This window comes from Streptomyces sp. NPDC048565 (assembly GCF_040650935.1).
Taxonomy (GTDB): Bacteria; Actinomycetota; Actinomycetes; order Streptomycetales; family Streptomycetaceae; genus Streptomyces.
Genome location: NZ_JBEZIH010000023.1, coordinates 111,362 through 152,700, shown reverse-complemented (window position 1 = coordinate 152,700; position 41,339 = coordinate 111,362). Strand labels below are relative to the sequence as shown.

The following is a 41,339-nucleotide window of genomic DNA, read 5'->3' as shown; positions in this document are numbered from 1 at the left end:
CGTACCCGCGCCACACCTGCTCGCCGAGATCCGACGGCTCGGTGACCGGGACGTGAACCCCGCATCCGGAGGGCGCCCGGTGACGGGCATACCGGACGGCGGTTCCCGCATCTACGACGTGAACGGCGCGGAGTCGCTGGCCGCTCTGCTGCTGCGCGAGGGACCCGTGTCCGCGGCGGAATCGGCGTTGCGCGCCATGGGCCGGACGCTCGCCCGGCTGCACGCGCTGCAGCCCGGTCCCGGCTTTCCCACCGACCCCGCTCGGGGGGCCGAGCGGCTCCTGCGGCAGCTCACGGTCGGCGGAGCCGACGCAGGAGCCGATGCCGGCGCTCCGGGGCAGCGCACCGACGTGCTGCTCCGTGACCGGCTGGGGCCGCGCCGCTGGAGTGCGCTGCGGCGCTGGTGCGCGCTCACCGTCGAGGACCGGCGGTACCCGGTGTTGTCCCACGGCGCCCCCGGCCTCGGCTCGGCGGTGCCGGTACAGGACGGTGACGGCACAGTCGGCGCCGAGCTGCTGACCGGCGAGGACCTGTGCCTGGCGCCCTGGTACCTGGATCTGGGGTGGGTCGCGGGGGAGTTGATCGAACTCTGCTGGCAGTGCGGCGGCGACTTCAGGGCGTGGCAGGCGCTGCTGGACGCGCTGGAAGAGGGCTACGGGCGGGAGCCGGGGACCCCCTGGTCCCGTGCGGCCGCCGTAAGGATCGCTCTTCACCTGCACGACTACAGCGCCTACGTGGCAGCACTTCCCGACGACGAGGTGCGGCGCTATGCCGACTTTCTGGCCTACCTCATCGATCTGTGACCGAGAACCAAGAACGACAGCGGGGAGCCTTGGCGATGCGCAGCGCCGGCAAGAAGCAGACGTGGACGTCCGCGGGGGGCACAGCAGGCGTCGGGCCGCTCAGGGCCACTCTGTCCAACGGGCTCCGGGTGCTGCTCGAACCGCGTCCGGAGGCGGCCAGGGTCGCGCTCTGTGTCACGTACGGGGTGGGCTTCAGGTCCGAACGCCCTGGCCAGGAGGGCCTGGCGCACCTCTTCGAGCACCTGATGTTCCGAGGCAGCGAAAGCCTGCCCGACGGGAGGTTCTTCGAGCACGTGCACCGCTTCGGCGGTGAGGCCAACGGAACGACGCACCAGGACTACACGGACTACTACCAAGTGGTCCCCTCGGCCGTTCTGGAACCGGCGCTGTTCGGCGAGGCCGACCGGATGCGGGCCCCCCGGTTCACCCCCGAGACACTCGGCGGGCAGCTGGCGGGCGTCGAGCAGGAGATTCGGGAACGGACGGTCGACCCTCCGCTGGGCGGGTTTCCGTGGCCACTTCTTCCGCAGGTGCTGTACCGCAATCCCGCGAACGCACACGACGGGTTCGGCGACATCGAACGGCTCAGGCGGGTCGGCCTGGACGACTGCGCCGAGTTCTTCGAAACGCACTACGCCCCCGGCAATGCCGTGCTCACGCTGGTCGGTGGCTTCGAAGCGGACCGGGCCATGGCCCTGATCGAACGACACTTCGGGGACATCCCGGCGCGTGTGCTGCCGGCCCGACCGGTGTTGGACGAGCCGCTGGACGGCCAGGACAGATGGCTGCGTTACGCCGGGGCGGGAGTGCCGGGCACCGCGGTCGCCGTGGGCCACCCGCTGCTCGGTCCTGACCGTGACCTGGACGGCTATCTGGCGGCGATGGTCCTCGCCCGTGTCCTCGGCGGACGAGGCCTGCCGTCGGAGCCGGGAGGGGCAGGCCATGGCCTGCTGGCCAACGCCGGCTGTGGCTTCTTCGGCCCACTGGACGCCCGAGACCCGGACGCCTTCCTCGTGGTGGGCTCGCTGCCGCATGGCGCGGACCCGGAACAGTTCGCGGGGGACGTGCGGTGTGCCCTGGAGGAGCGGGCCGTGACCCGCCTTCCCGCTGCCGAGGTGACGGCGCACGCCCGCGGCCTCGGTGTGCGGCATTTGCGCAGGCAGGCCGACCTGAGCGCCCGGAGCCGGAGCCTGGGGCGTTTCGAGCAGCTGTTTGACGATGTGAGCCTGCTGGACGAGACCCCGCGGCGGCTGGCCGAACTGGCGCCGGACCAGATTTCCGGTGCGGCGGCCTCTCTGGCCCGTGCGCATCAAGGAGTGCTCGCCGTGGGGTCGTGGCCCGGAGAAGAGCGGCGCCCGGCCCCGCTCACCCACGGCGCACCACCCCACGACGACCGCCGCCGCCGTGCGTACCGCAGCGCCGGGCAGCTCGCCAGGAGTCCGGAGGGGCCGAGGCCCGTCCCAGCGGCGGACCTGCAGCGTCCGATGCCTGTGCGGGCCACGTACGACGAGGTGCTGCCGTCCGGACTGCGTCTGCTGGCCGTCACCGACAGCCGGGACGCCCCCGCTGAGATACGGCTTCGACTGCATCTGGGCGCCTTTGCGCTGACCGCGCCGCACGCGACCACCCCTATGGTCCGGGCACTGGTCCGGGGCACGGGCGCGGACCGTTCGCTGCGGGAACTCGGTGGCGGACTCACGGTGAGGATCAGCGAGGACGGCCAGTGGTTGGAGGCAGCCGGGTATGCGCCGGCCGAGGAGCCCGAGGCCGTCCTCGGCCCCTTCGCCGACCTCGCCGTACACCTGCGCACCGTCTCCGGACAGGCCCTCGGGAGTGCGGACAATGCGGGCGGCGCGAGTCAGGATGCCGCCGTGTTCGGCCAGGCCCTGGACCGGGAGCTCTGGGCCGCGGCGGATGTGCGGGATCCGGCGCTTCCCGGTCTGCGGGGCGGAAGCCTCGCTGTCGTCGCGGGGTGGGCGGGGGTCCGAGTGGCGCGGGCGGTGCACCGGCTGTTCCCGGACTGCTCGCAGAAAAGTGGCCGGCAGCCCGGTGAGGCCGCCTGGCACACCGGCCGACTGGCGCGGGTGCCGCGGCAGGAGACCGACGACGTGCGGATTCTGCTCTGCCGGCCCGAGCCGCCGGGGCACGACGACGAGGCGGCCCGCTATCTCGCCACGGCATTGCTCGGGGGCTACTTCCGCGGCCGGCTCGGCCTGGCGGCCGGGGCTCAGGGCATCGGAGTGAGCGAACTGTTCACCGGACGAGACCTGTTCGTGGGAACACCACGCGCCTGGATCCGGGCGCGGGTGCCGGGGCAGCAGGCCGGGCTGCTGCTCAAGACCGTGCGGGCGGAGTGCGCTCGGCTGGGCGAGGAGATGCCCGCCGACGCCGAGGTGGCACGGGCGGCGGAGTTCTGCGCGGGACAGCTGTCGTCCGTGTACGACTCCCCGTCGGCACTCGCCGATGCCCTCTCCCGGCTCGGCACGAGAGGCTGGACCGCCGCCGACACCGTGGCCTTCCCCGAGCGGCTGCACGCCGTCGCCCCCGAGGACGTGTCACCTGCGGCAGGACGGCTGTTCGGGGCCGGTCCTTCCAGCGGTGTGCTGCTGGGACGCGGCGCTTACCTGGACTCCCTGTGAGCGAGGTCGAGGGTGAGAGCAGCAGCGGCGGCGACCGGACCCGGCGCTTCAGCAGCCGCGTGAGCCCCCGGCGTCGCTCAGCCCCCGGAGCCGGAACCGGGTTCCGGAGCGGAGCCCGCCGCGCTGCCCCGGGTGGCCGCCCTGTCGACGATGGCCTGGAGGGCCGTGAGGTGTTCGGTCAGAGCGCGCCGCCCCTCCGGGCTGATCTTCAGCCAGGTGCGGGGACGCTTGCCGACGTAGCCCTTGCGCACGGTGAGGTATCCGGCGTCCTCCAGCGTCTTGACGATCTTGCTCAGCGCGGAGTCCGACAACGCGCAACCGTCCCTGACGGCGCGGAACTCCGCCTCGGAGCAGCCGGACAGGAAGGACAGCACGGTGAGCCGGGTCGGATGGTGGATCAGCTCGTTGAGAGCCGGAGCCGAGGAGCGCTCGGGGGAAGTGGGCATGCTCATTCCGCCTGTGCGGAGTGGGGTGCGGCAGCCGAGTCCAGGAGGCGTTCCCGGCTCAGGAGCACCCAGTTCGTCAGGCCGACTCCGATGGCGACGGTGAGAAACAGGGCCGGCCGGCCGAAGGGGACGGCGAGCAGAACGCCCAGTGCCACCGGGGTGAGATACAGCGCGAGGAGTTGCCCGCGGCCGAGGAAGCTGACTGTGGTCCGGATAATTCCCGGCCGGTGCTCGATCCGCTGGGTCAGCACGCACTGGAGGGCGATCAACAGGGCCCCCGCCAGCTGGACCGCGGTGGTCGGCTTCCAGTCGTCCGACGGGAGCAGCCACGACACCCCGATGAGGGACAGGCCCACAAGGAGAAGCAGGCCGTTGGCGGGTGCGTACCAGCCGGGGAGCGGACGTCGGGGGCGCGCGGAGGCTGCTCGGGCCTGCTCCGCCGTCCGCAGGGCCGCGGAAGCCTCGGCCGAACTGGGGCGTGGGGTCTGGGGCATGGGATCTCCGTCCGTCGGCGGGTTGCTGACTCCCATACTGGCATGTACTTTCCTTCCACGAAAGTACTTTCTCGTCGAGACATTCATGTCGGAGCATCGAGCCGGCAGCGACCTATCGACGCGACACGGGGAAAGCGGGGAGTAGTTGGTGGACGTTGACCACGTCATCCACGTCAGGGACCTCCGGATGAGCTACGGCCGACGGAGCATCCTGGACGGACTGGACCTGGACGTACACAAGGGTGAACTCTTCGGACTGCTCGGTCCGAACGGCGCCGGCAAGACAACCACCATCGAAGTGCTGGAGGGGCACCGGCGGCGTACGGCGGGCTCGGTGCGTGTACTGGGCCGCGACCCGCAGCGGGACGACGCCGCATGGCGTGCCCGGATCGGTATCGTGCTGCAGTCGAGCCGGGACCACGGAAGGTGGCGGGTCGGTGAGCTGCTCGGCCACTTCGCCCGCTACTACGCGGATCCGTGGGACCCTGCCGAGCTGTTGCGGCGGGTCGGACTCACGGCCCAGGCCGACCAGTCGGCGTCCACGCTCTCCGGCGGTCAGCGGCGTCGCCTCGATGTGGCGATGGGCATCGTCGGACGCCCCGAACTCCTCTTCCTGGACGAGCCCACCACGGGTTTCGACCCGGAAGCCCGCCGCGACTTCCATGACCTGCTGCGAGAGCTGCGTGACGAACGCGGTATGAGCATCGTGCTGACCACGCACGACATGTCCGAGGCGCAGCAGCTCGCCGACCGCATCGGTGTACTGCAGGCCGGCCGTGTCACCGCCCACGGCACTCTCGACGAACTGACGGCTCATGCCCGCTCGCAGTCCGAGGTCACCTGGATGGCCGAGGGTACGCAGCAGCGGCAGCGGACCGCGGACCCCTCGGAGCTGGTCTGGCAACTGCACCAGAAGTTCGACGGGCCGGTCCCCGGCCTTGAGGTGCGCCGTCCGAGCTTGGAGGACGTCTACCTCGGGATGATCAGTGAAGGCCGCGCCCGTACCCCCGCGGACACCGCCCACAAGGAGGCACAGTGACCCCCATCCACCTCGGCCTCGCACGCGGCGCCCTGGAGCTGCGACAGGCGGCCCGCAGCCGAAAGGACATCTACAACTACCTGCTGCCGCCGGTGTTCTTCCTCGCCGTGGCCTACTGGCGCTCCGGGGACGGCGACACCCATGCCACCCAGCTGGTCCTCGCGGGAGGCATGGCCGCGACCATCTTCATGTTCGGCCTGCTGACAGTGCCCCAGGTCCTCTCCGGAGACAGGGAGGACGGCACGATGCTGCGCCTGCGCGGGGTACCCGGGGCGGTGGCTGCCTACCTGGTGGGCAAGACCGTCTTCCTCCTGGCCGCGCTGGCCTGCTCCGAAGCGCTGCTGCTCGTGGGCGGCACGATGCTGCTGGACGCCGAGCCGCCGAACGGGGCCGAGCAATGGATGACGCTCTGCTGGGTGCTGGCACTCGGCGTGGTGGCGGTGGTGCCGGCGGGCGCTGCCGTCGGGGCGCTGCTGCCGGCTTCCCGGGAGGCGGTGGGTGTCTACATGCTGCCCATGACGGGCCTGATGGTGATCTCCGGGGCCTTCCTGCCGCTCGGGAACATGCCTGGCTGGCTGCAGGACACGGCTTCGGTGTTCCCGCTCCGGTGGATTGCCCAGGGGCTGCGCTCCGCGATGCTTCCGCAGAGTGCCCAGGCGCTTGAGGTCGAAGGCAGCTGGCAGCTCCCGCTCACTGCGGGGGTGCTCGGCGCCTGGGCGATCGCGGGCTTCCTGCTGGCCCCGGTGCTTCTGCGGCGGATGACCCTCAAGGAGTCCGGCAGCCGCCTGTCCGACCGGGACCGCAAGCGTATGACCAGGGCCGCCTACTGAGTCCCGGCGGCTGACGGAACGAGCCGGGCCGTCAGCCGCCGACGTATTCATGGGCGACGAGTGCGACTTCGGTGCGGCTCGCGACCCCGAGTTGCTCGTAGAGGCTCGCGACCCGGCGATGGAACGTGCGGATGGACACACCGAGTTCACGTGCCCTGGTGACGTCCTTGCCGGGGCGGAGCAGGAGCGCGAGCAGCTGTCTGTGATCGGGTGTGAGGGGCGTGGGCGGCAACGACTCGGTGAAATCCGTGGCATGGGCCCACGCCGTGCCGAACAGTCCGGTCACGTTGCGCACGAGGCCGGGCTCCTGGGAGAGCAGTGCCTTGCGGTCGGGGGCGTCGGGGTGTTCCGAGAGGAGGACGGTTTGCTGATCACACACCAGCAGATTGCTCTCCAGTTCCTTCGCGATCCGCACCTCGGCGCCCTCTGCGGCGATACGGCGCAGGAACGACGTGGCTGCCGCGTCCTGAAGGCACGCGGAGGGAAAGAGATACCTTGCGCTTGCCCCCCTGCGTAGACAACTGAATGCCAGGTGCTGGTGCAGTTCGAAGTGTGAAGCGTGCATGCGGTCGACACGCAAGGCGCCGAAAACATCGTGTCGAACGACACGGGACATTTCGTCCAGGCGAAGGCGGGCCGATTCGGGTTGCAGCACCTGATGCAAGCGATTGGGCGTACTTTGATAAGATATGGCGTTGGAATTTTCCCTAAGTGGGCTGAGCATTAGATCCCCAGTGGAGTAAAAGTCCCCGATTACTCATCTACGTCCCACAGCCCGTGCCCCGTTGGATCGGGCGGGCGGTGGTGCGAATTTGATCAGCCTGAACGGCATGTGAGGGAAGTGGCGATGTACTATCTGAAAATGGGTCGATCAGCCCCGAAGCCCGATCTCGGTCCGGTCAAGTCGGCTGTGCAGCAGGCATTGAACGACGCCTCCGAGGTCGAACGTCCCGGGCTGAGCAGGGCCCTTGAGGTCATAGACGGCCTGATCAGGACAGATCAGGGCCCGGCCACCGTGGAGTGGGCCCGTACCACGTTGGCCGTTGCCGGTATCGATCCGTTCGGCAAGGAGACCAAGGCGATTCAGGCACTCCGAGCCGCTCGTCCCGGAATCAAGATTCGTGAGGCCGGTATTCTGGTCCGCGAAGTGAGAGAGTCCGTCGACGGCCGCTGACCCAAAGGGCACCGCGGTTCGACTCCTGGTTCTCGTAAAGGCTGAGGATCAGGAGTTCCGACGCACTGACGGGTCGGGCTGTGGCGCGCCGGATACGGCTGCTTCGAATGTGGCTGCTGTGGCGCCTACGAGAACGGCGCACGGCGCAGAGCATAAATGTCCTATGCGCCCTCCCCCGAGAGTGATGTGCAGACTGGTCAGGTCTTGTTGCGATCTGGTCACGACCCACCCTGACCGCGCAGTAACTCTATAGATACTGTGCAGATTTAATCAACTGTGAACCTGTTACGGCCCGGTGCGGCAGCCCGCGTTGCCCGGCTGCCGCAGTCCTCCGGCCGTAACCCTCGTGGCGCCCGGACGGGACTTGGAGGCATGCGCAAGGATTGGGGCATGGCCAACCGACTCTCGCAGACCACCTCCCCCTACCTGCTCCAGCACGCCGACAACCCCGTCGACTGGTGGCCGTGGTCGCCCGAGGCGTTCGAGGAAGCCAGGCGGCGCGATGTGCCCGTGCTGCTCAGCGTCGGTTATGCGGCGTGCCACTGGTGTCATGTGATGGCCCATGAGTCGTTCGAGGACCCGGCTGTCGCCGACTACCTCAACGCGCACTTCGTGCCCGTGAAGGTCGACCGTGAGGAGCGGCCCGACGTCGACGCCGTGTACATGGAGGCCGTGCAGGCCGCGACCGGTCAGGGCGGCTGGCCGATGACCGTGTTCCTGACCGCCGATGCCGAACCCTTCTACTTCGGCACCTACTTCCCGCCCGAGCCCCGCCACGGCAGTCCCTCCTTCCAGCAGGTGCTCGCAGGGGTCGTGGCCGCGTGGACCGACCGGCGCGAGGAGGTCGCCGAGGTTGCCGGGCGTATCGTCCGTGACCTCGCGGGGCGTTCCCTGACCGTCGCCGAGGGGGGTCTGCCGGGTGAATCCGAGCTGGCGCAGGCCCTGTTGCGGCTGACCCGTGACTACGACGAGAAGCACGGCGGCTTCGGTGGTGCGCCCAAGTTCCCGCCGTCCATGGTCATCGAGTTCCTGCTGCGCCACCATGCCCGTACGGGTGCCGAGGGCGCCCTGCAGATGGCCGCCGACAGCTGTGCGGCCATGGCGCGCGGCGGGATCTACGACCAGCTCGGCGGCGGCTTCGCGCGCTATTCGGTGGACCGGGAGTGGGTCGTCCCGCACTTCGAGAAGATGCTCTACGACAACGCGCTGCTCTGCCGCGTCTACGCCCACCTCTGGCGGGCCACCGGCTCGGACCTGGCCCGCAGGGTCGCCCTGGAGACGGCGGACTTCATGGTCCGCGAGCTGCGGACCGCCGAGGGCGGCTTCGCCTCCGCGCTGGACGCCGACAGCGAGGACCCCCAGGGGCGCCATGTCGAGGGCGCGTACTACGTGTGGACGCCCGCGCAGCTGCGCGAGGTGCTGGGGGAGGAGGACGCCGCCTTCGCCGCCGGGTACTTCGGGGTGACCGATGAGGGCACCTTCGAGGAGGGTTCATCCGTGCTGCGGCTCGTGCGCGGGGACGGGGAGGTGGAGGAGCAGGGCGACGCCGCGCGGGCCGCCGGGGTGCGGGCCCGGCTGCTCGCCGCGCGTGAGCTGCGGGCGCGCCCCGAGCGCGACGACAAGATCGTCGCCGCCTGGAACGGCCTGGCGATCGCCGCGCTGGCCGAGACCGGGGCGTACTTCGACCGCCCGGATCTGGTCGAGCGGGCCACGGAGGCCGCCGACCTGCTCGTACGGGTGCACATGGGCGATGTCGCCCGCCTCTGCCGCACCTCGAAGGACGGCCGTGCGGGGGAGAACTCCGGGGTCCTGGAGGACTACGGCGATGTCGCCGAGGGGTTCCTCGCTCTCGCCTCCGTCACCGGCGAGGGTGCCTGGCTGGACTTCGCGGGCTTCCTGCTGGACATCGTGCTGGAGCACTTCACCGGTGATGACGGGCAGATGTTCGATACCGCCGATGACGCGGAGCAGCTGATCCGCCGCCCCCAGGACCCCACCGACAGCGCGACCCCGGCCGGCTGGACGGCCGCCGCCGGTGCGCTGCTCTCGTACGCGGCGCACACCGGGTCCGAGGCGCACCGTACGGCGGCCGAGGGCGCCCTCGGGATCGTCGGAGCGCTCGGCCCGAAGGCTCCCCGGTTCATCGGCTGGGGACTGGCCGTCGCCGAAGCGCTGCTGGACGGTCCGCGCGAGGTCGCGGTGGCCGGGCCGGTCGCCGGGGAGCTGCACCGCACGGCGCTGCTGGGGCGGGCGCCCGGCGCGGTCGTCGCGGCGGGCGAGGGGCCGGACGCGGGCACCGAGTTCCCGCTGCTGGTGGACCGGCCGCTGGTGGGCGGCGAGCCGACGGCGTACGTCTGCCGGCACTTCGTGTGCGACGCGCCGACGGCGGACGTGGAGGAGCTGGCCGCGAAGCTCGGCGGCTGACAGCGGCTGACGGACGCACGTGGGTGTGCGGCTGCGCAGGTACGGCGAAGGGCCCGGTCGTGGTGGCCGGGCCCTTCGCCGTACGCGGTCAGGTCACTGCTGGTAGGCGACCAGGGAGATGCCGACGTAGTGCACGACGAACGCCGCCAGCGTCAGGGAGTGGAACACCTCGTGGAAGCCGAACCAGCGCGGTGACGGGTTCGGGCGCTTGAGGCCGTAGATGACGCCCCCCGCGCTGTAGAGGAGTCCGCCGACGACGACCAGGACCAGCACGGCGATCCCGCCGGTGCGCATGAAGTCCGGCAGGAAGAACACCGCTGCCCAGCCCATGGCGATGTAGCACGGGGTGTAGAGCCAGCGCGGGGCGCCGACCCAGAACACCCGGAAGGCGATGCCGGCCGCCGCCGCGCCCCACACCGCCCACAGGAGCGGGCGGCTGGTGGACTCGGGCAGCAGGAGGAGCGTCAGCGGGGTGTAGGTGCCCGCGATGATCAGGAAGATGTTCGCGTGGTCCAGCCTGCGCAGGACGGCCTCACCGCGCGGGCCCCACGTACCGCGGTGGTAGACCGCGCTCACGCCGAACAGCAGGCAGGCGCTGAGTATGTACACGGCGCAGGCGACCCGTGCCCGCGTGCTGTCGGACAGGGCGATCAGCGTGATGCCGGCGATGACCACCGCCGGGAACATTCCGGCGTGCAGCCAGCCCCGCATCCGTGGTTTGACCGGGACGGGATCGGTGAGCTCGACGGGTCCGGACCCGGGGGCGGCAGAAGTCATACGCGCATGCTACCTACGCTCCCGTAACCGGGCGGCGCCGCTCATGTCAGTGACCCTCAGTGGTCATGCTCACGTGTGCAGCCCTCTGGACATATGGGCGCGATGGCCGGATGATCGAATGAGCGCGGTCGGCACCGGATGAGCGCCAGGGGAAGTCGGCAGGAGTCAGCATCCGGGTCGCAGCCCCCACGGGGCCTGACAACACCACCTCTCTACAAGGAGCGATCGTGGCGCGAGACATCGCGGCTCCCCTCACTGTTCCCACTCGGCACCAGGAGCTCGCCTCCTGGGTGGACGAGATCGCCGCCCTCACCCAGCCGGACCGCGTGGTCTGGTGCGACGGCTCCGAGGCCGAGTACGAGCGCCTGTGCGAGGAGCTCGTCGCCAAGGGCACCTTCACCCGGCTCGACCCGGTCAAGCGCCCGAATTCGTACTACGCCGCCTCCGACCCGAGCGATGTCGCCCGCGTCGAGGACCGGACCTTCATCTGCTCCGAGAAGGAGGAGGACGCGGGCCCGACCAACCACTGGAAGGCCCCCGCCGAGATGCGGGACATCTTCACGGGCGGGAACGGCGTCTTCCGCGGTTCCATGCGCGGCCGCACGATGTACGTCGTCCCGTTCTGCATGGGCCCCGTCGGCTCCCCGCTCTCCGCGATCGGGGTGGAGATCACCGACTCCGCGTACGTCGCCGTGTCGATGCGCACCATGACGCGCATGGGCCAGGACGTCCTGGACGAGCTCGGCACCGACGGCTTCTTCGTCAAGGCCGTCCACACCCTCGGCGCCCCGCTGGCCGAAGGCCAGGAAGACGTGCCGTGGCCCTGCAACTCCACCAAGTACATCTCGCACTTCCCCGAGGACCGCGAGATCTGGTCGTACGGCTCCGGCTACGGCGGCAACGCCCTGCTCGGCAAGAAGTGCTACGCGCTGCGCATCGCCTCCGTGATGGCCAGGGACGAGGGCTGGCTCGCCGAGCACATGCTGATCCTCAAGCTCACCCCGCCGCGTGGCGGGAGCAGGTACGTCGCGGCGGCCTTCCCGAGCGCCTGCGGCAAGACCAACCTCGCCATGCTGGAGCCCACGATCTCCGGCTGGACCGTCGAGACCATCGGCGACGACATCGCCTGGATGCGGTTCGGCGACGACGGCCAGCTGTACGCGATCAACCCCGAGGCCGGCTTCTTCGGCGTCGCGCCCGGCACCGGCGAGCACACCAACGCCAACGCCATGAAGACCATGTGGGGCAACTCCGTCTTCACGAACGTCGCGCTCACCGACGACGGCGACGTCTGGTGGGAGGGCATGACCGAGGAGCTGCCCGAGCACCTCACGGACTGGAAGGGCAACGACTGGACCCCCGAGTCCACCACCCCCGCCGCCCACCCCAACGCCCGCTTCACCGTCCCGGCCGGCCAGTGCCCGATCATCGCGCCCGAGTGGGAGGACCCGAAGGGCGTGCCGATCTCGGCGATCCTCTTCGGTGGCCGCCGCGCCTCGGCCGTCCCACTGGTCACCGAGTCCTTCACCTGGCAGCACGGTGTCTTCCTCGGGGCCAACGTCGCCTCCGAGAAGACCGCCGCCGCCGAGGGCAAGGTCGGCGAGCTGCGCCGCGACCCGTTCGCCATGCTGCCGTTCTGCGGCTACAACATGGGCGACTACATGAAGCACTGGGTCGAGGTCGGCGCCGACAAGGCCGACCAGTCGAAGCTCCCGAAGATCTACTACGTCAACTGGTTCCGCAAGAACGACGCGGGCAAGTTCGTGTGGCCCGGCTTCGGCGAGAACAGCCGTGTCCTCAAGTGGATCGTCGAGCGCCTGGAGGGCAAGGCGGAGGGCGTCGAGACCCCGATCGGTGTCCTGCCGGCGAAGGGCTCCCTGGACACCGAGGGCCTCGGACTCTCCGAGTCCGACCTCGACTTCCTCCTCACGGTGGACAAGGAGGTCTGGCGCGAGGAGGCCTCGCTGATCCCCGAGCACCTCAACACCTTCGGTGACCACACGCCGAAGGAGCTGTGGGACGAGTACCGCGCGCTGGTCCGGCGCCTGGGCTGAGCAGGCGGGGGCGACATGCGCGAGCCGGGTGAGCGGGGCACCCGGCTCGTCGCGTGGCACCGGTCCACGCGCCTTCGCGACCCGTGGACCGGTGCCGTCAGGGGGCGCCGACCAGGGCGGTCGGTGCGGACAGGGCGGCGGTGTGCGCGTCCATGGCCTCGGCCGCGAGGATCGCCACGGCGGTGTCGGCGCGGGACGCGGCCACCACGAGGACCCGGCCGGCGAGTGCGTGGGCACGGCGGTGCAGAGCCGCCGTGGGCGCCTCGCTCCGTCCTGCGTGCCGGGCGGGCGGCGCGCCGCGCAGCCGGGCGACCTGGGCGGCGATGCGGTCGCCCATGACGGCGAGGCCCAGCTCATCGGTCACGGCGAGCAGGGCCGCGAGATGTCCGGCGAGCTGGATGTCCAGCTCGTCCTCGCGGCTGCGGTGGGGGAAATCGGCGTTGTCGGCCGATGTGTGGACCGATTTGGTGCGGATCGGCTCGTACATGGGATGGCCTCCTGCTGTCGCGTAAGGCCATCCTATCTTAGATTCAGTCTAAAGTTGTGCCAGATCCGGGAGGCCTGGATCTCTCAGGGCTGGCTGTAGCCGTCCAGGAAGTTCCCGATCCGTGTCACGGCGTCGGTCAGGTCCTTGGCCGGCGGCAGCGTGACCACCCGGAAGTGATCGGGATCCGGCCAGTTGAAGCCCGTACCCTGCACCACCATGATCTTCTCGGCCCGCAGCAGGTCGAGGACCATCTGCCGGTCGTCCTTGATCTTGAAGACCTTGGGATCGAGCTTCGGGAAAAGGTACAGCGCCCCCTTCGGCTTCACACAGGTCACCCCGGGGATCTGCGTCAGCAGGTCGTACGCGACGTCCCGCTGCTCCAGGATCCGCCCGCCGGGCAGCACCAGCTCGTTGACCGACTGCCGCCCGCCGAGCGCGGTGGCCACCGCGTGCTGCGCGGGCATGTTGGCGCACAGCCGCATGTTGGCCAGGATCGTCAGGCCCTCGATGTACGAGGAGGCGTGCGCCTTCGGGCCGCAGACCGCCATCCAGCCCGAGCGGTACCCCGCGATCCGGTAGTTCTTGGAGAGCCCGTTGAAGGTGAGCACCATCAGATCAGGGGCGATGGCGGCGGTGGGGGTGTGCGTCGCACCGTCGTAGAGGATGCGGTCGTAGATCTCGTCCGAGCAGACCACCAGGTTGTGGCGCCGGGCGATCTCCGTCAGCCCGCGCAGCATCTCGTCGTCGTAGACCGCGCCGGTCGGGTTGTTCGGGTTGATGATCACGATCGCCTTGGTGCGGTCGGTGATCTTCCGCTCGATGTCCGCGAGATCGGGCATCCAGTCGGCCTGCTCGTCGCACCGGTAGTGCACGGCCGTACCGCCGGCCAGCGAGACCGAGGCGGTCCACAGCGGGTAGTCGGGGGCGGGGACGAGCACCTCGTCGCCGTCGTCGAGCAGCGCCTGCATCGACATCTGGATCAGCTCGGAGACGCCGTTGCCCAGGTAGATGTCCTCGACCCCGAGGTCGATCCCCTTGGTCTGGTAGTGCTGCATCACCGCACGCCGCGCGGACAGCAGGCCCTTCGCGTCGCCGTAGCCGTGGGCGCCCGAGAGGTTGCGCAGGATGTCCTCGAGGATCTCCGGCGGGCACTCGAACCCGAACGCCGCGGGATTGCCCGTGTTGAGCTTGAGGATGCGATGACCTGCGGCTTCGAGCCGCATCGCTTCCTCGAGCACGGGGCCGCGGATTTCATAACAGACGCCGGAGAGCTTCGTGGACTGGATGACCTGCATGTCTGCGAGCTTACGACCGTGTTTCGAGTGGTGCGCCCAGGTCGAGCGCCGGTTGCTCCCTCCGGGGGTGCGCCCGGGCGCGCCGGGTCTTCCATCGGCATGCGGCCCCGGCCGCGGACCGTGGGAACGGCCGGTCGCGGCGGGGCCAGGGCTTGGAATGCGGGCGTGAGCGACGGGACCGGGTGAGATGCGCCACCCGGGGGCCGGGGGCGTCCGGCTCCCGGGTGCTCAGCCCGGCAGGACCGTCCCCTCGGGCATGCGTACGCCGAAGTCCTCGGCCAGCACCCGCAGCACCTCGGCGGAGTCGCTCAGCTCCCGCTCATCGACCGTGCCGTCGTCGGCGGTGTACACCAGCGTCCGCCCGGACAGGGCCCGGTGCACGCCCGGCAGGGTGCGCTGGGCGTACAGCGTCTGCCGGAAGGGCGAGCGCGGATTCGTCGCGATGTGCCAGTTGATGACGTCGTAGTCCGGAGCCTCGAAGGGTTCCAGGGTGAATTCGTACTGGGGCTCCCAGTAGCCGCCCTTGTCCGTCTGCAGCTCCCACATCTCCAGCGGCCCGTCGTGCGGGGCGTGCACGAGCCGGTGGCGGCGCGGGGTGTCGACCAGCTCGGCGTCCACCACGAGCGGGATCGGCTCCACCAGCCCGCCGTTCGAGCCGAAGCCGACATCGGCCAGCCAGGGGGTGCGCTCACCCTCCACGTCCACCTGCATCAGCATGTGCGTACGGGGCCGGATGTCACCGGGCGCCGCGCCCACCACCACCCGCGCGGTCAGCAGCGTGACATGGAAGCCGAGCTGGGTCAGGGCGGCGGTGAGCAGGGTGTTGTGCTCGTAGCAGTACCCGCCGCGCTCGCTGCGGACGAGCTTGCGCTCCAGGTCAGGGACCGCGAGGGAGGGGGCACTGCCGAGGAGGGGCTCCAGATTCTCGAACGGGATACCCAGCAGATGGGCGCGGTGCACGGACCGCAGCACCTCCACGGTGGGGCGGCGGTCCGTGTCTCCCGCCCAGCCGATGCGTGCGAAGTAGGCGTCGAGGTCGAGTGTCATGCTCCGACCCTAGGGGGCGGCTGACGACGAAATCGGGCATGCCCGGCAGGTCGGTGGATCACGCCGTGGCTGGAGCGTGCGTGTCCGGGGGTGCGGAACAATAGGCTGAGCCGAGCAGCGCTGACGAGCGTCGTCGAAGGAGGTGCACCATGACCGCCGAGATGGTGGCACCCGCGTGGATGCATATGCAGATCAGTGCGGAACAGTACGACTCCTGGTCCGAGGAGCAGTGCGCCGGCATCGAGATCGTGGACGGGATGGTCGTCGTGAGCCCGGGCGCGTCCAAGCGGCACAACCGCCTGGCCCGGATCCTGGCCAATGCCCTGGACGACGCAGCAGGCTCCGACTGGAACGCCGACACGGACTTCGATGTCCGTCTGCAGGACGTCCCCCTCACCAACCGCCGCCCCGACGTCGTCGTCCACCGTGCGGAAACCATCGACCTCACGCCCACCCGCCCCGAACATGTGCTCCTGGTCGTCGAAGTCGTGTCGCCCGGATCGGAGACCACCGACCGGATCGTGAAGGTGGACCAGTACGCGAAGGCCGGGATCCCTTTCTACTGGCGCGTCGAACAGCCCCCCACCGGTGTCCCGATCGTCTACACCTACGTCCTCGACCCCGCCACCAAGGCCTACCGGGACGGCGAGATGTACACCGGCGTGATCAAGGTCGCCGCGCCCTTCTCCGTCACCGTGGACCTGGGAACTGTCTGACGGCGGCCCCCATCGCCGCCCGAGCCGCCCGCGCAGCTCAGGGGGCCGGTTGTGGGGGCTCGACGCGGGCCAGCCACGCGGTCAGCAGGGTCTCCAGTTGTGCGGCCTCGTCGGGGGACAGGGCGTCCAGGAGCCGGCGTTCGTTCTGCATGTGTGCGCCGAACGCCTGGTCGATCAGGTCCCGTCCCGCCGGGGTGAGGGCCACGACCCGCCCCCGGCCGTCGGCCGCCGAGCGGCGCCGGCTGACGAGCCCGTCACGCTCCAGGCGGTCGATCCGCTTCGTCATGGCGCCCGTCGTGACCATGGTGTGAGCGGCGAGTTCGCCCGGGGCGCGTTCATAGGGATCGCCCGCGCGCCGGAGCGCGGCGAGCACGTCGAATTCGCCCTCGCCCAGCCCGTGACGGTTGTACACGGCGCACAACTGCTCGGTGAGCAGCGCGCCCAGCCGGTGCAGCCGGCCGATCACGGCCTGCGGACGCACATCGAGATCCGGGCGCTCCCTGGCCCACTCGGCCTGGATGCGCGCCACGTGGTCCAGGGGTCCCCCCCGGGGGCCGCTCGGCGGTTCTTCGGAGTGCTCCCGCTCCTGTTCCTGCATGACTTCCACTATAGCTTCCTGGGAAGGCATAATAACTTCCATGGAAGCCAATGTTCGCTGGACGCTGGTCACGGCCATCGCGCCCGTGGCCTGGGGCACGAACTACTTCGTCACCCATGAGTACCTGCCGGACGGCGACCCGCTGTACGGTGCCGCGATCAGGGCGCTGCCCGCCGGGCTGCTCCTCCTCGCCGTACGCCGACGGCTGCCGCGCGGGTCGTGGTGGTGGCGCAGCGCCGTGCTCGGCCTCCTCAACACGGGTGTCTTCTTCGCCCTCGTGTACATCGCCGCCCAGACGCTCCCGACCAGCCTGGCCTCGACCGTCATGGCGACCTCGCCGATGGTCATGATGATGATCGCCTGGGGGCTGGTCGCGGAACGCCCGCATGTGCGGCACCTGGCCGGGGCGGGCGTCGGTGCCGGGGGAGTGGCGCTCATGCTCCTCACGGGTGAGGCGTCGGCGGCGCCGCTGGGGGTGGCCGCCTCGGTCGCTGCCATGCTCCTGTCGTCCCTCGGGTACGTCCTGGCCAAGCGGTGGGGTGGCGAGGTGGACGTACTCGCCTCGACCGCCTGGCAGTTGACCGCGGGCGGGCTGTTGCTGCTGCCGTTCGCGTGTGTCTTCGAGGGGGCGCCGCCGCATCTGGACGGACCCGCCCTGCTCGGCTTCGGTTATGTCTCCGTGGTGGCGACGGCCCTGGCCTTCGCCGCCTGGTTCGCCGGCCTGCGGCATCTGCCCGCCGCGACGGTGGGCCTGGTCGGCCTGCTCAATCCCGTGACCGGCGTCCTGCTGGGCACACTGATCGCGGGCGAGGTGCTGACGGCGCGCCAGTTCTGCGGGCTGGCCCTGGTGTTGGCCGGTGTCGCACTCGGCAGGCCCGTCGCCCGGAAGGCCCGGGCGGTGCGGGCGGTGAGTCCGCTTCGCTGATCGATCCCCGGCGGCTTGAATTCGCCCCTTGTGGGGCCTCCCTTCATACGCAAACATGCGCATGTCAAAAGCCGGAAGAACTCCGGTCACTGGCATATCTGGAGGGGACCCCCCACATGAACAAGCCTCTCGTCGGCGCACTTCTCTCTGTTCTGTTCCTCGGTGCGGGCATCGCACCCGCAACCGCGGCAACCGCGGCAACTACCCCCGACGCCCCCGAAGTCCACACGAAGGCGGTCGATTTCGCCGGTACCGTCGCGCTCAGCAACTGTTCGGGCTCGGTCGTCCGGGCACCGTCCTCCGGGGCCGACGACCCGGCCCTCGTCATGTCCAACGGGCATTGCCTGGAATCCGGATTCCCCGGCCCGGGCGAGGTCGTGCTCGACCAGGCGTCGAGCAGGACCTTCACGCTGCTGGACGGTGCGGGCACCGGCGTCGGGACGCTGCGTGCCGACAAGGTCGCGTACGGGACCATGACGGACACCGACGTCTCGCTCTACCAGCTGACCAGTACGTACGCCGAGATCGAGAGCGACTACGGCATCGAGGCCCTGGAGCTCGACGCGGCCCGCCCGACCGAGGGCACCGCCATCACCGTCGCCTCCGGCTACTGGAAGCGCACCTACAGCTGCGACGTCGACGGCTTCACCTACCAGCTCAAGGAGGGCGACTGGACCTGGAAGGACTCGATCCGCTACACCTCCTCCTGCGACACCATCGGCGGCACGTCCGGCTCACCGGTGATCGATGACGCGACCGGGAAGGTGGTCGCCGTCAACAACACGGGCAACGAGGACGGCCAGGAGTGCACGGACAACAACCCGTGCGAGGTCGCCGAGGACGGCACCGTCACCGTCCGCGAGGGCATCAACTACGCCCAGCAGACGTACGGCATCGTGCCGTGCATAGGCGAGGGCAACAAGATCGACCTGACCCTGTCCGGCTGCGCGCTCCCGAAGCCGTAGCTCTAAGCAAGGCCCGGGGCGCCCGGCAGGATCCTGTCCGGCGGTTGGCAGGAGGCTGCCGTGCGCCCCGTCCCCCGGGGGTCGTGGCCGGTGCCAGACTGACGGCTGTTCACCCGTGACGCCCCGGCTGGACGGGGACCGGGGCGCCGGGCGGATTGCGGGGGAGACATGATGCGTGTGATCTTCGGCGGTAGGCGTAGAGCGCTTGGGGGCCGCTTTCGCGGCCCTCACGCTGGCCGGGGTGTCCTGGGTGGATGCCCACGGGCCGGCGCCCGTACCTAGGCTCCGAGGTGCCAGGGGCGTGCCGTACGCATGACACAACGGTGTTGAGACCTACGCGTTTTCTACTCCGAGTTTCGCTCGCCCAGCGCGGTGTACGCAGCCTCGGCCCTCCTGCCAGAGGCGACGCCTTCGGGTGCGTGTGAAAGAAAATATTCAGTACTTCCTGTGAACATGATTTTTCCAGAATTCAGCAGCGTCACGTGATCGGATTCTTCAGCCAGGTCAGACACGTCGTGTGTGGAAATAAGAATGTCCTTCTCCTCTGACAGGAGATGGAGGAGACTCCGAAAAATCCTTCGCTGTCGGGGATCCATTCCAGCAGTGGGTTCGTCGAGTAGCAGAATTCTGGCGTCGTGCACGAGTGCAGATGCGACGCCAACCCGGCGGAGCTGTCCTCCGGAAAGACGCGCTGCCTTTGTGTCTGCTTGATCCTTGAGATCCACCCGGCACAAAGCATTGATTGAAGAATCCCAAGCGTCACGCCGGTTCATCCCCTTGAGCCACCCCACGTAGGCAACTTGCTCACGCGCAGTGAGCGCAGCCATGGCAACGATTCGCTGCGGCATCCACGCTACCTTGCTGCGGTACATGCGCTCCCGGGACGAAATTTCGGCAAACTTGACGAATCCCTCGCGTGGGTAAATTACAGATGCAGCAAGTTTAAGTAGCGTAGACTTCCCAGCCCCGTTAGGGCCTAGGAGAATGCTTGTTCCGCGGGGGAGTTCGTAATTGAGATCCGATATCACGGCCTTGGACCAAGGTCGATATCCGTAGGTGCAATTACTCATCGTTAGTTTCATGCTTCTCCCGTCTCATGCGAACGCGGTTGCCAGAGTATCTGAGCAGCGAGACCCGCAGAGAGCGAGAAGAATGCTGCTGTAGCGGCGTACAGATTATTGAACTCTTCTGGGAGCACAGCCCAGAAATAGGGCTGCTGGGGATTCTTGTAGCCGAAAAATACAACGCAGAAGATCCACACCACTGGGATCATGGTTGCAGTCCGACCAATTATGCTGCGAGCGAGTAGCGTGAGGCCGACCAGGAAAGCTGTATTGCGTCCGGCCGTGATTGCTGAGGACGTGTCAAGGATCATGCTCACGCCCAGCGCCGAGACCACTGCAACCCCAGCAGAGGCCAGAGACAACCCTGCATCGAGGAAAGGAATATTTCGTAGCCCGGTCTCTTCTTGTGAGGAAACGCGAGACTCCAGTGATTCCACCAGGGTGGCGCAGAGCGGAATCGGGGCGATCAGCGCGAGCAGAAATCGACTGCTCGTCCCGGAGAGGATGGAGGGCAGAGAGACTGTCTGCCCCTGCATGGTTGCTACAACCAGAAGGTAGCAGATGAGCGCGGACGGCATTAGAATGTGTGCGCGGCGGCACTTAATCCACCACCACATATTAATTTGCTCCCGTCTGCTGCTTCGGCTCACAAGCCTGCTTACGCTCTTTTTTGTACCACTCTAGCTGGGCTGCGGGTGACATGGATTGCACTCTAGCTACGCGCTTCTCCTCCAAAGCTATGATCTCTTCGCGGTTCTTGAAGTTGCTCAACTCCAAGCGCTGCTGGCGCAGGTAGTTGTCCTGCTGGCCGACAATCCCTGCTGACCACAGCAGGATGCTCCGGGCGTGGATGTCGCTGACAGAATTTCTGCAGGGAGGCTCGGTGACCTTTCGAACAACCTGAAGCTGCGTGGTGCCCTCTTGCTGGCTGGCGATCAATGGAAGTTGCCAGCGGGAGCGGGTAGAGGGAACCGGGTGTCGGCGATTCACCACGCTGTCGATCACACTCTGGGGTGCTTCGACAGGCACCCCGGCGCCCTTCAATTTTTCCAGTGCAACCACAATTTCAGCCCTTGCTGAGGCTGCCTCGGTACCAGTTCCAGCAGGCAGACATACTTCTGGGGATTGCTCGGAGCATTCCATTGCGACATTTCCGGCTGATAGTGGTGGAACGGCACCCCAGTTTTTCGCAATGGCATAGGGTGCTAGCAACCCAAAAACCCAAATGGCGCAAGCCGCCGTAGTGATGCAGGAACGGGAAACCTTGCTAAACGATGGAATGGAGAGGGTTACTATCCCGAGGGCGAAGGAGCCGATGAAGAGAATGTGAGGTGTGAGTGAAATAATGTTCGCAGATTCTGCGAACATTAGATCCACGGGAAACTGGCCTGAGATGTGGCGAATCCAGAATGGTTCATAGGACCAAGAGGCCGAAATGAAGAAAAATACTCCCACGGCAAGGATAGGAGTCGCAATAAGGCGTGGGACGCGCAGGCCTATTCCGAACCCCACTACGGAGTGCGCTGTAGTTACGAACATCGCCATGATGAGCAGAGGCAGGACCCCGAGGGTCGGTGCTGTATCCGTCGCGATCAGTGCCATAGCGACAGGAAGGACTAGCATCAGCCAGGAGAGGGCCACCACCGGAGCCAGAACATTGAAGGCGATTCCGATACGGGAGCGCGATGGCGCGATTTCCCAAACGCCATTTGCCTTCAGTCTTCCGCTTTCCCATGCGGAAAGTGAGGAGGAGATTGCATAAGAGAGTGAATAGAAGGATAGCAGCACGGATGACGTGACGGATGGTGCGTACTTGGGTTGATGGTCGGGTACTTTGTAGTCGATTGCGAAACTTTTGAAAAAATACAAAAGAATCAAGCCGATTACGAGGGGGAAAGCCCATGGTGTGCTGCCGGCGCGAAGGCGTCTGATGAGGTTCATGAAGTCTTTCGGTAGGCTGATCGATGACGGCGGGGCGCCCGGTCCTCGGGTGCCCCGCCGCAAAAAAGGTGAAGAATCCTCTTAGTCGGCCTTTGTTGTGTCGATGGCCACTACGCGCACTGATAGGTTATTGCCGGAGTCGCTGCCATTGATGTACTTGATCTGGAAGAAGTGGTCGCCATGGGAGAGGCCAGTCCACTCTCCGGCACTAATTTTATCTTCTCCCTTGAAGCAATTGGTGTACACCTTGGTTCCCCACGATGTATCCGGCTGCAGGCTGCGTCTCCAGCGAAGGTCGACAGTGGTGCTTTCGGACAGTGAAGAGCTGCTGGTGTCGCAGCCCTTGAATCTGACCTCAGAATACGCCTCATCGGTCCACGTTCTGGACTGGAAGCCGGTAAGGACACTTCCCAGGCTACTCTGCCAGTTGTATGGCTGAATCACTCCCGATCCGGGGTCTGTGCTTGCTTCGGCGGCGTGGGACAAAGGCGCCATTGCGAAGCACGCGGCAGCGGTGACTCCACCTATCGAGCCAATCCGTATGCCGATGACTCTTGAGTTTGTGTGCATGAGCCCTCCCTGAGTGAACGTTTCTTCACTTTCCTGCCGCAACTCGATCACGGGTGTGTGGGGGTATGGCCTATCTGGCCACGTGATTGGCTCGATTTGGGCGTACACCCTTTCGAGGGGGTGGCTAATCTCCCAGATATTCCCATGAGGGCCAATGTGGGCTGATGTAACGTCGCGTGGTGATGATTTGTCCGCATCCATGGCGGTCTCTACCTAAGGCCTGTCCCGTAACTGCTGGTCACAGGTGAGGTGATCTTGCTGTGGCTGGTGTGATCACGGCGTCGGAGCCGTCCTGGGCAGCCCCGTTCACGGGCTGAGCCCGCGTATCTTCGGCAAGTTGGTGACTGCGCTGCGCCGCGAGGGTGCGGATCCGGTACGCAAGGGCCGCCCGTGGTCTCTTCCGCTGGAGGACCGGGTGCTGCTGGTGGCGGCCTACTGGCGCACGAACTTGACGTTGCGCCAGCTTGCCCCGCTCTTCGGTATCTCGAAGTCCGCGGCCGACCGCATCATCGACCACCTCGGCCCGTCGCTCGCGTTGCAGCCCCGCAAGCGGTTCCGTAAGGACACCGTGCTCATCGTGGACGGCACTCTGGTACCCACCCGTGACCACGCCATCGCCGAGCAGTCCAAGAACTACCGGTACTCCACCAACCACCAGGTCGTCATCGATGCCGACACCAGGCTCGTCGTGCTGGTCGGCCGGCCTCTGCCCGGCAACCGCAACGACTGCAAGGCGTGAGAGGAGTCCGGCGCGAAGGCCGCCGTCGGCAAGACCGTGACCATCGCTGACGGCGGCTATCCCGGCACCGGGCTCGTGATGCCCCACCGCCGCAAGGGCGAAGAGCTGCCCGACTGGAAACAGGCCCACAACAAGTCCCACAAACACGTCCGCGCCCGCGTCGAGCACGTCTTCGCCCGCATGAAGACCTGGAAGATCCTCCGCGACTGCCGCCTCAAAGGCGACGGCGTCCACCACGCCATGCTCGGAATCGCCCGCCTGCACAACCTCAACCTCGCCGGATATGCGCGCAGTCGGGCTCGTCATCACCCACGCCCACACCAGCCAGAGATCATTTACGGGACAGGTCTTACCGAGCCATTTCCAACCTGACTGGTGATCTTGGTCGTGAACCCGTCTACCAGGAGCTTTCTTCATGCCTGCTGCCGGGGTGTCAGTCCAACCACCCGTCAGGTTGGAAATGGCTCAGTGCAATGCTCGGGCGGTGACTCTTCCTGAACTCGTTTGATGGGGCGCAAGGGCTCAGTGTCGGCCGCCGCCCCGCACCGCCCGGCCCGCCAGGACGGATGTGCGGGTGCCGTCCTCGATGACGAAGCGGCCGTCGATCAGGACGTACGGGATGCCCACGGGCAGGGTGCGCGGCTCGTCGAAGGTCGACCCGGCCGCCACGGTGGCCGGGTCGAAGAGGACCAGGTCCGCGCGGTAGCCCTCGCGGACCTGTCCGCGGTCCGGCAGGCGCAGGCGGGCGGCCGGCCTGGAGGTCAGGTGGGCGACGCACTCCTCCAGCGAGAGGATGCCCAGCTCCCGTACGTAGCGCCCGAGGTACTGGGGGAACGTGCCGTACGCACGGGGGTGCGGCTTGTCGCCCTGGAGGATGCCGTCGCTGCCGCCGGTGTGCACCCGGTGGCGCATGATCTGCCGGACGTTCTCCTCGTGGCCGACGTGCTGCAGGATCGTCGTGCCGAGACGGTCGTCGACGAGCAGTCGCCGGGCCGTCACCCAGGGCTCCTCGCCGCGCAGCCGGGCGGACTCGGCCACCGTACGGCCGACGTATCCGGCCAGGTCGGGGGAGCCGACGCCGGAGATCTCGATGGTGTCCCACTCGATCGGGACGCCGTGGCAGCCGTCCGAGCCGATGACCTCCAGATGGTGGCGGATCCGCTCGGCCGTCGCCCCGTCCGCCAGCCGGGTCGTGATCGAATCGGGCCCGCCCTCGCTCGCCCAACTGGGCAGCATCGCCACGAGGGTCGTGCAGCCGGGGGTGTACGGATAGGTGTCGAGCGAGATGTCGGCGCCCGCCGCGAGTGCGTCGTCCAGGAGGGCGAGGAGCTCGGGGGCCTTGTCCTTGTTCACGCCGAAGTTCATGGTGGCGTGGGCGAGATGGAGCGCGCAGCCGGCGTCGCGGGTGAGCCGCACCATCTCCTCGTACGCGGCGAGGGCGCCCGCGCCGTACGAGCGGTGGTGGGGGCAGTAGTAACCGTCGTGCGCGGCCACCACCCGGCACAGCTCGGTGAGTTCGGCGTCCTTCGCGTACATCCCCGGGGTGTACGTCAGCCCCGACGACATGCCGACCGCGCCCTCGGCCATGCCCTGGGCGACGAGCTCCTTCATCCGGTCCAGTTCGGCGGCGGTGGCGGGGCGGTCGTCCCAGCCGACGGCGAGCATCCGGACCGAGCCCTGCGGGATGAGGTAGGCGGCGTTGACGGCGATGCCCTGGCCGCCGAAGTTCCGGTCGAGACGGTCCAGGTAGCCGCCGACGGTGCGCCAGTCGAAGTCGATGTCGCTGCCGTCGCCGTTCCACCCGGCGATGGAGCGGCGGACCTCGGCGAGGGTGCGGTCGTCGGCGGGGGCGTACGACAGGCCGTCCTGGCCGAGGACTTCCAGGGTGACGCCCTGGGCGGCCTTCGCGCTGTGGTCGGGGTCGCGCAGCAGCGCGAGGTCGCTGTGCGCGTGCATGTCGATGAAGCCCGGCGCGAGTGCGAGGCCGTCGGCGTCCAGGGTGCGGGTGGCTGTGGGGCGTGGGCCGGTGCCCTCCCCGCGGATCTCGGTGATCCGGCCGTCCGTGATGCCGACGTCGGCGCGGTAGGAGGGGGCGCCGGTGCCGTCGACGACGGACGCGTTGCGAATGACCAGGTCCATGGGTGCAGCTCGCCTTTCAGGAAGGGCTCCGCCCCCGGACCCCCGCGCCTCAAACGCGGCGGGGCTGGAATTTCAGCCCGTCCGGCGTTCGAGGACCGGGTCCGGGGCGGAGCCCCGGTTACGGGATCAGAAGAACGTGCGCAGGTAGTCCGTGACCGTGCCGTCCGCCTCGACCAGCGGGATCAGCTGCCACTTGTCGAAGGAGGTGCAGGGGTGCGAGAGCCCCATGCCGATCCAGTCGCCGACCTCCAGCTGCGCACCCGCCTCCGTCCGTACCCAGCCGTGCTGGTCGGACAGCCCGCTGACGGTGATGCCGGTGGCCGGGCGCACCGAGCCGTCGCGCGCCGAGCGCACGACCTGCGCCTCGGGGAGGTCCAGGTCGTAGGCGGCGTCGCGCTTGCCCGCGTTGACGAAGGCCTGCTCGGGGGTGGGCCGGGAGACGACCTGGGCCCAGAGGCGGAAGGCGGGTTGCAGCGCGCCCTCGTCGGGGATCCGGTTGAAGGGGGTGATGTGACGGTAGTGGCCGTCGTCGTGGCTGACGTACGCCCCCGAGCGCAGCAGTTTCAACACCGGCCGGCTCAGCGCGGGGACCTGGGCGAAGACATCGGCGACCGCGTCGAACCAGGCGCTGCCGCCCGCGCTGATCAGGATCTCCTCGCCGTCGGCGAGCGACGTGAAGCGGCCGGCCGCGTCGAAGTCCGCGGCCAGCGCGACGAGTCGGCGCAGCCACTCCCGTACGCGCTCGGGTGAGGCGTCAGGCACCTCGCCCTCGTAACCCGCGACGCCCACAAGGCGCAGGGTGGACGTGGCCGCCACAGCGTCGGCGACCGCCGCGCAGTCGGCCTCCGTGCGGGCGCCGGTGCGGGCGCCGTCGCCCGCACCCAGCTCCACGACGACGTCCACGGGACGCACGGCACCCGCCGCGCGCAGGGCCTCGTCCATCAGCTCGACACCGCGCACGGAGTCCACGTAACAGGCGAACGTGAAGCCGGGGTCGGCGTCCAGCTCGGCGGCCAGCCGGCGCAGCGCGACCGTGTCGACGAGCTCGTTGGCGAGGAAGATCCGCGGGATGCCGTAGGCGCGGTAGACCCGGGCCTGGTGGGGGACGGCGGCGGTGATGCCCCAGGCGCCGTGCTCCAGCTGGCGGGCGAAGAGCTGCGGGGACATCGACGTCTTGCCGTGCGGCGCGAAAGCCAGGCCGTGCCGCTCCGCGTACGTCTCGAGCAGGGCGAGGTTGGCCTCGACCGACTCGGCGGACAGGGCCAGCACGGGGGTGGTGAAGCCACCGGTGAAGAGGTTGCGGCGCTCGGCCGCCAGCGCGCCCACGGTCAGTCCCTCCGCGTCGGGCGGCAGTGCCTTGAAGCGGTGATCGACCCGCTCGCCGGCAAGTGCCGCCACGGGCTGGGTCACGGACGGCGTCACGGGCTGCGTCACAGGCGGCGTCGCGGACTGTTCGGGCGACTGTTCGGGGGACTGCTCGGCGGCCAAGGGGGCTCCTCGGGAAAGTCGCCGTTGCAACCTGTGCAACAGGCGTTGCGTATATCGCTCATGGCTGTCTAACATCCGAGCCGATGCCGGGTCAATGGTGAGCCCGGCGCCCACGGTCGACCACGAGGAGCCCAGAGTGCCCGGATCCGCAGCCAGGACAGCCACCGTGGACGTCGTCTGCCTCGGCGAGTCCATGGTGACGTTCCTGCCCTCGCAGCCGGGCAGCCTCGCCGACGTCCCCTCCTTCAGCCGCGGCATCGGTGGCGCCGAGTCCAACGTCGCCTGCGCGCTGGCCGGGGCCGGCCACCGGGCGAAATGGGTCGGCCGGGTCGGCACCGACGGTTTCGGCGACCACCTCGTCGACACGATCACCGGCTACGGCGTCGACACCTCGGCCGTCCGCCGCGACCCCGGCCGCCCCACCGGCATCTACTTCCGCACGGCGACGGACCGAGCCACCGACACCCACGAAGTGGCTTACTACCGGGCCGGTTCCGCGGCCTCCGCGATGTCCCCGCACAACATCCCGTACGAGGACCTCCTCGCCACCCGCGTCCTGCACCTGTCCGGCATCACCGCCGCGCTCTCCGCCGACTGCCTGGCGCTCCTGGACGACCTCACCGCCCCCCGCGAAGGCCGCCCCCTGGTCTCCTTCGACGTCAACCACCGCCCCGGCCTCTGGCGCGAAGGCGAGCCGGGCCCCGAGGTCCTCCTCGGCCTCGCCCGCCGCTGCGACCTCGTCTACGTCGGCGAGGACGAGGCCGAGGAGGCCTGGGGCGTCCACGGCGCCGAAGCGATCCGCGCGGCCCTGCCCGAGCCGGACGTCCTCGTCGTCAAGCGGGGCCCGGAGGGCGTCGTCGTCCACTCCCGCACCCCGGACAGCCCGGACCGGGACACCGTCACCACCGTCCCCTCCCTGCGCGTCGACGTCGTCGCCGCCGTCGGAGCGGGCGACGCCTTCGCCGCAGGCTTTCTCTCCGCCACCCTCCGCGGCCTGCCCGTACGTGACAGGGCCCGGCACGGCCACCTCATGGCCGCTGCCGTCCTCACCGTCCCCGGCGACCTCACGGGCCCCCCGCCCCGCGCGTACGCCGACCGGCTCGCCGCCCTGGACGACGAGGCCTGGGGCACACTTCGTCTCGGCCCCGGCTGGACAGTCGTCCCCGGGGCGAACGAGGAGGTACGAGTCCCATGAGCCAGACCGTCGACCGCGCGCTGAGCATCCTGCCGCTGCTCGCCCAGGGCCCCGCCGACCTCGGCCAGGTCGCGGAACGGCTGGGCGTCCACAAGTCCACGGCGCTGCGCCTGCTCCGTACGCTGCACGAGCACGGGCTCGTCTACCGCCAGGAGGACCAGCGCTACCGCCTCGGCGCCCGGCTCTTCGCGCTCGCCCAGGAGGCCGTCGAGAACCTCGACGTACGGGAGATCGCCCACAGCCACCTCGTCGCGCTCAACGAACAGTGCGGGCACACCGTCCACCTCGCGGTGTACGAGGAGAACGAGGTTCTCTACATCGACAAGGTCGAGAGCCGCTACCCCGTGCGGATGTACTCACGGATCGGCAAACCCGTCGCGATCACCGTCGCCGCCGTCGCGAAGCTGCTCCTCGCCGACCTCGCCGAGCCCGAGCGCCGCGCGATCGCCGAACGCCTCGACTACCCCATGTACACGTCCCGTTCGCTCCCGAACGCCGGCGCCTTCCTCAAGGAACTCGCCGTCGTACGCGAACAGGGCTGGGCCACCGATCTCGGAGGCCACGAGGAGTCCATCAACTGCGTCGGCGCCCCCATCCGGGGTGCGGACGGGCGGGTCGTCGCCGCCATGTCGGTGTCCGCACCGAACGTGGTCGTCACGGCCGAGGAACTCCTCACCCTGCTTCCCCTGGTACGCCGCACCGCGGACGCCGTCAGCCGGGAGTACTCCGGCACCGCCCCCACCAAGAAAGCCTGAATCCGCCATGACCGAGAAGACCGCCCTCACCCCCAGCACCCACACCACCCCGCCCGCCAAGTTCTCGCACGGCGTGAGGAAGGGGAACATCCTCCAGGTCGCCGGCCAGGTCGGTTTCCTGCCCGCCGTGGAGGGCCAGGCCCCCACCCCGGCAGGACCGACGCTCCGTGAGCAGACCCTGCAGACCTTCGCCAACGTCAAGGCGATCCTGGAGGAGGGCGGCGCGAGCTGGGACGACGTGATGATGATGCGCGTCTACCTCACGGACGTCGACCACTTCGCCGAGATGAACGCGATCTACAACGAGTACTTCGAGGAGCAGGGCCTGAAGGCCCCCGCAGCCGCACGTACGACGGTGTACGTCGGCCTGCCCAAGGGCCTGCTCATCGAGATCGACGCCCTCGCGGTGCTCGGCTGACCGTCCCCGGCCGGCCACACCACCACCCGGGCTGAATCACTTGACCCACCGCACCACCCAGCAGCACGGCACGGCGCCCCACCGCTCCCGCACGGGGCCGCCGTGCCGCGCTCCTCCCTGCCCGAAGGGCCCCGTCACCAACGGAGTTGACCGCTCATGCTGCTCGCTGCCGCCCCCGCACCCGACGCGCCACCCCACACCGGTGGACTGCTGCTCCTGATCGGCGGAACACCCGGTCTGCTGACCGTCGCCGCCCTCGGGATCGTGCTCCTGCTGTTCCTGATCATCAAGGCCAGGCTCCAGCCGTTCGTCGCGCTGCTCGCCGTATCCATAGCCGTCGGCCTCGGCGCTGGTCTCTCCGTCACCGAACTCTTCGGCACGGTCCAGAAGTCGGCCGCCGTCTCGGTCATCGAATCGGGCATGGGCGGCATCCTGGGGCACGTCGCGATCATCATCGGCCTCGGCACGATGCTCGGCGCGATCCTGGAGGTGTCCGGCGGCGCGGAGGTCCTGAGCGCCCGCCTGCTGAACCTCTTCGGCGAGAAGCGCGCCCCGCTCGCCATGGGCCTCACCGGCCTCATCTTCGGTATCCCGGTCTTCTTCGACGTCGGCATCTTCGTCCTCGCGCCGATCGTCTACGCCGCCGCCAAGCGCTCCGGCAAGTCGGTCGTCCTCTACGCGATGCCGCTGCTGGCGGGCCTCTCGATGACCCACGCGTTCCTGCCGCCACACCCCGGTCCGGTCGCCGCGGCGGGCCTCTTCAACGTCTCCCTCGGCTGGGTCATCCTGATGGGCGCCCTCGTCGGCATCCCGTCCGTCCTCGCCGCCTGGGGTTACGCCGCCTGGATCGGCAAGCGCATCTTCGTCGACGTCCCGCAGGACATGGTCGAGGCGGCCGCCGAGGCCAAGGCCGCGGTCGTCGCCGAGCAGCGCGCCGCCGGTGTCACCCCCCACGAGAAGCCCGTCCCGCTCTCCACGGTGCTCGCGATCATCGGTACGCCGCTGATCCTCATCCTGGCCGCGACGTTCTCCTCCATCGCGCTCGACCCGTCCACCCTGCGCTCGGTCATCGAGTTCTTCGGAAACCCGTTCGTCGCGCTGACGATCGCCCTGCTCCTCGCCTACTACCTGCTGGGCATCCGGCGGGGCTGGTCCCGCAAGTCCCTCGAATCGGTCTCCACGTCCTCGCTGAAGCCCGTCGGCAACATCCTGCTGGTCGTCGGCGCGGGCGGGATCTTCGGAGCCGTGCTGAAGGGCAGCGGCATCGCGGACGCGCTCGCCGACACCTTCAACGACGTCGGCCTCCCGGTCATCCTGCTCGCCTGGCTGATCTCCGTGGTCCTGCGGGTCGCCCAGGGTTCGGCGACGGTCGCGATCGTCACCACCGCCGGCATCGTCGTCCCGCTCGTCGAGGGACAGGGCATGTCGCAGGCCCACCTCGCGCTGATCATCATGGCGATCTCGGCGGGCTCCATCTTCGCCTCGCACGTCAACGACGGCGGGTTCTGGATGGTCTCGAAGTACTTCGGCATCTCCGAGCGCGACACCCTGAAGACCTGGACGGTCCTGGAAACGGTCCTCTCGGTCGCCGGCTTCGTGGTGGCCGCCGCCCTGAGCCTGGTGATCTAGGGTCTCTCGTTTGGATCAGGCCGGGCTCGCGGGGTCCGGCCTGATCCAAACGAAAGACCCGAGGACAGTTCGTCCGTACGCTCCTCCCGCGCTTACGACGCGCCCCCTTGTGCGATCCTCCGCCATGCGCTTCCTTGACCGACATGGCGGAGACAAGCGAGACCACAGGTGCGGGGGAGCTGAGCCCCCGGCCGCGTAAGTCCAGTTGGCGCTACATCGGGCCCGGCATCGTCGTCGCGGCCACCGGCGTCGGAGCGGGGGATCTGGTCGCGACGCTCATCGCGGGCAGCAAATTCGGCTACACCCTCATGTGGGCGGCCGTGATCGGCTGCCTCGTCAAGATCTCCCTCGCGGAGGCGGTGGGCCGCTGGCACCTCGCGACGGGACGCACCCTCTTCGACGGCTGGCGCACCCTCGGCGGGTGGACCACCGGCTACTTCGCGGTGTACGTCGTCGTCTGGGGCTTCGTGTACGGCGCGACGGCCATGTCGTCGAGCGCCCTGCCCATCGTGGCGCTCTTCCCGGACGGTCCTGGACTGAAGACCTGGGCGATCATCACCGGGCTGATCGGTCTGGTCTTCGTCTGGTTCAACCAGTACGCCGTATTCGAGAAGGTCATGACGGTCCTGATCGGCGTGATGTTCGTCGTCGTGGTCTACGTCGCGATCCGGGTGGTACCGGACGTCGGTGCCTCCTTCGCGGGGCTGCTCCCCGTCCTTCCCGACGGGTCGCTGATCTACACGCTCGGGCTGATCGGCGGGGTCGGCGGCACCATCACCATGGCGGCGTACGGGTACTGGGTGAACGCCAAGGGGTGGTCCGACGCCTCCTGGATGAAGGTGATGCGGATCGACAACCGGGTCGCCTACATCACGACCGGCATCTTCGTCGTGGCGATGCTGATCGTCGGGGCGGAGCTGCTGCACTCCTCGCAGATCGCCCTGACGAGCGGCGACCGGGGGCTGGTCGACCTCGGTGAGGTCCTTCAGGACCGCTTCGGTGCGGGCACCGCGAAGCTGTTCCTGATCGGCTTCTTCGCGGCGTCGTTCTCGTCGCTCATCGGTGTGTGGCATGGCGTGAGCCTGATGTTCGCCGACTTCGTGGAGCGGTTCAGGGGCGCCCGTGGCCACGCGGGCGTGGAGGGGGCGGGCAGCGGGACGGTCGGCCGCCAGGAGCGGTCCGTGCCCTTCCGCGCGTATCTGCTCTGGCTGACGTTCCCGCCGATGACGCTGCTGTGGCTGGACGAGCCCTTCGGTCTTGTCATCGGCTACGGGGTGCTGGGCGCGTTCTTCATGCCGTTCCTCGCGCTGACCCTGATCTGGCTGCTCAACTCCTCGCGTACGCCCAGGGAGTGGCGTAACGGCTGGCTCAGCAACGGGATGCTGGGCGCGGCGGGTCTGCTGTTCATCGTGCTGTGCGTCCAGCAGGTGCGCGAACTGCCCTGGTGACAGGGGACGACGCAGCAGCGCCGCCGGGGGAGCGGCGGCGCTGCTGGATCGTCGGCCCGGGGTGTGACCGGGTCACGGGGTGTCGATGACGGGGTACGGCTACGGGAGTCCGTGGACGTGCGCGCCGACCGAGTCGGACCAGGCGTTGCCCGCGGCGGCGTCCCAGTTCGTCGACCAGGCCATCGCGCCGCGCAGCCCCGGGTAGGTGGTGTCGGGCTTGAACGAACCGCAGTTCGTGCCCTCGGTCAGGCAGTCCAGTGCCGCGTTCACGATGGCCGGCTCGACATAGCCGCTGCCGGCGCCGCTGGCGGAGGCGGGGACACCGAGGCCGACCTGGGACGGGTCGAGGCCGCCCTCCAGCTGGATGCAGGCGAGCGCGGTGAGGAAGTCCACCGAGCCCTGCGAGTAGACGTTGCCGTCGCAGCCCAGCATCGAACCGCTGTTGTAGTACTGCATGTTGACGACGGTCAGGATGTCCTTGATGTCGAGCGCCGTCTTGAAGTACTCGGTGGACGTCGACTGCATGTCGATGGTCTGCGGGGCCATGGTGATCACCAGGTCGGAGCCCACCTCCGACGACAGGGAACGCAGCGCCTTCGTCATGTACGTGGAGTCGAGGCCGTTCTCCAGGTCGATGTCGACGCCGTTGAAGCCGTACTCCTGGATGAGGCCGGACAGCGAGTCCGCGAAGGCGGCCGCGGAGGCGTCGCTGTTGACGGCGACGGCTCCCTTCTCGCCTCCGACGGAGATGATGACGTTCTTGCCGTCGGCCTGCTTGGCCTTGATGTCGTCCTTGAACTGGTCGACGGTGTAGCCGCCGAGGCCGGCCGAGTCCAGGTTGAAGGTGACACCGCCGGGCGTGTCCGTGGCGTCCGCGAAGGAGACGGCGATGATGTCGTAGTTCTCGGGGACGTCGCTGAGCTTCTGGACGGTGGCACCGTTGTCGAAGTTCTGCCAGTAGCCCGTGACCGCGTGCGCGGGGACCGACGCGGCACCTGCGCCCGCCGCCTCGCCGGTCTTCGCGGCCGTGTCGGTGTCGCCCGCCTGCGCGGTGGTGACGAGCCCGGTGACGCCGAGCGCCCCGGCTGCGACGGCGGCCACGACCCCGCCGACGAGAGGCCTGATCCGGCGCCTTCTGTGTGTGCTGCTGCCTGCGGAGTGTTCCACTTGCTGCCTCCGGTGGGGGGAGTTGGGGGGATGCTTGCGGAAACGGTGGCCACCCGTTGGCCTGATAAACTGGTCCAGACCAATCAAGATGTCAAGACCTCTGGCGATACGGATGTGCCGGGCGGCGAGCGCGCGCCGGTGTCGGGGGCGCGGGGCGTGCACACCTTCGGGTGACTCGGCCCGGATGCCCGGAACGTGACGGAGCGGATATCGAGGGCGGGTCCGGGAAAGCGAGCGGATTCGCCGCCATCCGTTCTGACGTGGGCAGATTAATTCCGGCGGTTTTCAAACCCGGACGGCCGGGGTAACTCTGCGCAGTGGTACAGGAGTTAACCGGTCTGCCTTTCGTCCGATTTCGTACGGAGGCGGAGCGAACGCGTGTCCAGTACGTCTTCGTACTGGGTTCCGATATCTGTTCTCTGCCTGGTGTGACGTGGTTAAAGTGCTGGGGAGAAGCACGGGGGCAGAGTGATTGCGGCCGGAGTCATCCCCGACCACGGCCGGAGGCGAACGGGGAAGTGCGTGCCGACCGCAATAGCAGTGACCAGCGCCGATCTCGTGCTACCGCCGACCGATCAGCAGACGCCCACCGCCGCCCTGCTCCAGGCGCCCGGAGCGCAGCCCCTCGATCTCGCGATCGGTGACATGAACCTGCTTCTGGAGCAGCACGGTCATGTGATCGCGGTCTACCCGTCGGGCATCAGCCCCGCCCATGAGCGCCGGCTGCACGCCATCCGCTCGGTCCTGGAGAGCGACCGCATCGCGTTACTCAGGACCGACCTGCCGCCGCTGGGCGTCGCCGTACTCGTACGCCAGCTGCGCCAGCTCTCCATCTGCGACTTCAGCCCGGGAGTCGTCGCGTCGGCGGCCCGCCTGCTCTCCCACTACATCCACGCCGGAGCCCTGCTGAACTCGGTGGCCAGGCTCGACCGGGTCCCGGTCAGCCTCAAGAGCCACGCCAAGTCCTGGGTACCTGGCTCACAGTTCGCCGTGCTCGCAGGACCCAGCCCGCAGCTGGTCAGGATCGGGCCGACGGTCGAACCACCGTCCGGGCCCGCCTTCACCAGTCATCTGCTGGTCGCCAAGGGGCAGTTGACATCCGAATGGGTGCAACAGACCCTCGCCCCCGCCTGGGGGGTCCAAGCCATTGCGGAGTGCGCTCTGCCTTCCGGGTCGGCGCGCTGGTGGGGAACGGGGAAGCTGGTGGAATTCGCCTCCTTCCTGCCGGACATCTCCGTGATCTACCAGCTTGTTTCCTCCGTGCGCAGGGAAAACTGTCACTGGTGCGGAATGGAGCTCATCGGCGACCGGTGCGGGTTCTGTTCCTCCCCGCTGGCGCCGTCGGAGAACCGAATGCTCTCCCCCGGTGTCCTGAGCCCCGGAGCGCCCGCGCCGCCCAGCGTCTAGCGCTCCTCAGACACCGCGCATCCGTCTCTGCCCGCTGCTCCACGCATCCGATTCGAACGAGGTTGTCCGGCCCATGAACTCCCGCCAGCGCCGCGGCGTGATACTCCTGCTCCTCTCGGTCCTGTGCGCCTTCGCCGCCTTCGCCGGGGTGCTCTCGGTCATCAGCGACGTCAACTCGAAGGTCGGCCCCGAGGTCGACGCCTACCGGCTGAAGACCGATGTGGCCCCGTACACGGCCCTGTCGGCCGGGCAGTTCGAGAAGGTCTCCATGCCCAAACGCTGGCTGTCCGGCAACGCCGTCACGGAGATCGACGAGATCGACGGCAAGATCGCGGTCACCGAGCTGCAGAAGGGCTCCCTGATGCAGAGCGACATGATGGTGCGCAGTCCCGAACTGCGTCCGGGTGAGCAGGAGATCGCCATCATGATCGACGCGGCGACGGGTGTGGCCGGCAAGATCAGGCCCAACGACAAGGTGAACATCTATGCCACCTTCACGGGCGAGCGGGACGGCGAGGCCTCCCAGTCCAAGATCATCGTCTCCAACGCCAAGGTCCTCGACGTCGGCGAACTGACCGCCCTCGAACCGAAGAAGGAGGACCGGAACCAGGCGACCCAGGCGGTGCCGATCACCTTCGCCCTCAACACCCTCGACACCCAGCGCGTGGCCTACGCGGAGTCGTTCGCCCAGCACGTACGTCTCGCCCTGATCGCCCCGGGCAGCGACGGCACCATCCGCCCGGGCGACCGGACCTACACGCTCGACAACGACAAGTGAGGGCGGGATGACCATCAGAATCCTCCCGGCGGTCGGTGACGCCGACGCGGCCAGGTCAGTGACCACTCTGCTCAGCCAGCTCCCCGACGCCGAGCCCGCGGCACCGGTGGGCGACTCCACGCAGCTCATCGACACCCTCGCCCGTCTCGCCGGTGAGGCCATCGAGGAACTGCCCGAGGCCGTCCTGGTCCACGAGCGGATCGGCCCGGTGCCCGCCCTCGAGCTGATCAGGGAGGTCTCCCTGCGGTTCCCCGCCGTGGGGGTCGTGCTGATCACCGCCGACGCGAGCCCCGTGCTCTTCGCCGCGGCCATGGACGCGGGGGCGCGGGGGCTGGTCACCCTCCCCCTGAGCTACGAGGAACTCGCCAACCGTGTCCAGGCCGCCGCCCAGTGGTCCACCGGCGTACGACGCCATCTCGGCTCCGGCGCCGATGTGTTCACCGGGCCCGGCGGCACCGTCGTCACCGTCACCGGGGCCAAGGGCGGGGTCGGGGCGACCGTCACCGCCGTACAGCTGGCCCTGGCCGCGCAGGCGTCAGGGCACGCGGCGGCGCTCGTGGACCTGGACCTCCAGACCGGCGACATCGCCGCCTATCTCGACGTGCAGTTCCGGCGTTCCGTCGTCGACCTGGCGGCCATCACCGACATATCGCCCCGGGTGCTCTCCGACGCCGTGTTCTCGCACGACACGGGCCTCGCCCTGCTGTTGGCCCCTGGGGAGGGCGAGCGTGGCGAAGAGGTCAGCGACCGGGCCGCCCGCCAGATCGTCAGCGCCCTGCGCTCACGCTACGACGTCGTCGTCATCGACTGCGGAAGCCAGATGAACGGGGCCAACGCCGCGGCGATCGAGATGGCCGACACCGCCGTGCTGGTGACGACCCCGGACGTCGTCTCGGTGCGGGGTGCCAAGCGCATCGTACGGATGTGGGACCGGCTCCAGATCCGTAAGGGCGAGGAGACGGTCTCCCTCGTCAATCGCTTCAACCGCAACACCGAGATCCAGCCCGCACTGATCCAGCGGATCACCGGGACCCGGATGGCGGGCACGGCCGTGCCGGCGAACTTCAAGGAGCTCCAGGGCGTGGTCGATTCGGGCCGAATGCACGAACTGGACCCACGCTCCACCGTGAAACAGGCCCTTTGGGCCCTGGCGGGTGAGCTCGGACTCGTGAAGCCTGGAAAGCAAACGGAGTCACGCGGCGGCATGCTGCGGGGCGACCGGGGCTCGATCGGTGGCCGCAGGCGCAAGGGCGGCACGACCAGCGGGGGAGGCTGACAGTGATGCCAGGCAGCGGAGAACCCGGCTCGATACGCACACGGCTGCGCGCGCGGGCACGGGCGCTGGCACCGGCGTCGGCATCGGCGTCGGCACGGTCGGGACGCGACCGTGGGCAGCTGAGCATCGAGTTCACCGGGATGGTGCCGATCATCCTGGTGACCCTGGTGCTGCTCTGGCAGGCCGTCCTGGTGGGTTACACGTTCACCCTGGCGAGCGGCGCGGCGGACGAGGGCGTACGCAAGGCGGTCGCCTCGGGCGCCTGGGACCGGCAGAGCAGGTGCAGGGCCGCCGTGTACGAGCGGCTCCCGAGCGCCTGGGAGGGGCCCGCGCAGATCCAGGAGTGCGGATCCGAGGGGAACGACATGGTCAAGGCCACCATCACCCTGAAGGCCCCCGTCCTGTTCCCGGGCTTCGCCAGCCTCCCCATCCCCGTCAGGGCGACGGCCGGCGCGGCAGCGGAAGGGAAGTGACGCGGCATGGCATCCGTACGGATTCCACGAGCGGCCGGACGGAGACCGCGCGGGGGGTCGGACCGTGGCTCGACCGCCATCGAGTACCTCGGCTTCCTCCCGGTCCTCATCCTGATCGGCCTCGCGGGCATACAGCTCGGCCTCGTCGCCTACACCGCCCAGCAGGCCGGCACCGGAGCACGAGCCGCCGCCCGTACGGCCTCGCAGGACGGCCTGCGAGGGTCGTACGAGCGCGTCGGCAAGGCGTCGATGACCGGCTGGGTGGCCCAGCGGTCCCGGATCGCCGCGCCGACAGGGGGTGAATCGGTCACGGTGAAGGTCACGGTCGACATCCCGGACGTCCTGCTCGGCCTCCTCGGTGACCGGACCGTCGAGAAGTCCGCCACCATGCCCCGCGACTGAGCGCATCCCCTTTCACCCGAGGAGTACCACCCATGAGTCTGCGGGCACGCATCACCGCCCCCGAGGAGCGCGGAGGGGGACGGGAGGACGGCCACATGGTCGCCACCTACCGTGCGAAGCTCCTCGAGGAGATCGACCTCGCGGAGATGTCCTCGCTGGCCACCGCCGACCGCCGGGCCCGGCTGGAACGCGTGCTGGGCCACATCATCAGCCGTGAGGGCCCGGTCCTCTCCACCCTCGAACGCTCCCAGCTGATCCGCCGGGTCGTCGACGAGGCACTCGGGCTCGGCGTCCTGGAGCCGCTCCTGGAGGACGCCTCCATCACGGAGATCATGGTCAACGGACCCGACCAGATCTACGTCGAACGAGCGGGCCGGGTCGAGCAGCTCCCCCTGCGCTTCGCCAGTCACGAGCAGCTGATGCAGACGATCGAGCGCATCGTCTCCACCGTCAACCGGCGCGTGGACGAGGCCAATCCGATGGTCGACGCCCGTCTGCCCAGCGGTGAGCGCGTCAACGTCATCATCCCGCCGCTCTCGCTCACCGGCGCGACACTCACCATCCGGCGCTTCCCCAGGTCCTTCACGCTTCAGGAGATGATCAGCTTCGGCTCGCTGGACGAGCAGATACTGCTGCTGCTCGCCGGGCTCGTCCAGGCGAAGTTCAACGTGATCGTGTCCGGGGCCACCGGCACGGGCAAGACCACGCTCCTCAACGCGCTCTCCGGGCTCATCCCCGAGGGCGAGCGCATCGTCACCATCGAGGACTCCGCCGAACTCCAGCTCCAGCAGAAGCATGTGATCCGGCTGGAGTCACGCCCCGCCAACGTGGAGGGCAAGGGGGAGATCACCATCCGCGACCTGGTCCGCAACTCCCTGCGTATGCGCCCGGACCGCATCATCGTCGGTGAGGTCCGAGGCGGCGAGTCGCTCGACATGCTCCAGGCGATGTCGACCGGCCACGACGGTTCACTGGCCACCGTCCACGCCAACAGCGCGGAGGACGCGCTGATGCGTCTCCAGACCCTCGCGTCGATGTCCGAGATCAAGATCCCCTTCGAGGCCCTGCACGACCAGATCAACAGCGCCGTCGACGTCATCGTCCAGCTGACCCGGCACGCGGACGGCTCCCGGCGCATCACCGAGCTCGCGGTACTCGACTCGCACGGACGGGCCCCGTACAGGATCGTCACCGTCGCCCGGTTCGACGCCAGGCCGATGGACACCGACGGGCTGATCCACGGCGAGTTCCACGCCCTGCCGCTCCCGCGCCGTATCGCCGACCGGCTCTACATGGCCGGGCAGCCGATCCCCCAGGCCTTCGGGGTCGCACCGTCCGACGCGTACCTCGCCACCCGAGAAGCCGAATAGGTACCCGACATGGACAACCTCGCACCGCTCACCATCGGCGTCACGCTGCTGTGCTGCGTACTCGGCGTCCTGGGCCTGCACGCCTACAACTCGGGCAAGGCCCAGCGCGAAGCCCTCGTCGACCGGCTCTCCTCCACCGGCCAGGTCGAAGGGGGCCCGCAGCGCCGCTTCCCCGGGCTCGACCGCCGGCTGCGCCGCACGAAACCGGGCAAGTGGATCGAGCGGAAGCTCGCGGCCACCGGCCTCGACGTCACCCCCGGTGAGTACTTCCTCTACGTCCTGGCCTCCGTGGTGGCCCTCTGGCTGATCGCCGCCTCCCTGCTCGCCTCGTTCTTCGGCCCGCTCGCCGGACTCGCCGGGATCTGGGCCGCCAACACCTTCCTGAACTGGCACCGCACCAAACGCACCGAGGCCTTCATCGGCCAGCTGCCCGAGATCTCCCGGGTGCTGGCCAACGCCACCCAGGCCGGGCTCTCCCTGCGTACCGCCATCGCCATGGCCGCCGAGGAACTAGAGGCGCCCGCGGGCGACGAACTCCGCGTCGTCGCCGACCAGCTGGGCGTGGGCCGCACCCTCGACGACGCCCTGGACGAACTCGCGACCCGCCTGCCGTCCCGCGAGCTCGTCGTCCTCGTCGCCACCCTGATCCTGTCCAACCGGGCGGGCGGCCAGGTCGTCTCCTCGCTGCGCAACCTCACCATCACCCTGGAGGAGCGCAAGGAGACCCGGCGCGAGGTCCGCACCCAGCTCTCGCAGATCAACACCACCGCGTACGCCGTCCCGGCCATCGGCGTCGGCGCGATGCTCCTCGTCAACTCGATCCTCCCCGGAGCACTCGACCGGATGACGGGATCGTTCCTCGGTCAGACCGCCGTCATCATCTCGCTCGGCCTGTACGCCGTCGGCTTCATCGCCATCCGCCGCATTTCGAAGATCGATATCTGAGGAGGGGACCGCTCGATATGGAACTGCTGCTCGCTCTCGTCGTCGGCCTCAGTGTGCTGGGCGTCTTCAAGGGCGTACGGATGTACCGCACCGAGGCGACCCTCCCCGGCGACCTCGCGCTCGCCTTGGAGGTGGGCTCGACCCGCACCACCGCCGTGGGCTCCGGCATCGACCGGCTCGGCATGCGCTGGGCGCCTCTGGTGCTCCGCCTGATGGGCCCGAAGAAGGTGAACGAGAAGCGCCGCAAGATCGACATGGCCGGCAACCCCGACGGCCTGACCGTCGACCGCTATGCCGCCCGCCGTGCCGTCTACAGCGCCCTCGGAGCCTTCGCCGCCTTCGCGATGCTCTCCAGCGGCCAGATCTTCATGGCCCTGCTGATGGTCGCGTTCGGCCTGTTCTGGGGCGAGGTCGGCATCTGGGCCGCCGTCCGCAAACGCCGGGACGACATCGACCGTACGCTCCCCGACTTCCTGGACGTCCTCGCTGTCGTCGTCTCCGCCGGCCTCGGTTTCCGGCAGGCGCTCGACCGGGTGTCGGACAAGTACAAGGGCCCCTGGGCCGACGAACTGCGCATCACCCTGCGCCAGATGGACATGGGCGTCAGCCGCCGCCAGGCCTTCGACGAGCTGCGCAGGCGCAACGACTCCGAGCAGGTCGCCATGTTCGTCACCGCGCTCCAGCAGGGTGAGGAGCTGGGCGCACCGATCGTCGACACCCTCATCGCCATCGCCAACGACATGCGCCGCACCGACGCGCAGAACGCCCGGCGCAAGGCGGCGAAGGCGGTCCCCAAGGCCACCCTGATGGTCACCACCTTCATGATCCCCGCGACCGTGCTCCTGATGGGCGCCGCCATGCTGCTCGGATCCGGCACCGACCTCGGATCCCTGACGGGGGAGTGAGTGGCCGGCCGATGACGATCTCGCTGCACCCGGGACCTGAGCCCACGGACCCCCGCCACACCCTGTCCACCCCGGTGGGCCCGGCACCCACGGTCTCCATCCAGGTCAACGCCCTCCAGGCGCTGGCCAGGCAGGTGTTCCTCTTCCGGCTCGCCATGATCGCCATCGGCACCCCGCAGGCCGTCGGCAACAGCGCCCCCGGCCTCGCCGGGTGGCTGGTGGGATCGGCCGTCCTCGTCACCTTCGTCGGCTCGTACGCGCTCTACCGCGACTGGGAACGCTTCGGACCGCTCCTCGTGCGCTACCCGCTGCTCCTCGGCGTGGACACGGTCTTCGGCGCGCTGCTGCTGTTCACCGCCACGCCCGAGTCGACGCTCGGCTACGCCGTCGTGTGCACCCCGCTGCTCGCCGGACTGCTCTACGGTTGGCGCGCCGCCGGAATCTTCGCGGCTGTGCAGAGCCTGATCCTCGCCGCGGCCTACGGCGTCGACCACCGCCCCCAGTCGAGCCTGGCCGAC

The 41,339-nt window shown here is 68.8% G+C and carries 39 protein-coding genes and 1 pseudogene (1 of these 40 cut by a window edge); 25 read left to right on the top strand and 15 right to left on the bottom strand.

Annotation, left to right across the window (positions count from 1 at the left end; genetic code table 11):
* Together AB0C75_RS26180 and AB0C75_RS26175 are read left to right on the top strand one after the other, a co-directional pair.
* The coding region (locus AB0C75_RS26180) for a hypothetical protein (protein WP_362894141.1) at positions 1 to 802 on the top strand (802 nt) is incomplete at its 5' end.
* A 35-nt stretch (positions 803 to 837) separates the two neighbouring features.
* A complete protein-coding gene (locus tag AB0C75_RS26175; RefSeq protein ID WP_362894140.1) occupies positions 838 to 3,441 on the top strand; it encodes an insulinase family protein in 2,604 nt (867 codons plus the stop codon).
* A gap of 77 nt (positions 3,442 to 3,518) precedes the next feature.
* Here the strand turns inward: AB0C75_RS26175 and AB0C75_RS26170 are convergent, their stop codons facing one another.
* Complete coding sequence (locus tag AB0C75_RS26170; protein WP_362894139.1) at positions 3,519 to 3,887, bottom strand: transcriptional regulator; 369 nt, start codon at positions 3,885 to 3,887, stop codon at positions 3,519 to 3,521.
* Positions 3,888 to 3,889: 2 nt separating this feature from the next.
* The gene (locus AB0C75_RS26165) at positions 3,890 to 4,381 is read right to left on the bottom strand and encodes a hypothetical protein (protein WP_362894138.1); all 492 of its coding nucleotides are present in this window, start codon (positions 4,379 to 4,381) and stop codon (positions 3,890 to 3,892) included.
* A 145-nt stretch (positions 4,382 to 4,526) separates the two neighbouring features.
* On the opposite strand from AB0C75_RS26165, the gene AB0C75_RS26160 reads away from it, so the two are divergent.
* Both AB0C75_RS26160 and AB0C75_RS26155 read left to right on the top strand, forming a co-directional pair.
* A complete protein-coding gene (locus AB0C75_RS26160; protein ID WP_362894137.1) occupies positions 4,527 to 5,420 on the top strand; it encodes an ABC transporter ATP-binding protein in 894 nt (297 codons plus the stop codon).
* The gene (locus tag AB0C75_RS26155; protein WP_362894136.1) at positions 5,417 to 6,250 is read left to right on the top strand and encodes an ABC transporter permease; all 834 of its coding nucleotides are present in this window, start codon (positions 5,417 to 5,419) and stop codon (positions 6,248 to 6,250) included. The genes AB0C75_RS26160 and AB0C75_RS26155 overlap by 4 nt, the downstream gene beginning before the upstream one ends.
* Positions 6,251 to 6,281: 31 nt before the next feature.
* Here AB0C75_RS26155 and AB0C75_RS26150 read toward each other — a convergent pair whose 3' ends face one another.
* Positions 6,282 to 6,914, bottom strand: a complete 633-nt coding sequence (locus tag AB0C75_RS26150; RefSeq protein ID WP_362894135.1) for a hypothetical protein — start codon at positions 6,912 to 6,914, stop codon at positions 6,282 to 6,284.
* A 183-nt stretch (positions 6,915 to 7,097) separates the two neighbouring features.
* On the opposite strand from AB0C75_RS26150, the gene AB0C75_RS26145 reads away from it, so the two are divergent.
* Together AB0C75_RS26145 and AB0C75_RS26140 are read left to right on the top strand one after the other, a co-directional pair.
* Positions 7,098 to 7,424 carry a hypothetical protein gene (locus AB0C75_RS26145; protein ID WP_362894134.1) on the top strand — a complete coding sequence of 109 codons (327 nt, stop codon included), beginning with the start codon at positions 7,098 to 7,100 and terminating at the stop codon, positions 7,422 to 7,424.
* 390 nt (positions 7,425 to 7,814) lie between these two features.
* The gene (locus AB0C75_RS26140; protein WP_362894133.1) at positions 7,815 to 9,848 is read left to right on the top strand and encodes a thioredoxin domain-containing protein; all 2,034 of its coding nucleotides are present in this window, start codon (positions 7,815 to 7,817) and stop codon (positions 9,846 to 9,848) included.
* 93 nt (positions 9,849 to 9,941) lie between these two features.
* Here the strand turns inward: AB0C75_RS26140 and AB0C75_RS26135 are convergent, their stop codons facing one another.
* Entirely contained in the window at positions 9,942 to 10,625 is a 684-nt protein-coding gene (locus AB0C75_RS26135) for a hemolysin III family protein (protein ID WP_362894132.1), read from the bottom strand.
* 227 nt (positions 10,626 to 10,852) lie between these two features.
* Between AB0C75_RS26135 and AB0C75_RS26130 the strand changes: the two genes are divergently transcribed.
* Complete coding sequence (locus tag AB0C75_RS26130; RefSeq protein WP_362894131.1) at positions 10,853 to 12,679, top strand: phosphoenolpyruvate carboxykinase (GTP); 1,827 nt, start codon at positions 10,853 to 10,855, stop codon at positions 12,677 to 12,679.
* A gap of 97 nt (positions 12,680 to 12,776) precedes the next feature.
* Here the strand turns inward: AB0C75_RS26130 and AB0C75_RS26125 are convergent, their stop codons facing one another.
* The 3 genes from AB0C75_RS26125 to AB0C75_RS26115 form a co-directional block, all read right to left on the bottom strand.
* Positions 12,777 to 13,166: a hypothetical protein gene (locus AB0C75_RS26125; RefSeq protein ID WP_362894130.1), complete on the bottom strand. Its 390-nt coding sequence runs from the start codon at positions 13,164 to 13,166 to the stop codon at positions 12,777 to 12,779.
* 83 nt (positions 13,167 to 13,249) lie between these two features.
* Positions 13,250 to 14,461 carry a pyridoxal phosphate-dependent aminotransferase gene (locus tag AB0C75_RS26120; protein ID WP_362894129.1) on the bottom strand — a complete coding sequence of 404 codons (1,212 nt, stop codon included), beginning with the start codon at positions 14,459 to 14,461 and terminating at the stop codon, positions 13,250 to 13,252.
* Between the two features lie 228 nt (positions 14,462 to 14,689).
* Positions 14,690 to 15,508 (bottom strand): arylamine N-acetyltransferase, encoded by an 819-nt coding sequence (locus AB0C75_RS26115; protein WP_362894128.1) that lies wholly within the window; start codon positions 15,506 to 15,508, stop codon positions 14,690 to 14,692.
* Between the two features lie 149 nt (positions 15,509 to 15,657).
* Here AB0C75_RS26115 and AB0C75_RS26110 point away from each other — a divergent pair, with 149 nt between their 5' ends.
* Positions 15,658 to 16,224, top strand: a complete 567-nt coding sequence (locus AB0C75_RS26110; protein ID WP_362894127.1) for a Uma2 family endonuclease — start codon at positions 15,658 to 15,660, stop codon at positions 16,222 to 16,224.
* Between the two features lie 37 nt (positions 16,225 to 16,261).
* Here the strand turns inward: AB0C75_RS26110 and AB0C75_RS26105 are convergent, their stop codons facing one another.
* Positions 16,262 to 16,753, bottom strand: a complete 492-nt coding sequence (locus AB0C75_RS26105) for a MarR family transcriptional regulator (protein ID WP_362894154.1) — start codon at positions 16,751 to 16,753, stop codon at positions 16,262 to 16,264.
* Between the two features lie 109 nt (positions 16,754 to 16,862).
* Between AB0C75_RS26105 and AB0C75_RS26100 the strand changes: the two genes are divergently transcribed.
* Together AB0C75_RS26100 and AB0C75_RS26095 are read left to right on the top strand one after the other, a co-directional pair.
* Positions 16,863 to 17,747: an EamA family transporter gene (locus AB0C75_RS26100; RefSeq protein WP_362894126.1), complete on the top strand. Its 885-nt coding sequence runs from the start codon at positions 16,863 to 16,865 to the stop codon at positions 17,745 to 17,747.
* A 116-nt stretch (positions 17,748 to 17,863) separates the two neighbouring features.
* Entirely contained in the window at positions 17,864 to 18,712 is an 849-nt protein-coding gene (locus AB0C75_RS26095) for a serine protease (RefSeq protein WP_362894125.1), read from the top strand.
* Between the two features lie 344 nt (positions 18,713 to 19,056).
* Here AB0C75_RS26095 and AB0C75_RS26090 read toward each other — a convergent pair whose 3' ends face one another.
* The 4 genes from AB0C75_RS26090 to AB0C75_RS26075 form a co-directional block, all read right to left on the bottom strand.
* Complete coding sequence (locus AB0C75_RS26090; RefSeq protein ID WP_362894153.1) at positions 19,057 to 19,782, bottom strand: ATP-binding cassette domain-containing protein; 726 nt, start codon at positions 19,780 to 19,782, stop codon at positions 19,057 to 19,059.
* An 8-nt stretch (positions 19,783 to 19,790) separates the two neighbouring features.
* Complete coding sequence (locus AB0C75_RS26085; protein ID WP_362894124.1) at positions 19,791 to 20,312, bottom strand: hypothetical protein; 522 nt, start codon at positions 20,310 to 20,312, stop codon at positions 19,791 to 19,793.
* 82 nt (positions 20,313 to 20,394) lie between these two features.
* On the bottom strand, positions 20,395 to 21,717 hold the full coding sequence (locus tag AB0C75_RS26080; protein WP_362894123.1) for a hypothetical protein: 1,323 nt from the start codon (positions 21,715 to 21,717) through the stop codon (positions 20,395 to 20,397).
* An 81-nt stretch (positions 21,718 to 21,798) separates the two neighbouring features.
* Positions 21,799 to 22,338 carry a hypothetical protein gene (locus tag AB0C75_RS26075; protein ID WP_362894122.1) on the bottom strand — a complete coding sequence of 180 codons (540 nt, stop codon included), beginning with the start codon at positions 22,336 to 22,338 and terminating at the stop codon, positions 21,799 to 21,801.
* A gap of 209 nt (positions 22,339 to 22,547) precedes the next feature.
* On the opposite strand from AB0C75_RS26075, the pseudogene AB0C75_RS26070 reads away from it, so the two are divergent.
* Positions 22,548 to 23,398, top strand: a pseudogene (locus AB0C75_RS26070) (transposase).
* Between the two features lie 150 nt (positions 23,399 to 23,548).
* On the opposite strand, the gene AB0C75_RS26065 reads toward AB0C75_RS26070, so the two are convergent.
* Positions 23,549 to 25,165: a D-aminoacylase gene (locus AB0C75_RS26065; protein ID WP_362894121.1), complete on the bottom strand. Its 1,617-nt coding sequence runs from the start codon at positions 25,163 to 25,165 to the stop codon at positions 23,549 to 23,551.
* A 126-nt stretch (positions 25,166 to 25,291) separates the two neighbouring features.
* Positions 25,292 to 26,599, bottom strand: a complete 1,308-nt coding sequence (locus tag AB0C75_RS26060) for an alanine racemase (protein ID WP_362894152.1) — start codon at positions 26,597 to 26,599, stop codon at positions 25,292 to 25,294.
* Positions 26,600 to 26,789: 190 nt separating this feature from the next.
* Here AB0C75_RS26060 and AB0C75_RS26055 point away from each other — a divergent pair, with 190 nt between their 5' ends.
* From AB0C75_RS26055 to AB0C75_RS26035, 5 genes are all read left to right on the top strand, one after another.
* The gene (locus tag AB0C75_RS26055; RefSeq protein WP_362894120.1) at positions 26,790 to 27,848 is read left to right on the top strand and encodes a sugar kinase; all 1,059 of its coding nucleotides are present in this window, start codon (positions 26,790 to 26,792) and stop codon (positions 27,846 to 27,848) included.
* Positions 27,845 to 28,603 carry an IclR family transcriptional regulator gene (locus AB0C75_RS26050; RefSeq protein WP_362894119.1) on the top strand — a complete coding sequence of 253 codons (759 nt, stop codon included), beginning with the start codon at positions 27,845 to 27,847 and terminating at the stop codon, positions 28,601 to 28,603. Before AB0C75_RS26055 ends, AB0C75_RS26050 begins: the two co-directional genes overlap by 4 nt.
* 7 nt (positions 28,604 to 28,610) lie before the next feature.
* Entirely contained in the window at positions 28,611 to 29,021 is a 411-nt protein-coding gene (locus AB0C75_RS26045) for a RidA family protein (protein ID WP_362894118.1), read from the top strand.
* A gap of 156 nt (positions 29,022 to 29,177) precedes the next feature.
* Entirely contained in the window at positions 29,178 to 30,650 is a 1,473-nt protein-coding gene (locus AB0C75_RS26040) for a gluconate:H+ symporter (protein ID WP_362894117.1), read from the top strand.
* 143 nt (positions 30,651 to 30,793) lie between these two features.
* A complete protein-coding gene (locus tag AB0C75_RS26035; RefSeq protein WP_362894116.1) occupies positions 30,794 to 32,098 on the top strand; it encodes an Nramp family divalent metal transporter in 1,305 nt (434 codons plus the stop codon).
* Between the two features lie 99 nt (positions 32,099 to 32,197).
* On the opposite strand, the gene AB0C75_RS26030 is transcribed toward AB0C75_RS26035, so the two are convergent.
* Positions 32,198 to 33,223, bottom strand: coding sequence for a chitinase (locus AB0C75_RS26030; protein WP_362894151.1), 1,026 nt, complete (start codon positions 33,221 to 33,223; stop codon positions 32,198 to 32,200).
* A 564-nt stretch (positions 33,224 to 33,787) separates the two neighbouring features.
* Here AB0C75_RS26030 and AB0C75_RS26025 point away from each other — a divergent pair.
* From AB0C75_RS26025 to AB0C75_RS25985, 9 genes are all read left to right on the top strand, one after another.
* Positions 33,788 to 34,672: a hypothetical protein gene (locus tag AB0C75_RS26025; RefSeq protein WP_362894115.1), complete on the top strand. Its 885-nt coding sequence runs from the start codon at positions 33,788 to 33,790 to the stop codon at positions 34,670 to 34,672.
* Positions 34,673 to 34,745: 73 nt separating this feature from the next.
* Positions 34,746 to 35,450, top strand: coding sequence for a Flp pilus assembly protein CpaB (gene cpaB / locus AB0C75_RS26020; protein ID WP_362894114.1), 705 nt, complete (start codon positions 34,746 to 34,748; stop codon positions 35,448 to 35,450).
* Between the two features lie 7 nt (positions 35,451 to 35,457).
* Positions 35,458 to 36,726, top strand: coding sequence for an AAA family ATPase (locus tag AB0C75_RS26015; protein WP_362894113.1), 1,269 nt, complete (start codon positions 35,458 to 35,460; stop codon positions 36,724 to 36,726).
* A 140-nt stretch (positions 36,727 to 36,866) separates the two neighbouring features.
* The gene (locus tag AB0C75_RS26010) at positions 36,867 to 37,199 is read left to right on the top strand and encodes a pilus assembly protein (RefSeq protein WP_362894150.1); all 333 of its coding nucleotides are present in this window, start codon (positions 36,867 to 36,869) and stop codon (positions 37,197 to 37,199) included.
* A 6-nt stretch (positions 37,200 to 37,205) separates the two neighbouring features.
* Complete coding sequence (locus AB0C75_RS26005; RefSeq protein WP_362894112.1) at positions 37,206 to 37,601, top strand: TadE family protein; 396 nt, start codon at positions 37,206 to 37,208, stop codon at positions 37,599 to 37,601.
* A gap of 32 nt (positions 37,602 to 37,633) precedes the next feature.
* Positions 37,634 to 38,971, top strand: coding sequence for a CpaF family protein (locus AB0C75_RS26000; protein ID WP_362894111.1), 1,338 nt, complete (start codon positions 37,634 to 37,636; stop codon positions 38,969 to 38,971).
* A 9-nt stretch (positions 38,972 to 38,980) separates the two neighbouring features.
* Positions 38,981 to 39,916, top strand: coding sequence for a type II secretion system F family protein (locus tag AB0C75_RS25995; protein WP_362894110.1), 936 nt, complete (start codon positions 38,981 to 38,983; stop codon positions 39,914 to 39,916).
* 17 nt (positions 39,917 to 39,933) lie between these two features.
* The gene (locus AB0C75_RS25990; RefSeq protein WP_362894109.1) at positions 39,934 to 40,821 is read left to right on the top strand and encodes a DUF5936 domain-containing protein; all 888 of its coding nucleotides are present in this window, start codon (positions 39,934 to 39,936) and stop codon (positions 40,819 to 40,821) included.
* 11 nt (positions 40,822 to 40,832) lie between these two features.
* On the top strand, positions 40,833 to 41,339 hold the 5' end (the start) of the coding sequence (locus AB0C75_RS25985) for a histidine kinase (protein WP_362894108.1). Its footprint extends 798 nt past the window's final position; only the first 507 of its 1,305 coding nucleotides appear in the window; the start codon lies at positions 40,833 to 40,835; its stop codon lies off the right edge, out of view.

Coding starts and splice junctions, on each gene's coding strand:
- AB0C75_RS26175 (WP_362894140.1), top strand. CDS start 838: ATGCGCAGCGCCGGCAAGAAGCAGACGTGGACGTCCGCGGGGGGCACA.
- AB0C75_RS26170 (WP_362894139.1), bottom strand. CDS start 3,887: ATGCCCACTTCCCCCGAGCGCTCCTCGGCTCCGGCTCTCAACGAGCTG.
- AB0C75_RS26165 (WP_362894138.1), bottom strand. CDS start 4,381: ATGCCCCAGACCCCACGCCCCAGTTCGGCCGAGGCTTCCGCGGCCCTG.
- AB0C75_RS26145 (WP_362894134.1), top strand. CDS start 7,098: ATGTACTATCTGAAAATGGGTCGATCAGCCCCGAAGCCCGATCTCGGT.
- AB0C75_RS26140 (WP_362894133.1), top strand. CDS start 7,815: ATGGCCAACCGACTCTCGCAGACCACCTCCCCCTACCTGCTCCAGCAC.
- AB0C75_RS26135 (WP_362894132.1), bottom strand. CDS start 10,625: ATGACTTCTGCCGCCCCCGGGTCCGGACCCGTCGAGCTCACCGATCCC.
- AB0C75_RS26125 (WP_362894130.1), bottom strand. CDS start 13,166: ATGTACGAGCCGATCCGCACCAAATCGGTCCACACATCGGCCGACAAC.
- AB0C75_RS26120 (WP_362894129.1), bottom strand. CDS start 14,461: ATGCAGGTCATCCAGTCCACGAAGCTCTCCGGCGTCTGTTATGAAATC.
- AB0C75_RS26115 (WP_362894128.1), bottom strand. CDS start 15,508: ATGACACTCGACCTCGACGCCTACTTCGCACGCATCGGCTGGGCGGGA.
- AB0C75_RS26110 (WP_362894127.1), top strand. CDS start 15,658: ATGACCGCCGAGATGGTGGCACCCGCGTGGATGCATATGCAGATCAGT.
- AB0C75_RS26100 (WP_362894126.1), top strand. CDS start 16,863: ATGGAAGCCAATGTTCGCTGGACGCTGGTCACGGCCATCGCGCCCGTG.
- AB0C75_RS26095 (WP_362894125.1), top strand. CDS start 17,864: ATGAACAAGCCTCTCGTCGGCGCACTTCTCTCTGTTCTGTTCCTCGGT.
- AB0C75_RS26090 (WP_362894153.1), bottom strand. CDS start 19,782: ATGAGTAATTGCACCTACGGATATCGACCTTGGTCCAAGGCCGTGATA.
- AB0C75_RS26085 (WP_362894124.1), bottom strand. CDS start 20,312: ATGCAGGGGCAGACAGTCTCTCTGCCCTCCATCCTCTCCGGGACGAGC.
- AB0C75_RS26080 (WP_362894123.1), bottom strand. CDS start 21,717: ATGAACCTCATCAGACGCCTTCGCGCCGGCAGCACACCATGGGCTTTC.
- AB0C75_RS26065 (WP_362894121.1), bottom strand. CDS start 25,165: ATGGACCTGGTCATTCGCAACGCGTCCGTCGTCGACGGCACCGGCGCC.
- AB0C75_RS26050 (WP_362894119.1), top strand. CDS start 27,845: ATGAGCCAGACCGTCGACCGCGCGCTGAGCATCCTGCCGCTGCTCGCC.
- AB0C75_RS26045 (WP_362894118.1), top strand. CDS start 28,611: ATGACCGAGAAGACCGCCCTCACCCCCAGCACCCACACCACCCCGCCC.
- AB0C75_RS26040 (WP_362894117.1), top strand. CDS start 29,178: ATGCTGCTCGCTGCCGCCCCCGCACCCGACGCGCCACCCCACACCGGT.
- AB0C75_RS26035 (WP_362894116.1), top strand. CDS start 30,794: ATGGCGGAGACAAGCGAGACCACAGGTGCGGGGGAGCTGAGCCCCCGG.
- cpaB (WP_362894114.1), top strand. CDS start 34,746: ATGAACTCCCGCCAGCGCCGCGGCGTGATACTCCTGCTCCTCTCGGTC.
- AB0C75_RS26015 (WP_362894113.1), top strand. CDS start 35,458: ATGACCATCAGAATCCTCCCGGCGGTCGGTGACGCCGACGCGGCCAGG.
- AB0C75_RS26010 (WP_362894150.1), top strand. CDS start 36,867: ATGGTGCCGATCATCCTGGTGACCCTGGTGCTGCTCTGGCAGGCCGTC.
- AB0C75_RS26005 (WP_362894112.1), top strand. CDS start 37,206: ATGGCATCCGTACGGATTCCACGAGCGGCCGGACGGAGACCGCGCGGG.
- AB0C75_RS26000 (WP_362894111.1), top strand. CDS start 37,634: ATGAGTCTGCGGGCACGCATCACCGCCCCCGAGGAGCGCGGAGGGGGA.
- AB0C75_RS25995 (WP_362894110.1), top strand. CDS start 38,981: ATGGACAACCTCGCACCGCTCACCATCGGCGTCACGCTGCTGTGCTGC.
- AB0C75_RS25990 (WP_362894109.1), top strand. CDS start 39,934: ATGGAACTGCTGCTCGCTCTCGTCGTCGGCCTCAGTGTGCTGGGCGTC.